This is a genomic window from Hyphococcus lacteus (assembly GCF_041058985.1).
GTDB classification, from domain to species: domain Bacteria; phylum Pseudomonadota; class Alphaproteobacteria; order Caulobacterales; family Parvularculaceae; genus Hyphococcus; species Hyphococcus lacteus.
Map to the genome: position 1 here is coordinate 2,454,911 of NZ_JBEHZE010000001.1, position 57,671 is coordinate 2,512,581.

The 57,671-nt window shown below is 50.8% G+C and carries 56 protein-coding genes (2 of these 56 running past the window's edge); 19 read left to right on the forward strand and 37 right to left on the reverse strand.

Translation table 11 applies throughout. The features are described from left to right. A protein-coding gene (locus ABFZ84_RS11700) for a hybrid sensor histidine kinase/response regulator (RefSeq protein ID WP_369314196.1) crosses the window boundary here: on the reverse strand, positions 1-1,270 show its 5' portion. It extends 1,307 nt beyond the left edge of the window; only the first 1,270 of its 2,577 coding nucleotides appear in the window; the start codon lies at positions 1,268-1,270; its stop codon lies off the left edge, out of view. Positions 1,271-1,672: 402 nt separating this feature from the next. Between ABFZ84_RS11700 and ABFZ84_RS11705 the strand changes: the two genes are divergently transcribed. From ABFZ84_RS11705 to ABFZ84_RS11720, 4 genes are all read left to right on the forward strand, one after another. Further along, positions 1,673-2,323 carry a 50S ribosomal protein L25/general stress protein Ctc gene (locus ABFZ84_RS11705; RefSeq protein WP_369314197.1) on the forward strand — a complete coding sequence of 217 codons (651 nt, stop codon included), beginning with the start codon at positions 1,673-1,675 and terminating at the stop codon, positions 2,321-2,323. 53 nt (positions 2,324-2,376) lie between these two features. Further along, complete coding sequence (gene pth, locus ABFZ84_RS11710; protein ID WP_407067110.1) at positions 2,377-3,111, forward strand: aminoacyl-tRNA hydrolase; 735 nt, start codon at positions 2,377-2,379, stop codon at positions 3,109-3,111. Between the two features lie 12 nt (positions 3,112-3,123). Next, positions 3,124-4,221, forward strand: a complete 1,098-nt coding sequence (gene ychF, locus ABFZ84_RS11715) for a redox-regulated ATPase YchF (RefSeq protein ID WP_369314199.1) — start codon at positions 3,124-3,126, stop codon at positions 4,219-4,221. A 148-nt stretch (positions 4,222-4,369) separates the two neighbouring features. Continuing rightward, positions 4,370-5,074 (forward strand): hypothetical protein, encoded by a 705-nt coding sequence (locus ABFZ84_RS11720; protein ID WP_369314200.1) that lies wholly within the window; start codon positions 4,370-4,372, stop codon positions 5,072-5,074. Here the strand turns inward: ABFZ84_RS11720 and ABFZ84_RS11725 are convergent. From ABFZ84_RS11725 to petA, 4 genes are all read right to left on the reverse strand, one after another. Next, positions 5,064-5,945 carry an S-methyl-5'-thioadenosine phosphorylase gene (locus ABFZ84_RS11725; protein WP_369314201.1) on the reverse strand — a complete coding sequence of 294 codons (882 nt, stop codon included), beginning with the start codon at positions 5,943-5,945 and terminating at the stop codon, positions 5,064-5,066. The genes ABFZ84_RS11720 and ABFZ84_RS11725 overlap by 11 nt on opposite strands. Positions 5,946-6,085: 140 nt before the next feature. Next, on the reverse strand, positions 6,086-7,012 hold the full coding sequence (locus ABFZ84_RS11730) for a cytochrome c1 (RefSeq protein ID WP_369314202.1): 927 nt from the start codon (positions 7,010-7,012) through the stop codon (positions 6,086-6,088). 10 nt (positions 7,013-7,022) lie between these two features. Then, the gene (locus tag ABFZ84_RS11735) at positions 7,023-8,318 is read right to left on the reverse strand and encodes a cytochrome b (RefSeq protein ID WP_369314203.1); all 1,296 of its coding nucleotides are present in this window, start codon (positions 8,316-8,318) and stop codon (positions 7,023-7,025) included. A 16-nt stretch (positions 8,319-8,334) separates the two neighbouring features. Continuing rightward, positions 8,335-8,931 (reverse strand): ubiquinol-cytochrome c reductase iron-sulfur subunit, encoded by a 597-nt coding sequence (petA, locus tag ABFZ84_RS11740; protein ID WP_369314204.1) that lies wholly within the window; start codon positions 8,929-8,931, stop codon positions 8,335-8,337. A gap of 172 nt (positions 8,932-9,103) precedes the next feature. On the opposite strand from petA, the gene ABFZ84_RS11745 reads away from it, so the two are divergent. The 4 genes from ABFZ84_RS11745 to ABFZ84_RS11760 all read left to right on the forward strand — a co-directional run bounded on the left by ABFZ84_RS11745 (position 9,104) and on the right by ABFZ84_RS11760 (position 12,889). Then, positions 9,104-9,556: a tRNA (cytidine(34)-2'-O)-methyltransferase gene (locus tag ABFZ84_RS11745; RefSeq protein WP_369314205.1), complete on the forward strand. Its 453-nt coding sequence runs from the start codon at positions 9,104-9,106 to the stop codon at positions 9,554-9,556. Beyond that, positions 9,541-10,428, forward strand: coding sequence for an oxygen-dependent coproporphyrinogen oxidase (hemF, locus tag ABFZ84_RS11750; protein ID WP_369314206.1), 888 nt, complete (start codon positions 9,541-9,543; stop codon positions 10,426-10,428). The genes ABFZ84_RS11745 and hemF overlap by 16 nt, the downstream gene beginning before the upstream one ends. A 34-nt stretch (positions 10,429-10,462) precedes the next feature. Continuing rightward, complete coding sequence (locus tag ABFZ84_RS11755; RefSeq protein WP_369314207.1) at positions 10,463-11,464, forward strand: P1 family peptidase; 1,002 nt, start codon at positions 10,463-10,465, stop codon at positions 11,462-11,464. Between the two features lie 105 nt (positions 11,465-11,569). Further along, complete coding sequence (locus tag ABFZ84_RS11760; RefSeq protein ID WP_369314208.1) at positions 11,570-12,889, forward strand: putative O-glycosylation ligase, exosortase A system-associated; 1,320 nt, start codon at positions 11,570-11,572, stop codon at positions 12,887-12,889. Here ABFZ84_RS11760 and ABFZ84_RS11765 read toward each other — a convergent pair. After that, positions 12,884-13,894, reverse strand: coding sequence for a cation diffusion facilitator family transporter (locus ABFZ84_RS11765; protein WP_369314209.1), 1,011 nt, complete (start codon positions 13,892-13,894; stop codon positions 12,884-12,886). The two genes, ABFZ84_RS11760 and ABFZ84_RS11765, sit on opposite strands and share 6 nt — an antisense overlap. 254 nt (positions 13,895-14,148) lie before the next feature. On the opposite strand from ABFZ84_RS11765, the gene ABFZ84_RS11770 reads away from it, so the two are divergent. Further along, positions 14,149-14,904, forward strand: coding sequence for a ZIP family metal transporter (locus ABFZ84_RS11770; protein WP_369314210.1), 756 nt, complete (start codon positions 14,149-14,151; stop codon positions 14,902-14,904). 6 nt (positions 14,905-14,910) lie between these two features. Here ABFZ84_RS11770 and ABFZ84_RS11775 read toward each other — a convergent pair whose 3' ends face one another. Genes ABFZ84_RS11775 through ABFZ84_RS11835 form a run of 13 tightly spaced genes read right to left on the reverse strand, consistent with a single transcriptional unit; the run spans position 14,911 to position 26,277 of the window. Continuing rightward, on the reverse strand, positions 14,911-15,420 hold the full coding sequence (locus ABFZ84_RS11775) for a polysaccharide deacetylase family protein (RefSeq protein WP_369314211.1): 510 nt from the start codon (positions 15,418-15,420) through the stop codon (positions 14,911-14,913). Continuing rightward, entirely contained in the window at positions 15,417-16,196 is a 780-nt protein-coding gene (gene gspN / locus ABFZ84_RS11780; protein WP_369314212.1) for a type II secretion system protein N, read from the reverse strand. The genes ABFZ84_RS11775 and gspN overlap by 4 nt, the downstream gene beginning before the upstream one ends. Then, a complete protein-coding gene (gene gspM, locus ABFZ84_RS11785) occupies positions 16,193-16,663 on the reverse strand; it encodes a type II secretion system protein GspM (protein WP_369314213.1) in 471 nt (156 codons plus the stop codon). The genes gspN and gspM overlap by 4 nt, the downstream gene beginning before the upstream one ends. Then, positions 16,660-17,856, reverse strand: coding sequence for a type II secretion system protein GspL (gene gspL, locus ABFZ84_RS11790; RefSeq protein WP_369314214.1), 1,197 nt, complete (start codon positions 17,854-17,856; stop codon positions 16,660-16,662). The genes gspM and gspL overlap by 4 nt, the downstream gene beginning before the upstream one ends. Continuing rightward, positions 17,853-18,827 carry a type II secretion system minor pseudopilin GspK gene (gspK, locus tag ABFZ84_RS11795; protein ID WP_369314215.1) on the reverse strand — a complete coding sequence of 325 codons (975 nt, stop codon included), beginning with the start codon at positions 18,825-18,827 and terminating at the stop codon, positions 17,853-17,855. Before gspK ends, gspL begins: the two co-directional genes overlap by 4 nt. Continuing rightward, positions 18,824-19,492 carry a type II secretion system minor pseudopilin GspJ gene (gene gspJ / locus ABFZ84_RS11800; RefSeq protein ID WP_369314216.1) on the reverse strand — a complete coding sequence of 223 codons (669 nt, stop codon included), beginning with the start codon at positions 19,490-19,492 and terminating at the stop codon, positions 18,824-18,826. The genes gspK and gspJ overlap by 4 nt, the downstream gene beginning before the upstream one ends. Further along, complete coding sequence (gene gspI / locus ABFZ84_RS11805; RefSeq protein WP_369314217.1) at positions 19,489-19,860, reverse strand: type II secretion system minor pseudopilin GspI; 372 nt, start codon at positions 19,858-19,860, stop codon at positions 19,489-19,491. The genes gspJ and gspI overlap by 4 nt, the downstream gene beginning before the upstream one ends. Further along, positions 19,847-20,440 (reverse strand): prepilin-type N-terminal cleavage/methylation domain-containing protein, encoded by a 594-nt coding sequence (locus ABFZ84_RS11810; protein WP_369314218.1) that lies wholly within the window; start codon positions 20,438-20,440, stop codon positions 19,847-19,849. The genes gspI and ABFZ84_RS11810 overlap by 14 nt, the downstream gene beginning before the upstream one ends. Next, the gene (gene gspG, locus ABFZ84_RS11815; RefSeq protein WP_407067088.1) at positions 20,358-20,816 is read right to left on the reverse strand and encodes a type II secretion system major pseudopilin GspG; all 459 of its coding nucleotides are present in this window, start codon (positions 20,814-20,816) and stop codon (positions 20,358-20,360) included. The genes ABFZ84_RS11810 and gspG overlap by 83 nt, the downstream gene beginning before the upstream one ends. Positions 20,817-20,830: 14 nt before the next feature. Beyond that, positions 20,831-22,045 carry a type II secretion system inner membrane protein GspF gene (gspF, locus tag ABFZ84_RS11820; RefSeq protein ID WP_369314220.1) on the reverse strand — a complete coding sequence of 405 codons (1,215 nt, stop codon included), beginning with the start codon at positions 22,043-22,045 and terminating at the stop codon, positions 20,831-20,833. After that, positions 22,032-23,534, reverse strand: coding sequence for a type II secretion system ATPase GspE (gene gspE, locus ABFZ84_RS11825; protein ID WP_369314221.1), 1,503 nt, complete (start codon positions 23,532-23,534; stop codon positions 22,032-22,034). Before gspE ends, gspF begins: the two co-directional genes overlap by 14 nt. 14 nt (positions 23,535-23,548) lie before the next feature. Then, positions 23,549-25,510, reverse strand: a complete 1,962-nt coding sequence (gene gspD, locus ABFZ84_RS11830; protein ID WP_369314222.1) for a type II secretion system secretin GspD — start codon at positions 25,508-25,510, stop codon at positions 23,549-23,551. Then, the gene (locus ABFZ84_RS11835; protein WP_369314223.1) at positions 25,510-26,277 is read right to left on the reverse strand and encodes a type II secretion system protein N; all 768 of its coding nucleotides are present in this window, start codon (positions 26,275-26,277) and stop codon (positions 25,510-25,512) included. Before ABFZ84_RS11835 ends, gspD begins: the two co-directional genes overlap by 1 nt. A gap of 636 nt (positions 26,278-26,913) precedes the next feature. Between ABFZ84_RS11835 and ABFZ84_RS11840 the strand changes: the two genes are divergently transcribed. Further along, on the forward strand, positions 26,914-27,699 hold the full coding sequence (locus ABFZ84_RS11840) for a prepilin peptidase (RefSeq protein WP_369314224.1): 786 nt from the start codon (positions 26,914-26,916) through the stop codon (positions 27,697-27,699). Here ABFZ84_RS11840 and ABFZ84_RS11845 read toward each other — a convergent pair. Next, positions 27,686-28,456, reverse strand: a complete 771-nt coding sequence (locus ABFZ84_RS11845) for an enoyl-CoA hydratase/isomerase family protein (RefSeq protein ID WP_369314225.1) — start codon at positions 28,454-28,456, stop codon at positions 27,686-27,688. The genes ABFZ84_RS11840 and ABFZ84_RS11845 overlap by 14 nt on opposite strands. A gap of 123 nt (positions 28,457-28,579) precedes the next feature. Here ABFZ84_RS11845 and ABFZ84_RS11850 point away from each other — a divergent pair, with 123 nt between their 5' ends. Continuing rightward, entirely contained in the window at positions 28,580-30,031 is a 1,452-nt protein-coding gene (locus tag ABFZ84_RS11850) for an NAD-dependent succinate-semialdehyde dehydrogenase (RefSeq protein WP_369314226.1), read from the forward strand. A 185-nt stretch (positions 30,032-30,216) separates the two neighbouring features. Here the strand turns inward: ABFZ84_RS11850 and ABFZ84_RS11855 are convergent, their stop codons facing one another. The 5 genes from ABFZ84_RS11855 to gyrA form a co-directional block, all read right to left on the reverse strand. After that, entirely contained in the window at positions 30,217-31,419 is a 1,203-nt protein-coding gene (locus ABFZ84_RS11855) for a glycosyltransferase family 4 protein (RefSeq protein WP_369314227.1), read from the reverse strand. Between the two features lie 80 nt (positions 31,420-31,499). Continuing rightward, positions 31,500-31,946 (reverse strand): peptidylprolyl isomerase, encoded by a 447-nt coding sequence (locus ABFZ84_RS11860; protein ID WP_369314228.1) that lies wholly within the window; start codon positions 31,944-31,946, stop codon positions 31,500-31,502. After that, complete coding sequence (locus ABFZ84_RS11865; protein ID WP_407067089.1) at positions 31,943-32,836, reverse strand: peptidylprolyl isomerase; 894 nt, start codon at positions 32,834-32,836, stop codon at positions 31,943-31,945. Before ABFZ84_RS11865 ends, ABFZ84_RS11860 begins: the two co-directional genes overlap by 4 nt. Before the next feature lie 74 nt (positions 32,837-32,910). Continuing rightward, positions 32,911-33,414, reverse strand: coding sequence for a pantetheine-phosphate adenylyltransferase (coaD, locus tag ABFZ84_RS11870; protein ID WP_369314230.1), 504 nt, complete (start codon positions 33,412-33,414; stop codon positions 32,911-32,913). Further along, entirely contained in the window at positions 33,411-36,167 is a 2,757-nt protein-coding gene (gene gyrA / locus ABFZ84_RS11875; RefSeq protein ID WP_407067090.1) for a DNA gyrase subunit A, read from the reverse strand. Before gyrA ends, coaD begins: the two co-directional genes overlap by 4 nt. A 147-nt stretch (positions 36,168-36,314) precedes the next feature. Between gyrA and ABFZ84_RS11880 the strand changes: the two genes are divergently transcribed. Further along, positions 36,315-36,950 carry a superoxide dismutase family protein gene (locus ABFZ84_RS11880; protein ID WP_369314231.1) on the forward strand — a complete coding sequence of 212 codons (636 nt, stop codon included), beginning with the start codon at positions 36,315-36,317 and terminating at the stop codon, positions 36,948-36,950. Between the two features lie 152 nt (positions 36,951-37,102). Continuing rightward, entirely contained in the window at positions 37,103-38,161 is a 1,059-nt protein-coding gene (locus ABFZ84_RS11885) for a Kelch repeat-containing protein (protein ID WP_369314232.1), read from the forward strand. A gap of 4 nt (positions 38,162-38,165) precedes the next feature. Here ABFZ84_RS11885 and ABFZ84_RS11890 read toward each other — a convergent pair whose 3' ends face one another. Further along, entirely contained in the window at positions 38,166-38,465 is a 300-nt protein-coding gene (locus ABFZ84_RS11890; RefSeq protein WP_369314233.1) for a hypothetical protein, read from the reverse strand. A gap of 438 nt (positions 38,466-38,903) precedes the next feature. Here ABFZ84_RS11890 and ABFZ84_RS11895 point away from each other — a divergent pair, with 438 nt between their 5' ends. Then, positions 38,904-39,284 (forward strand): hypothetical protein, encoded by a 381-nt coding sequence (locus tag ABFZ84_RS11895; RefSeq protein WP_369314234.1) that lies wholly within the window; start codon positions 38,904-38,906, stop codon positions 39,282-39,284. A 100-nt stretch (positions 39,285-39,384) separates the two neighbouring features. On the opposite strand, the gene ssb is transcribed toward ABFZ84_RS11895, so the two are convergent. Further along, a complete protein-coding gene (ssb, locus tag ABFZ84_RS11900) occupies positions 39,385-39,849 on the reverse strand; it encodes a single-stranded DNA-binding protein (protein ID WP_369314235.1) in 465 nt (154 codons plus the stop codon). Between the two features lie 242 nt (positions 39,850-40,091). On the opposite strand from ssb, the gene uvrA reads away from it, so the two are divergent. Then, positions 40,092-42,992, forward strand: a complete 2,901-nt coding sequence (gene uvrA / locus ABFZ84_RS11905; RefSeq protein WP_369314236.1) for an excinuclease ABC subunit UvrA — start codon at positions 40,092-40,094, stop codon at positions 42,990-42,992. A 157-nt stretch (positions 42,993-43,149) separates the two neighbouring features. On the opposite strand, the gene ABFZ84_RS11910 is transcribed toward uvrA, so the two are convergent. From ABFZ84_RS11910 to ABFZ84_RS11920, 3 genes are all read right to left on the reverse strand, one after another. Continuing rightward, positions 43,150-44,010: a hypothetical protein gene (locus tag ABFZ84_RS11910; protein WP_369314237.1), complete on the reverse strand. Its 861-nt coding sequence runs from the start codon at positions 44,008-44,010 to the stop codon at positions 43,150-43,152. A 107-nt stretch (positions 44,011-44,117) separates the two neighbouring features. Beyond that, the gene (locus tag ABFZ84_RS11915) at positions 44,118-44,939 is read right to left on the reverse strand and encodes an ABC transporter substrate-binding protein (RefSeq protein ID WP_369314238.1); all 822 of its coding nucleotides are present in this window, start codon (positions 44,937-44,939) and stop codon (positions 44,118-44,120) included. Positions 44,940-45,019: 80 nt separating this feature from the next. After that, complete coding sequence (locus ABFZ84_RS11920) at positions 45,020-45,547, reverse strand: adenine phosphoribosyltransferase (protein WP_369314239.1); 528 nt, start codon at positions 45,545-45,547, stop codon at positions 45,020-45,022. A gap of 253 nt (positions 45,548-45,800) precedes the next feature. On the opposite strand from ABFZ84_RS11920, the gene ABFZ84_RS11925 reads away from it, so the two are divergent. Both ABFZ84_RS11925 and cobT read left to right on the forward strand, forming a co-directional pair. Further along, positions 45,801-47,870 (forward strand): M13 family metallopeptidase, encoded by a 2,070-nt coding sequence (locus ABFZ84_RS11925; RefSeq protein WP_369314240.1) that lies wholly within the window; start codon positions 45,801-45,803, stop codon positions 47,868-47,870. A 115-nt stretch (positions 47,871-47,985) separates the two neighbouring features. Continuing rightward, complete coding sequence (cobT, locus tag ABFZ84_RS11930; protein WP_369314241.1) at positions 47,986-49,836, forward strand: cobaltochelatase subunit CobT; 1,851 nt, start codon at positions 47,986-47,988, stop codon at positions 49,834-49,836. Here cobT and ABFZ84_RS11935 read toward each other — a convergent pair. The 3 genes from ABFZ84_RS11935 to ABFZ84_RS11945 all read right to left on the reverse strand — a co-directional run bounded on the left by ABFZ84_RS11935 (position 49,833) and on the right by ABFZ84_RS11945 (position 52,386). After that, positions 49,833-51,008, reverse strand: coding sequence for a cytochrome b/b6 domain-containing protein (locus tag ABFZ84_RS11935; RefSeq protein ID WP_369314242.1), 1,176 nt, complete (start codon positions 51,006-51,008; stop codon positions 49,833-49,835). The two genes, cobT and ABFZ84_RS11935, sit on opposite strands and share 4 nt — an antisense overlap. A 5-nt stretch (positions 51,009-51,013) precedes the next feature. Beyond that, complete coding sequence (locus ABFZ84_RS11940) at positions 51,014-51,676, reverse strand: YceI family protein (protein ID WP_369314243.1); 663 nt, start codon at positions 51,674-51,676, stop codon at positions 51,014-51,016. Between the two features lie 95 nt (positions 51,677-51,771). Next, positions 51,772-52,386, reverse strand: a complete 615-nt coding sequence (locus ABFZ84_RS11945) for a nitroreductase family protein (protein ID WP_369314244.1) — start codon at positions 52,384-52,386, stop codon at positions 51,772-51,774. A gap of 128 nt (positions 52,387-52,514) precedes the next feature. Here ABFZ84_RS11945 and ABFZ84_RS11950 point away from each other — a divergent pair, with 128 nt between their 5' ends. Further along, positions 52,515-54,731, forward strand: a complete 2,217-nt coding sequence (locus tag ABFZ84_RS11950) for a dehydrogenase E1 component subunit alpha/beta (RefSeq protein WP_369314245.1) — start codon at positions 52,515-52,517, stop codon at positions 54,729-54,731. Next, entirely contained in the window at positions 54,728-55,759 is a 1,032-nt protein-coding gene (locus tag ABFZ84_RS11955) for an ACP S-malonyltransferase (RefSeq protein ID WP_369314246.1), read from the forward strand. Before ABFZ84_RS11950 ends, ABFZ84_RS11955 begins: the two co-directional genes overlap by 4 nt. Here the strand turns inward: ABFZ84_RS11955 and ABFZ84_RS11960 are convergent. The 4 genes from ABFZ84_RS11960 to ABFZ84_RS11975 all read right to left on the reverse strand — a co-directional run. Next, a complete protein-coding gene (locus tag ABFZ84_RS11960; protein ID WP_369314247.1) occupies positions 55,746-56,141 on the reverse strand; it encodes a SpoIIAA family protein in 396 nt (131 codons plus the stop codon). The two genes, ABFZ84_RS11955 and ABFZ84_RS11960, sit on opposite strands and share 14 nt — an antisense overlap. A gap of 6 nt (positions 56,142-56,147) precedes the next feature. Next, on the reverse strand, positions 56,148-56,846 hold the full coding sequence (locus ABFZ84_RS11965) for a Crp/Fnr family transcriptional regulator (protein ID WP_369314248.1): 699 nt from the start codon (positions 56,844-56,846) through the stop codon (positions 56,148-56,150). A 493-nt stretch (positions 56,847-57,339) separates the two neighbouring features. Next, positions 57,340-57,483: a hypothetical protein gene (locus tag ABFZ84_RS11970; RefSeq protein WP_369314249.1), complete on the reverse strand. Its 144-nt coding sequence runs from the start codon at positions 57,481-57,483 to the stop codon at positions 57,340-57,342. A gap of 131 nt (positions 57,484-57,614) precedes the next feature. Then, positions 57,615-57,671 carry the end of a CHASE2 domain-containing protein gene (locus ABFZ84_RS11975; protein ID WP_369314250.1) on the reverse strand. 2,184 nt of this gene lie beyond the right edge of the window, so only the last 57 of its 2,241 coding nucleotides appear in the window; its start codon lies beyond the right edge, outside the window — the gene reads right to left on this strand; it ends in the stop codon at positions 57,615-57,617.

Below are 57,671 nucleotides of genomic sequence, written 5' to 3' on the forward strand. Positions count from 1 at the left end.
CATGTGCGCGAGCCTGCATCATCGTTGTGACATCATAAACAGTCTGGCGTAAATTAAACGGTCGCGGCGAAAGTTTTAGTTTCCCGGCTTCGAGTTTAGCGAAATCTAGGATATCGTTGATAACGGCCATTAAGGCATTACCAGAAGAAATAATAATCGACGCTAGCTCGTGTTGCCGCTGATCTAGATCGGTGGACGAAAGAATTTCAGCCATGCCGAGAACGCCATTCATTGGAGTTCTAATTTCATGGCTCATAGACGCCAGAAAATCTGACTTTGCTATATTGGCAGAATCTGCTGCGGCCCGAGCATTCATCAGTGGACGAACCAGAACGCGATGAAGCACGAAACCGAGAACAATAATCATGAAAAGGCACGCAACAAGCGTTGCCACGACTGCTGATGCGCGGAACTCGTGTAAGCTTTGAAAGGCTGCTCGTTTATCAATAGAAAGGCCAAGGTACCAATCCACTGAACCTAGGCTGGGAATACGATAGAAACTCACAATTTGCGGTTTTTTCATCGTGTCGAGATATTGAATCGTATCATCAACCTGCGGCCGTTGTCCTGGATAGGCAAAAGCGATGTCTTTAGAAACAAGGTCACGATCGGGATGTGCAAGAATTTTTCCGTCGCCCGAGACTAAAAAAGCAAAGCCCAACCCGCCTAGATTGGTTTCGGCCAACACCTCAGATAGCGTCGCAGTTGAAAAGTCAGCTCCCACAACGCCGAGCAGTTTTTTGTCGCGATAGACCGGTGACGCAACCGTTATGGTCTCAACTTTAGTAGTTATATCGAAATAAGGCTCGGTCAGCGTCGCTTTTTTCGCCATAAGCGCCGCAGAATACCAAGGCCGCGAGCGCGGATCATAATCTGCAGGCAATTCATCATCGGCTGGCCAAATATGGTAGGTGCCATCTACTTCGCCGAAATAGGTCCAAATAAAGCTCTGTTCGTAAACTGGGTTCCTCACAATCTCGACGGCATTTTCTCCGTCAAAAGATTCCGCGAGCGAGTTGGTAATATTCTCAGTCAGCTCTATCCGATGGGTTAGCCAGTTGCCGCCGCCCCAAGCTGTTGTTGACCCAACTGTCTCCAGATATTTTTCCAGTTCCTTACGGCGTAGATCATGTTCGGAAAAATCATGGTACGAGGCAAACAGCCCAAAGATAAAAAGGACCGTAAGTGTTCCTGCCGCCAAGGCTGACACCATAAGCCGAGTACCCGACGGCCCAACCCCGTCGTTTCCTGCCACTTTTTGAAGCTTCATTGCCCGTCCCAAATATAGTTTTGTGCTCCCCTTTCGCCCAGCATAGCTTCGTTTGGTTAACGACAGCCTTCTTTGATATATTCTTGTGCATCCATGCAGGAATCACGCAGTGCCTAAGCAAAAAGGCGGTTTTCCCATGCACCCTCCTGTAATTCCGCACCTTTGACCGAGGAATCCGCCCCGTTTGATGCCCCGCAGCTAGCTCGGCAAGGCTCCTTAAATGGACTATTGAAAAGAAAGAGAAAAACACCCCGACAGCCGTGCAAAAGCTGGTTTTCTGCGCTTGCAGTCTTGGGGGCTTTGATTTATAGACCGGCCCTCATTATGGATTTCCGCACCGCAGCGGGGGCTACGACGAGCTCTCCGTAGCGGTGGTTTTTGCGCTAAGGACGCCGAACAATCATGGCAACGACCGAAGTTTTTTACTGTGAAGCTCGCAACAAAACAGGCACCGGTGGCGCGCGCGCAGCGCGACGCGAAGGTTGGGTCCCTGGCGTTCTTTATGGCGGTGATCAAGATCCGGTTGCTGTGAATTTGCGCAGCAATGAAATCACCAAGGCCTTTAAAACGGGCCGGTTGATCTCTCACCTCGCTAATATTGATGTACCTGGTGAAGACGGCCAACAGCCAGTGATCGCTCGTGCAGTTCAAATTCATCCCGTCAAAGGGTTGCCAATGCATGTCGATTTGATGCGGGTAAACGAAAAAACGCGCATCGACGTTGCCGTTCCTGTGCGCTTTATCAACGAAGAAGAATCACCCGGCCTGAAAAAAGGTGGCGTTTTGAACGTTGTTCGTCACGCCGTTGAGGTTTATGCCCCTGCGACTTCTATCCCTGAAATCTTCGAGATCGACGTAACCGGCCTTGAAGTTGGCGATAGCATTCACGCATCAGCGATCAAACTTCCTGAAGGCGTTACTCATGTTATTACGGACCGCGACTTCACAATCGCGACGATCGCCGCACCTTCTGCACTTCGTTCATCGGATGATGCTTCTTCTGAAGAGGAAACAGAAGAAGTTGCCGAAGGGGAAGAAGCTAAAGAAGAGTAGTTGGTTACGCTCTTCTTTGATTTCTCGCAGCCCCGTAATTTATGGAGCGCATGATGCTGCTTCTTGTGGGCCTCGGTAATCCTGGCGAAAAACATGCCCGTCAACGGCATAATGTGGGCTTCATGGCGGTTGATGAAATCGCCGAAGCTCACGGCTTCACTACATCGAAATCTAAATTCCAAGGTGAGGTCCGCGAAGGCATTTTGAATGGCCCCACAGGCCGGACCAAAGCCCTCATTCTCAAACCCCTCACCTATATGAACGAATCAGGTCGCTCCGTTGGTGAAGCCGCACGATTTTATAAAATACCGCCAGAAAACATCATCGTATTTTACGACGAATTAGACCTGGCACCCGGCAAATTGCGGATGAAAATCGGTGGTGGTGCTGCGGGCCACAATGGCATTCGTTCAATCGATTCCCATATAGGCAATGAATTTCGCCGAATTCGAATTGGGATAGGCCATCCAGGCCATAAAGCGAAGGTCACGAGTCACGTGCTTGGTGATTTTTCCAAAAATGACCAAGACTGGTTGCCTGAAATGTTGAACGCAATTGCTGCGTCCGCCCCAATGCTGATAGGCAATGATAACAATAGGTTCGCAACAGCTGTTGCACAAAAGCTGGCCCCCACAAAACCTGCCCCGAAACTAAACAAACAAAATACCGCGCCGAAATCGCGCGCTGCCGAGCAACCTTCCACTGAGGCGGCAAAATCAGAGACCTCAAAGCCAGAAACCAATGCGTTTGCATCAGCATTTCAAAAATTACTCGGCGGAAAGAAATAGAGAGAACTCATCATGGGCTTTAAATGCGGAATTGTTGGGCTACCGAATGTTGGAAAATCAACATTGTTCAACGCATTGACGAAGACCGCTGCCGCGCAAGCCGCTAACTATCCGTTTTGTACGATTGAGCCGAATGTTGGCGACGTTGCCGTGCCTGAACCCCGTCTAAAACAGTTGGCAGAAATAGCGTCTTCCAAGGAGATTTTGCCAGCGCGGATGCAATTTGTCGATATTGCGGGTTTGGTAAAGGGTGCATCAAAGGGCGAAGGTTTGGGAAACCAGTTCCTCGCGAATATTCGTGAAGTTGATGCGGTGGCCTATGTTCTTCGCTGTTTTGACGACGACGACATTACCCATGTTGCCAATAAAATTGATCCGATCGCTGATTTTGAAGTGGTCGAAACAGAATTAATGCTGGCCGATTTGGAAAGCCTCGATAAGCGCCGCACAAATCTTGAGAAAAAAGCCAGAGGCGGCGACAAAGATGCAAAAGAGACGTTGGTACTGGTTGAACGGGCTCTTGTGGAATTAAACGAAGGTCGCCCAGCACGAAGTGCAGAGATTGCCGAAGATGAGAAAAAAGCTTGGGCGGGATTGCAATTACTAACCGCAAAACCAGTTTTGTTTGTCGCAAATGTTGACGAAGAGGCCGCCGCCGACGGTAACGCATATTCGAAAGTCGTCGCGGATCGGGCCTCGGTCGAAGGAGCCGCCGCAGTTACCATTTCGGCGAAAATCGAGTCTGAACTTGCGCAACTCGACGATGACGAACAAGCTGAATATCTTGAAACCCTCGGATTGGATGAGCCGGGCCTCAATCGGATGATCCGCACTGGTTTTGATCTCCTCGATCTACAAACCTATTTCACCGTTGGCCCAAAAGAAGCGCGCGCTTGGACAGTCAAACGCGGAGCCACAGCACCGCAAGCTGCGGGCGTTATCCACACTGATTTCGAAAAGGGGTTTATTCGCGCCGAGACGATCTCATTTTCTGATTTTGTTACTCTTGGCGGCGAACAACCTTCAAAAGAAGCTGGAAAAATGCGCCTCGAGGGCAAAGAGTACATCGTAAAGGACGGAGATGTGATGCATTTCCGGTTTAATACTTAAGCCTGCTTGGGCAATACTTGGCATTAATTTGCACGTTAAATTTATTAATAACCGTAAACCCTATAATCATTTGGGGGCACACAGTTTTTACGCATGATTAAACTAAATCGCTTAGTTTGCGTGTATGAACTCTGGTCAGGAAACAAATTTGCGGCAATCGCCCCGCTTTCATGCGGCGCTTGAAGTACGTTTTTCGGTCAATGGTGGTCCAGAAGAAATCTCTAGCACCCTTAATTTTACGACACGAAGCTTGGCAATAAGAAGCGAATGCGAAGTTGCCAAAGGCGACTCCGTCGCCGTGCGCCTCGGTGGCCTGCCAGTGATTTCCGGCGAGATCGTTCGTATTTTTCCCGAAGGATTCGCTGCAACTCTAGATGCAGCATCACTAAAATTGATGGCCACGGGCGAAAATCAAGTATCGACAACCAAAATTGACGATGCCGACCTTCGTGACAAATCAAAAAATTTAAGCAGCCCTTTCATTCGCGCGGAATCGGCAACCCCAACCCGTGTGCAGTTAACGACTAGCACTATTCATAGTAACAACGCACATCGTCATCTTTTGACACTTGTCACGTCAGACCCAGCCGCCGTAAGCGGCATCAACACGATTTGGCTAGCGGCTAGCGAAACACGCTGGACAGCACAGGCATTGCGTTTCCATAGTCGCGGAAATCGTGGCATTGCCGTAATGAATTTGAACGACTGGCAGCTACATATGGGTGCCGTATACGGACTTTGTGTCAGCATCATCAAAGATGATCTGAGCGAACAAATAATCAAAATTGCCGCGGATCCGATCGCTGAGCACATCGCACAATTTATGCCCGAACAACTCGTCGCTAACGGTTGAGATACCTTCCCGCAATCACATTCAGCTTTCGGATCATTGATTGGTCGCGCGCGTTCGGGGGCGTTATTACTGCCATATCTAAAGCTGTTTCTATGCCCAAAGGCGAAGGCTTTCTTATAGCACCAAGCCGCGGGATTAAATCGGAAACCAGGCGCGCTGCGTTCGCGGTATTTTTTGTCATTGTTTCAAGTATGTGACCGACTTCGACTGGACCTGTGTTTTCTCGCCAGCAATCATAGTCAGTGACCATTGCAAGGGTCGCATACGGAATTTCCGCCTCACGAGCGAGCTTTGCTTCGGGCATATTTGTCATCCCGATTACGTCACAGCCCCATGACCGATACATGTGCGATTCCGCTCGAGAGGAAAATTGTGGGCCGTCAATAGCGAGATATGTTCCTACAGTCGCATGATCAATATCTAACGCTGTACAGGACTCCACCAACGCTGTGGCAAGCGCCGGGCAAACAGGATCTGCCATCGAAACATGCGCAACAAATCCGGAGCCGAAAAAACTCTTCTCGCGCATCGTTGTTCTGTCAACGAATTGATCGACAATCACAAAACTTCCCGGCACCAAATCTTCTCTGAAAGAACCACAGGATGAAATGGAAACGATGTCGGTGACCCCAAGACGCTTCATCGCGTCTATGTTGGCGCGGTAGTTCACATCACTCGGCGGGATTCGGTGGCCATTTCCGTGCCGGGCCAGAAATACGACCTCGACCCCTGCCAGTTTTCCTCGCACTAGCGCATCAGACGGTTCGCCCCAAGGCGTCGTAACAACGATTTTCTTTGGATCTTCGAGGGCATCAACAGAATACACCCCTGATCCGCCGATAAATCCGAGTACGCGTTTTTGGTCAGTCATGTTTAATTTCCGATCATTCACAGTGCTAGAATACTACCCCGGATGTAGTTCACGGCAACACGCAATCTCGTTACCGCATATGCATAAAAAAACGCCCCGGACAAATTCCGGGGCGTTAAATGTTTCGATCTAATCAGGTATTAGTGTTCAACCTTCGACCAAATCTTTCGATAAGACCAATAAAGAATGACAGAAAGTATCAACAAATAGATGATCGTCATTACACCAAGTTTCTTGCGGGCTTCGAGCTTTGGCTCAGCTGCCCACATGAGAAACTCAGTGACATCTTTTGCATATTGCTCAACCGTCTGAGGTGAACCGTCACCATATTCGATGATGCCATCTGCGAGAGGTGGTGCCATTGCAAGAACCCCACCGAGCGGTACGTGAACGCCCTCAACTGGATGGCCTTCCGCATCGAGATATTCAGGTTTTAATGCCTGTGACAGATCACCATGGAAATATGGATTGTAATGCTGCCCTGGAGATACTTCGACAGTTGACGGTACCTCTTCATATCCCGTGATCAGGCTGTATACGTAATCAGGACCGCCATGACGGGCCTTCGTGATCAAAGAAAGATCAGGCGGCATCGCGTTGTTGTTCGCCATACGTGCGATTTGTTCGTTGGCGTATGGTCCAGGGAAATGGTCAGACGGTAATGGTGCGCGATTGAACATTTCACCAGTATCGTCCGGTCCGTCAACGACCTGATACTTATATTTCGCTGCCAATGCTTTTACGACAGGGTTTTCATTTGGATTCGAGCAATCGACGGTATCCGGGATACCGGCTGGGCAAGCATCCAAAAAGAATGGTCCACCCTTCTGACCGAGATTACGGAAGGATAGCTGTTCCAAACCATGGCAGTTAGAACAAACAGTTTCGTAAACCTGATAACCACGCTGCAACGCGTCTTTATCAAATGTACCGAACGGCCCGTTAAAGTGCCAATGTTGATGTTCGTAATGTTTCACTGCGCCGCCAGCCGCTAAAGCAGCAGTTTGACCTGCTACGCTAGCTGCCAAAGCAATGGTAAGTGTGCGGGCGATGTTGATCAATTTCATCCCTCGTCCCCTATTCCGCAGCCGATTTAACGCCCGGCGCGGCGGATGTTTCGGCTTTAGATGATTTATGCAGGACTGCTTCCGATATCGATCGTGGCAGTGGTTTAGGTGTTTCCAGAAGACCCAGCAACGGCAGAATTATCAGGAAAAAACCGAAGTAATATGCTGTCGCGATTTGTGCGAACAACGTATAGGCACCTTCCGCTGGTTTGCCGCCAAGCCAACCAAGCGCGATACATGCGATCACAAAGATGACAAACCACATCCGCGCGATCGGACGGTAACGCATTGAACGCACCTTCGATGTATCGAGCCACGGCAACACAAACAGGATCAAAATAGACCCAAACATTGCCATAACGCCGCCAAGTTTCGACGAAATTGGGCCGATGTCGAATGTGATCGCACGAAGGATCGCGTAAAACGGAAGGTAATACCACTCAGGAACAATCGACGCTGGAGTCGAAAGTGGGTTTGCTTCGATGTAATTATCCGGGTGACCTAGGCCGTTCGGATTAAAGAAGACAAACGCCGCAAAAAGCACAAGGAAGACAACAATCGCGAAGCCATCTTTGACCGTATAATAAGGGTGCATTGGCAGCGTGTCTTTCTTGACGTCTTTTACCTCAACACCGGTCGGGTTGTTGTTTCCGGGAATATGCAATGCCCAGACGTGAAGAATAACAACACCAAAGATCGCAAATGGCAGCAAGAAGTGCAGCGAGAAGAAGCGATTCAGTGTTGGATTATCTACCGAGAAGCCGCCCCACAACAATGTGCGGATATCGTCGCCGATAACCGGAATTGCTGAGAAAAGGTTCGAGATAACCGTCGCACCCCAATAGGACATCTGTCCCCATGGAAGTACGTAACCCATGAATGCAGTGGCCATCATAAGAAGATAGATAACGACGCCGAGCATCCAAAGAACTTCACGAGGTTCCTTGTATGAACCGTAGTAAAGTCCACGGAACATATGGATATAGACCGCAAGGAAGAACATCGACGCGCCGTTTGCATGCACGTAGCGCATCAACCAGCCATAGTTCACGTCACGCATGATATGTTCGACGCTATCAAACGCCATATCAACATGCGGCGTGTAGTGCATCGCAAGGATGACGCCAGTCAAAATCTGAATGATCAGGCAGACAGCGAGAATTCCGCCAAAGGTCCACCAATAATTGAGGTTCTTCGGAGTTGGGAAATCGACAAAGCTGTCATGTGCAAGGCGGACAAGCGGCAAACGCTTATCTAGCCATTTTTCGATCCCGGTTCCGGGCTTGTATGTGGAAGCGTGGCTCATGGGCTTTTTGGCTCTCCTAGCCGATCTTCACGACAGAGTCGGAAACAAATTGATAGGGTGGCACGATAAGGTTTTCAGGCGCTGGGCCTTTACGAATTCGGCCAGAAACATCGTAGTGCGATCCATGGCAAGGACAGAACCAGCCATTATAATCGCCGCGATTTTCGCCAGCACTCGTACCAAGCGGAATACAGCCAAGGTGCGTACAGACCCCAACCAATACTAACCATTCAGGACGCGCAACGCCGAGTGAGTCAGTGACCCGCGCAGTATCAGTCGCTTCGTCCTTGGCAGATACGTTGTCATTGCGCGCAATCGCATCTTTTAGGTTTGCAATCGGCGTGGCTTCTGCCTCAGAAATCTCTTCGGGCGTACGGTGACGGATGAAAACTGGTTTCCCCTGCCACATTACCTTGATCGCCTGGCCAACGGGCACAGCGGAAAGGTCTACCTCTTTCGTGGACAGCGCCAGAACCGAAGCATCAGGGTTCATTTGATGAACCAGCGGCCATAAAACCGCGCCCGCCCCGACTGCAGCAGTCGCTGCGCCGAAAATATGAATAAAATCGCGACGTGTTGTTTCGCCGCTTTCAGTCTCGTCAGATGTCGTCATTGTCTATTCGCCTTTGGGCCCGCTTCACCAAGGATAAGTCACGCCCTTAAAAACAAGAAGAATCGCCGGGGTGTTTGGCATGTCCTATGTACAAAGTCTAGGCGCGAACGCGCTGCGGCCTAGCGTCGCGAGTGGTCGCGACAAGGAATGAAATCTGTGTAAAAACAGGATCATGAGACTTGCCCTATATCAACCCGACATCCCCCAAAATGTGGGCGCAGCCATAAGAACTGCGGCCTGTTTCGGTGCCGGGCTCGATGTTATCGAGCCATGTGGCTTCCCGCTTGATTCGCGCGAGGTTCGCCGCGTAGCCATGGATTATGGGGCTGTGACGGCTCCTGTGGCGCATAATGGCTGGACTAGTTTCCGAGAAAGCGTGGGTGATTCTCGCCTAATACTCATGACGACCAAAGCTGCTGAGAGCATTTGGGACTATAAATTCAAGCCGGACGATGTGCTTTTAATGGGGCGAGAAAGCGCTGGCGCGCCCGATGAGGTGCATGATGCGGCCCATTCACGCATATTTATACCCTTGGCACCGGGCACACGCTCGCTAAATGTCGCCGTTGCCGCAGCGATAGCGCTGGCGGAAGCCAGACGGCAAATCGGATGGGATCAGACGTGACGACCATTGAGACAAAAAAAAATGCGGCCTCTGTGTGGTTTGCCCACCTTAGGGATGAACTATGCGAGTCCTTTGAGCGGATCGAAGATCAAGCTGGGTCCCTTTATAGTGATATGCCTGTGGGGCGCTTTGAAAAGTCACCGTGGCTACGCGGTGATGGAACCGAAGATCAAGGCGGCGGCACTATGGGCATGCTGCACGGCCGTGTGTTCGAAAAAGCCGGCATTCATATCTCAACAGTATATGGCGAATTTTCCGAAGAATTTCGGAAACAAATTCCTGGTGCCAGCGATGACCCACGGTTTTGGGCGTCTGGAATTTCGCTAATTGCCCATCCGCGCAACCCCCATGCACCCGCAGCGCACATGAACACACGTATGATTGTCACAACGAAATGCTGGTTCGGGGGCGGTGGCGATTTAAATCCCATGCATCCCGATTACCGCATTGACGACCACGAGGACACGATAGCGTTTCACGGGGCGATGAAATCTGCTTGCGACGCCCACGACAAAGACTATTTTCCTAAGTTCAAAAAATGGTGCGACGATTATTTCTATTTGCCGCACCGCGATGAGCCACGCGGTGTCGGTGGAATTTTTTTTGACCGGCATGATAGCGGTAATTGGGACGCTGACTTTGCCTTTACCAAAGATGTCGGAAAAGCGTTTCTTCAATCCTATCCGGCCCTTGTTCAGAACAGAATGGACCAGCCGTGGACAGACGAAGATCGCGAAAAACAATTAATTCAACGCGGGCGTTATGCGGAATTCAATTTGCTTTATGATCGCGGAACGACGTTTGGCTTAAAGACTGGCGGCAATGTAAACTCAATTCTTTCCTCCCTGCCCCCAGAAGCAAAATGGCCATAAACTAGACCTGCACACTCGGCAAAAGGATCGGTCAATGTCAAAGAACACAACGCCTGGGCCGTTCAATCTTATCACGGATGTCTCTTCGATTCTGGTTGGGAACGCGGTCGATGAAGGCGCAAAAACCGGCGCTACGGTTTTGCGTTGCGCTCGTTCATTTATTACTGCCGTTGATATTCGTGGCGGTGGCCCCGGCACGCGCGAGACCGATGCGCTTTCGTCCGAAAGCTTGATAGGTCGCTGTGATGCAATTGTCCTGTCTGGTGGTTCGGTATTTGGGCTTGCTGCTGCCGATGGCGTTGCTAGCGCGTTGTCGCATGAAAATATTGGCTTGCGTTTGGGCGAGAAAGGCCCCGCCATCCCGATCGTACCGGCCGCGATCCTTCATGATCTTACAAATGATGGCGACAAAAATTGGGGTGCAAACCCACCCTATCGCGAATTGGGCGCACAAGCGCTGAATAACGCTGGCGTGTCTTTCGATCTTGGGAATAGCGGCGCTGGTTTCGGTGCTATGGCGGGTACAAAAAAAGGCGGGCTCGGATCTTCATCTATCACGCTTGAAAACGGCACGACGCTGGGGGCGCTCGTGGCCGTTAACCCTGTGGGATCAGTTTATATGCCCGACGGCAAAACATTTTATGCGTGGCCTTGGGAAATCGAGAATGAATTTGGCGGACATGCCCCACCCAAACAGCGTGACAATGCAGATCCATTTCCTGAGCATTCACGATTGAATAAATCGACACCTGAAAATTCCAATACCGTCATTGCAATCATTGCCACAAACGCAGACCTTTCAAATGTTGAAGCGAAACGCGTAGCCATCATGGCGCATGATGGGATCGCCCGGGCAATACGGCCAGCGCACACACCATTTGACGGCGACACGGTATTTACGATCGCGACCGGAGACATCTCGCTTGAAGATACTTCTCCGGCGGCGCGACATTATGAAATCACGCGCATCGGTAGCGCTGCCAGTGACTGCCTTGCGCGCGCCATCGCACGTGGGGTTTTTGAGGCCCAACGTTAACCAAGTTGTCGCTCATCCGGTTGTTAACGATGTATGCGGCCTGTTCCTTGTATATAAAACTATTATTGGGCGGGATTTTCCCGCGATGAACCGGCGACCGAGGTCATGCGCGACATCATACTATTGATCTTCACTGCGCTTTGCCTAAGCGCAGCGATACGTCATCCGTTTGTCGGGCTTTTGACATGGGCGTGGTTTACCCTAATGACCCCGCACCAAGCCGCCTACGGCGTTTATGGCGTTCCGTTGAATGTCATTATCGCGGGAGTGACGATTGCGTCCTATATTGTCTCTCGCGAGTTTACGAAATTCCGTTTCGACCCGATTACTTCACTCATCATCTTGTTCGCAGGGTGGCTAACGGTCTCACAGCAGTTCTCACTCGATCCGGTCAGCTCGGCCCCCTATTATGATCGCTTTATAAAAACGCTGTTGTTCATTGTTTTATGCGCACAAATGACCACGGATAAACTACGGTTTAACGCATTGGTTTGGACAACCGTTGTCTCGATCGGGTTCCTTGCTGCCAAAGGTGCCGCCTTCACCGTGCTAACGCTGGGGCAATATCGCGTACAAGGACTGACCAATACTGTTCTTGAGGATAACAATCATTTCGGCATAGCGGTGGCGACTATTTTGCCATTAATTTTTTATCTCCGAGAGGAAGCTGCCCGCCCGATTATCCGGCAAGGTTTGCTCGTGCTTTTCGCCCTGTCTGTGGTTGCTATTATCGGCACCCAATCGCGAGGTGCGTTTATATCGCTGGTCGTTTTCGGCGGTTTCTTTTGGCTACGCTCTAAACACAAATTGTCGATTTTGGCGGGCCTGTGTCTGTTGATGATACCCACCATCGCATTCATGCCAGCGAAATGGACAGACCGAATGGCGACTATCGGCGAGGCTACCGAGGACGCATCGTTTATGGGCCGTGTCGATGCCTGGGTAATCAACTACAAACTCGCCAAACAAAATCCGCTAACTGGTGCGGGCCTACGCAATTCATATGAAAAAGAGATCGCCGCAGCCGTAGACCCCGAACGCGCTGAGCGGGCAAAAGCCGCTCATTCAATTTACTTTGAGGTGCTCGGCGGTGCGGGCTTTATGGGCCTTGCTATCTATTTATCGCTCTTGGCTACGGCATTCTTTTCGGCTTGGCGCATCAGTGCAAAAAGAAAAGACAAAAACATTCCTCCATGGAAAGGGCGGTTTGGCTATTACGCCCAGATATCAATGGTTGTTTTTGGTATCGGCGGAGCCTCTACCTCGATGGAAATGTGGGATGGCTATCTCGTTGTCATTGCGTTGATCGCAGCATTGACGAAGTTGACAACGATGGAGGGTAAAAAATCGGGTTACGCCCTTGCAAAATTAAGAGCGCAATCGTGGCAAGCCCCGAACGCAAATATTTCGACGACTGAACTATAAATGAAAATTATCTGGTGTGGCAAAGGCAGCGGCGCTACCTGACCCGCGACCGGTCGTATGATCCGTCTGGCTTTCGTGCTTTGTTGAGTGTTTTGCACCTTCAACTTTTGCAACCGAGTCGGGACAGCTCGTTCCGACCTCTATTTGGATCGTTGAATCGTGAATATCGTAACGGCATTCGAGATAGGTCTTCGCGGTTTCTAATGCCGAGGAACTCGCCTCAGCATTTGCAACACAAACATGCATAGTCAATCGTGGTTGTTCCGGTGTGATCTGAGAAATTTGAACGTGGTGAACACCAATAATTTCTGGTGACGCATCTACCAAGCCCTCACCTAACTCCGTTACATCAATATTGACTGGTGCACCTTCGAGCAAAATGAAACCTGTTTCACGCACAAGCCGGTATGCGGAAATTCCAATTAAAACTGAAACTGCAATTGAAAGGATCGGGTCAATAGCCATCCAACCGGAAATGCCAATAACGATTGCCGCTATTATAGCGGCCACCGAGCCAAGCATATCACCCATGACATGCAAAATCGCGCCGCGCATATTTAAGTTCTGTTCGCCTGGCCGGTGAAGAATCAAAAATGCGATGACGTTTGCGACGAGTCCACCAACGGCCACCCAAAGCATTAAACCTGATGCGACCTGCACAGGCTCCATAAATCGTTGAACAGCCTCAAAGATGATCCAGACCAAAAGGACCGCAAGCAAAAGACCATTTACAAACGCAGCCAGAACTTGTGCGCGTCGATATCCAAAATGCAGACGTTTATCCGCAGGGCGCGCGGCAAAAAACTGGGCCGCAATAGCAAGTGCTAACGCCAACGCATCCGTCAACATATGGGCCGCATCCGCGAGCAATGCGAGAGACCCCGAAATGATGCCGCCAACAACCTCGACAATCATAAAAGTCACGATCACAGCCAAGGCCGCGAGCAGCCGCCCGGTTACCTTGTCGGATGAAACGTGATGGTCATGATGACCGCAATTGCTCATGCGTTCGCCAATTTCAGTTCTTTTCAAAACTTTAATACATTACGAGGTTGGCCGAACATTAGTCTGTTCGCGCAAGTCAGAGCAAGGCGCTATTGCTCGGTTTCACGGTAAATTCACCATAATCTTGCCGGTATATTCGCCACACCCAAACGCAAAATATAGTTATATGATAACATTTCTATTGCTATCCTCCGTACCTTGGTCGATTTAGTGTCCGGGTAGCGCACTAAGTGGCAGGAAGGGGCCCTGCGAGTTTGATAGGGGAAACGAATTATATTTACGGCCTGCTCGCGAGCTTGATTGCTGCGGGCATGAGCACATTTGGCATTTTTGCAATGGCGTCTTTCGGCGACTGGGCAAAGCGAAATAGTGCTTATTCCTCGTCATTCGCCGTCGGCCTTTTGACCGTTGGTGTTTTGTTTCACCTCATCCCCGAAGCCGCCAGCCTTTCTGGATTAGCTTTACTGTGGGTCGCTGTTGGGTTTGCTTCGATGGTCCTGATCGGAATCGCGGTGCAAAGCACGGTGCGCCACGGCCCAGAGGGTGCTGCCCTCACCTTTGGTTATGCCTCGATCATCGCGCTCGCCGCGCATTCATTTCTTGATGGCGCGATTTATGCGGCGTCCTTTCAGGAAGAAGCGTTTACAGGCTGGATCGCGACTGGCGGATTGCTATTTCACGAATTCCCCGAAGGCGTAATTGCTTATGCGCTTCTTGCACAAGGGGGCCTAAAACGTAGCCGCGCCATTCTCTTGGCTCTCATTGCCTCAGCGCTGACAACTGTCGGCGGGACAATCGTATCGTTGTTTCTGATCGGCTTAACCAATCAACTCCCGATTGCGGCAATGCTCGGTATCGCAGCAGGTGCGTTGATCTATGTATTGATTGTTCATCTCGGTCCTGACGCCGCTAAAACACCGGGTCGACGCGGCTATGACCTCGCCATGCTTGGTGTGCTTATGGGCACGATCGCCATTGTCTTACAACAACTGGGCGGTGGCCATCATTAAGCCTGGCTAGTTGCGACAACCGGCAATCCCAGCCGTCGGCGATACCATACTCCACCCGCTGTTATCGGTAACTTTAACAACACCCTGTTCAAGATAAGAACCACCACTAAAGCCGAGCCCGAATTTTGCGCTCACTTCAACTACAATTCCATCCGTATTCTGAAATTTCTGGCGTTCATAAATGCCATAGCCACTAGCACCATTATAATCGATACGTTTTAACGTCACGTCCGCGCCGCCTAGATTCATCATGGCGTCTTTTCCCGTAACATAGCGGAACACCGCCGCAGGGCGGTTACCTTCTAGCGTCCAAAGCACCATACCGCATTCTTTTGCAGGTAGCGAAGCATCCGCCAAAGCGCCAAAGCCGTCTGAGGCTGCGTCGTCATCTGCAAGACTGAGTGGCACCGCCTTACGTTGGTCAGAGACTTTTGTTTGACGGTTGGCATCTGATGTCGTCGTAGCGCAACCAGCTAACACCATCATTGAAAGAGCGATTGAAACAGTTTTCATCATGACCCTGCACTCCTAAAAATTCCGGCTGAACCGTAGACCAATTCACCATTCGCATCTTCAAATCCCAAGACGCGAAGCGCTGTATTTATATCGTTTTCACTCGAAGATGCCGTCGCTGATAGTTCATAGGAAAGGCTTCGGTCTACCCGCAGTTCCATATTTGCACCCGCTCGCGGATTTTCGCCCATAAGCGTGACCACGAGTATTTCGCCGTCACACTTCACATCGCCACTCATTGGCAATGCAGGCATGTTATATCTCCGAGCTGGAGCGTTCAAAACATTGGTCCAGATCGTACCATTGGCCGCGATGCACCCGCGCTTTGGTGCAAGTGAAATCTTCGTTGCCTCTATCCTAGCAATGCCTTGGGTCGGGGCACCAAGCACCCCTTGTGGTGCTAATGCACCTAAATCAAAATCTGCGATAAGGTCAGTGACCGTAATCGTTTGGCTTATGCTGAAAGCAACTTTGCCCTCACCGACAATCGTCCCATTTCGTGCAGTGATATCGAACTTGGGTGAAAGTCCCAAAATCGATAAGGGCGACAGTTTATAGGACACATCCCCAAGTGAAGCGCCGGAAGTGTTTAGTCCTTCAAGAGTGCCCGCCCAGACTGTTCCTTTTGTTCCGCTGTACGATATGTTCTGGCTATCAAAATTGATAAAAAGCGCCACTACACTCGCCGGTAACAACGCGGCCATGCTAACAAAAAACACAATAGCAAAAACGCTCATCATCAGTCGACGCGGCGATTTTGATATTTTTCGAGCTTTCATGACTTTTGCTCAAAGACAATGATATGAGCCGTTATCAGGCCAGATTGTCCGTTGGCGATATCCGCGAATGCGACCGTTACACCATATTGTTTTTCTAACTGCGCAATCCACGAAAAAAGTGCTTCACCGTTCATCGGTGCAGCTTGAACCTCCACTTGACCTTGCGCATTTTCCGATCCGATACGCGTTAAGTCCACGCCCCAGTTACTCGCGGTGGTGATCACAGCCTGTCGTAGTTGCATCCGACCAGCAGCACTGGATCCATCGCCGTTTCCACCCAAAGCGGCTGCGGCGAGTGTAAGTTCATATCCATCCCGTGCTGATTGTTCTTTACGTAGTGCCGCATCATGCCAATTATCCAATGGGCGCAGCACGCCCAGTGACACTATCACCAGAGCCGCAAGACAAGCTGCGACTAATATCAATACCCGTTCCCGTACAGAAAGCTCATGCCACCACGTTGTCATGATAAACTCACTTTCAGCTCACCGAGATAAATACCGCCAGATCTTCTCACGCCGCCCGCTTCATTCGCGATTATTCCCCGCGCCTCTAGGTTTTGTTTCAGCACTTCTAAATCATTGATATCCGAAAACCGAAGATTGATCGCATATTCGCCCCGTTGAGCATTATAGCGAATTCGATCAAGTTGAATGTTATCGCTCTCGCCCAAGCTATCTGAAACGGCATTGGTTAGCCGCATAAACATTGGCGCACCGCCACCCGCCGCTAAAACTTGTCGCGCGTGCGTTTTCGGATCGACATTTGAAAATTCCGGAAATGTAGCGACGTGTATATCGTTCGTTTCTTGTCTATAGGCCTCGGCGATACGAAGCGATCTGATACTGTCTGCGACATCCACAACAAGAAACGAAACGACCAATCCCGCAGCGAGCATCGCCGCTCTGCGCCATGGCTTTATTGTCTCCTTCCAGTTACCGCTTTTGCGATAAGCACCTTGAAGAAAGTTTATGTACCCGCTTTGCTCTAGCCCGTCCGCAAAAGTTGAAATCAGCGCCGCCCCCTCTAAGGGATGTCGCCATTCAGTGTGTACGGTGTCGGTCAACGGCAGGGTAGCCTCGCCATAACATATGGCGTTCTCTATCTCCGCTTTTTCTAAAAGTGTAGGCAATATTTCATCGGCTAACGGACGTTCTAATGCGAATCCTTGAAGGCCGACGCTTCCGAACAATCTGTCTTTAGTCGCAAAAACGGTTGCCCTGTCCGCGTAACTCGGCAACAAAACATAATCCGCAGTCACCACATCCGGTTTGATCCCGATGGATGTAAACGCGTGGGCCCACAAGTCTATGACCGATTTTTTGACGGCCAAAACCAAACCGGCCCCATCAGAATGACGCGCAGTTGCAAAATGAATGTTATCTAAACTCTCAGCCAGCTCGTCTTCTAAAAGGAACTTGGCTGCTGATTTATATTGCGCATTCGCTTTTGGTGGCGTCGGCATGATGCGCATGACAACATCCTCACCCGCCAGCACCAACGCGACGCGCTTTGCCGACGCGGCTCTATGCGCAACATCACCTAACGCATCAACACTCTCTGCGGTGTCCGCGAGTTGAACACGCCCGTCAGCCCAAAAGGCCCATTTAATTGGCTCATTCGGACTACGTCCAGCGATGAGTATTAACGTCTCGTTCACATCTCCGCTCCGATACGCCGCGAAACCACGCGCGCGCGGTTTCCATCCATGGCGATTTCCGATGTCATAGTAAGTACCTTGCGATCATAAATAATCTCTGCACGGGCCTTTAGGTAACGTGAGGTTATCTCAAAACGGCGGGTAACCTCATTTTTCAACCCTAGTTTCTTGACTGATGGCTCAGCCAGAAACGCGGTAATGTCGCTATATCCGCCCGGTGGCCGCCCAGCAATAATATCTGCCGCCCCCCGCAGGGAAACGTCGTCGCCCAGAACAGCCGCCAGAACGGCGGCATCACCGCGTTCGAGCATATTTACATTAATGGGTGATGGCCCTTGTCGATCCATCGCGCAAAGAGCTGGAACGAGGGCCAGATAAACGTCTTTCGTAACGTTTTTTATCGCCCTGATTTCAGTTACCGATGCGGCCAATTTGTTGGCGGTGCGATAAGGTGATGACAGAGTTGTATAGTATTCGTCTTCAGCGCCTTGGGGGCGGCGTTGATTATCACCATCAACCCAATCGGCCATAGACTGTGCAATCGCCTCAGCTTCGAATTCACCAAGGCCGAGATGTTTTGAAAGTCTCACAAATTCCGCAATGGCAAGATTTTGTGCATCATCCTCGGATGATTGCGCGAAGCTATTGATGTTAAAGCAGGTCGTTGCATCATCAAAAACAACTCGCGCCATGCCATCGTCCAGAGGTAACTCTATCTGTTCATTGGCCCACGGATCCTCTCGTGACATCTTACTGTCATTGGCATCATACGCAGTCTCGATGGCAGAGGTCGCTAATGTTTCAATCGCTAGCGCCTGCCATATCGCTTCGCTTCGCTCATTCACATTTCCAGCACGGGCCGCAGAAAGTGAAATTTTTTCCATGGAGGCAAGCGCAATGAAAGAAAGTGTCGCCGCCAATAACAATACGATTAAGAGTGCCGCACCTTTTTGTTGGTTCCTCTTATTCATGAGCCGGCCCTTGCGCCATTGCCAAAAGCACCAATCCAAAACCGTTGTTCCAATATCGGTTTATCCGGCCATTCAAGGGTAAACGAAACCGCACGCGGCGGGCCACCAATTCCGCTCGTCGGCCAAAGTTCCGCCCACGTCAACTCACCGCGAAATTCACCAATGAGATATGCGGCTGTTGCGGTTTCTAACCCATCAAATAATATACGTTCATTCGTCACTGAATTGGGCGCAGCATCGAGGTAATTTCTCGTGCGCCGAATTAGCGCTCGGTCGCGAAATACATATTCGACATATTGCAAAGAACTACGCGGCTCGGCCGATTGAATGTTGATCGACCCATCGCGCACAAAAGCGGCGAGAACAACCTCGTCGTCTTCTGTTCGAGAGCCAAACCGAGTTATATTGCCAACAAACTCTGTACTACGCTCAATGCCAAACTCATCGCGAATTTGGCGGGGGCTAATTTGGATGAAGTCACCTTTCATTAGACTGCGCGCGATTTGAAACTTTTTCAATTCATCGTCTGCTTCAGATAACTGATCGCGACTATCGACCCCCAGCCGCAATGCATAAACGCTCGTGGTCGCAATCGCCGCAAAAATAAGCAGCGCAACCATGACTTCGGGCAGTGTCATACCTGATTGTAGTTTGCGGATTATCATTGAACCCTCCGCATTGAGGTTGCGCGAGCAATGATTTGATCACTGTCCATCGGTGAAATATTGATATCAATACGAACTACATCATCTACACCGGTTTCTGTCGTTGTCCGGAAATATCGCAACGCCTCACCACCGACAATTGTTTCGCCCTCTTTCGTCCCGAGTTGAATTGCCTCCGGCAAGATCAGCGCTTCAACCATCAGATTGTCAGCGGCAATCATTCCCCGGTTTCGGTCCTCCAAAGAGGAAATAAACCGAGTGTTTTGGCCGATCAGCGCCAAAAGTGATGCGACCACAAACCCCATGATGCTGAGCGCCACCAGCGTTTCCACGAGCGAGACGCCGCGTTGTTGATTAGCGCGCGTCATTAGCGATCACCTCAACATTGCCCTGATCATTCATTACGACGTCAATATATTTCCGGTCATGATGGAATCTAACGTTAAAGGCATCTGTTTCACCCGTCGGGCTAAAAGTATAAATGTGTGTCTTAGGTTCCGATAGTTGTGTATCTGGTATCTTTTTGTCGTTATCAGGCTTTGACATTTCCAGCCAATAATCCGGTGACAACATCACAGGTTGTAACTTTTTATCGCTTGATTTTTCCCACGCTCCATCCGTATACTGGGTAAATAGATAACCATTCGCATCGACCTCCAACGCAATGGGAAAATTCGATGTAATCGAATATCCAACTGCGTGATCAAGTCGTGCAGCAAAACGGTCTGCGGTTTTGCGCAAATCACCGATCGGTGGCGGCGCGGAAATAATGACAACGCCAGCCACCATCGCCATGATCATCATAACCACAAGCAATTCGACTAATGTAACGCCGCGTTGTTGGCGACGCTCTCTCAGCCAACCGTTATTTCGCTGTCCAGTTGCCAATGTCCGCGTCCAGCCCTTCGCCCCCGGGTTCGCCATCCGCCCCGAAGGAATATAGATCATATGCACCACCATGCTCGCCAGGAATTCTGTATTGAAACTCGTTTCCCCATGAATCTACCGGAACCTCCCCGCGCAAATATCCGCCGGGCCGATAATTAGCGTTGTTTCGCGCGTCGCTTGGCACCGTTACCAACGCGTCCAACCCTTGTTGCATGGTCGGATAGCCGCGCATGTCGAGGCGATATTGATCAAGCGCAGTTTCTATCGCATCAATTTGAAGACGCGTCGTGTCGACGGATGCTTTATCTGCCGCAGGCAGAACATTGATAACAACGACAGCCGAAATCAGCGCTAGAATCGCCAGCACGACCAATAGTTCAACCAGTGTAATACCGCGCTGCTTGCGTCGTTTAATCGCTGAACTACGAACTTTCATTTTCAACTCCATTTTTATCCTGCGGCTAACGTATTAAACCGGAGGATGGGTAACAGGATCGACAACACAATCACCAACACAGCGCCGCCCATAGCAACAATGATTGCCGGCTCCAAAAGGCGTAGCGCGACAGTGGATGCCGTATCAAATTCTTCCTCTAGCTGCACTGCCGCCTTATCCAATAGATCCGCCAATGCGCCAGAACGTTCCCCGGCGGCAACCATATGAACCAGCATCGGCGGTAGCGCATTGGCGCGCTTTAGTGCGGCGGCAAGCGATGCACCCTCTCCCACCATCGTGACCGTTTTATCGAGGCGCGACCGGATGTAGCTATTGTTTACAGTTCGTTGTGCGCCAACAAGACTATCAATCAACGGCGCACCACCCGCAAACAATGTCGCGAGTGTTCGCGCAAATCGTGCGCCATCAACGGCCTGTGCTAAACGACCAAAAACCGGAATTTTCAAAACGCGTTCATCAACCCAAAGCCGAATTCTTGGCTCTTTCAATGCACGCCACACCCCCAACCCCATCAGCGACATTACGAGAAGTGCAATCAAACCGTAATTAACGATCCAATCCGAGATTCCGACAACCAGCCGTGTTAGAAATGGTAACTCTGCGCCAAAATTGTTGAATTGCGATACTATTTTCGGCACGACAAAAATCATCAGTGCCGTAACAACTAGGCTCGCAATAACCGCAAGCGCCGCCGGGTAAATCAAAGATGCGACCGCTTTATTCTTTAGCGCTCGGTTCTTTTCTAGCATCAAAGCAAGGCGCGTTAAAACACCCGGCAAATCACCCGACGTTTCCCCGGCCGCAATCACCCCGCGATAAAGCGCGGGAAATGATTTTTTGTCCTCGGCCAGCGCATCCGCAAAACGCCACCCCTCCATAACGCGCTCGCGCACCGCAATCAGTCGCGTGCGCGTTCCGCCCGTATCGGATTGAAGCGCAACAGCGTTTAACGCCTCTTCAAGTGGTGTTCCCGCACCGATGAGCGCCGCCATTTGGCGCGTAACAGAAACCAGCTCGCTAGGGCGAATACGCGCCGGACGATTTTTACGTTCGACACTCGCCTCTTCGCTACGCGGCGCTGAAAGTTTGAGTGGTGTTAGTTTCATGCGGCGTAATTCACTGCGCGCCTGGCGTTGGCTTTCAGCCGAAACTACACCTCGGCGGGTTTTCCCGCCGAAATCCAGCGCCTCATATTCAAAGGCCGGCATGGTCATCCTCCTTGCGGACAACACGCATGACTTCTTCGAGTGCAGTTACGCCATCGCGAACATGCCGGAAGCCGGATTGAGCGAGGGTTTCCGCATTGCTAAAAGCGTAAGCCTCTATCTCTTGTTCGCTGGCATTATCGTGGATTAGCCGTTTTAGTTTTTCATCAACAATGATGATTTCATAGACACCAATGCGGCCTTCATATCCGGTTTGATTACAACGGCCACAACCAACGGGTTTCATTAATTGAACTGGCTCGTCCGTGCCCAACATTTTGCGCGTTGCTGCATCGGCCTCATAGGGTGCCTTACAGGAAGGACATAACCGGCGAACGAGCCTTTGCGCCAAAACTGCCGCAGCCGTAGTGGACAGCAAAAATGGTTCAACGCCCATATCGCGCAGTCGTGTGATGGCACCTGCTGCTGAATTTGTGTGAACGGTTGATAAAACCAAATGCCCCGTCAACGACGCTTGCACTGCAATCTCAGCGGTTTCGACATCGCGAATCTCACCAACCATGACAATATCAGGGTCTTGACGAAGTATAGCGCGAAGCCCTGTGGCAAAGGTCATTCCAACCTTCGGGTTGATTTGTGTTTGACCCACGCCGTCAACTGCGTATTCAACCGGGTCTTCTACAGTAAGAATGTTTCGACTTGGCTCATTCAACAGGCTAAGGGCACCATAAAGTGTTGTGGTCTTACCCGAACCCGTTGGCCCAGTTACGAGTATAATTCCGTTGGGGCGCGTCAACACTTGTTTGAAACGATCAAGAATTGATTGCGGCATACCCAATCCATCTAGATCAAGCCGCGCTTCGTCTTTATCAAGAATACGCATCACCACACGCTCACCGAAACGCGCGGGTAACGTAGACACACGCACATCAACTGTCCGCCCACCAAGCGCAAGGGATATTCGGCCATCTTGAGGGACGCGGCGCTCCGCAATATCAAGACGCGCCATCACTTTGACCCGAGACGTCAGAACTGGTGTCATCCGAGCAGGCAGAGAAAGAACCTCTCGCAGAACGCCGTCAATTCTTAGACGAATTGAAAGCGTTTTTTCATAAGGTTCAATGTGGATGTCAGAGGCTTTTACTTTTACAGCCTCCGCAATCATCGCATTAATTAGGCGAATGACCGGGGCGTCATTCTCGCTATCAAGCAAGTCCGCCGTCTTCGGCAATCCTTCCGCTAGTGACGCAAGGTCATTGTCATCATTTGCTAGGTCGAGATCGGCGGTCGAAATTCCTTCAACAGAATAAATCTCAGAAAGCCGGCGTTCAAACATCTCGGGCGGTAGAACATCAATCTCGATTGGCGCGCCAACCGTGCGCCGTGCTTCAATCACCGCCCATGGGTCCGGCTTTTCTCCGCGCGCTCCCAAAACCACAGGGTTTGCCGTATCATCAAGCACAATGAGGCCGCGCTCCTTTGCGAAAGCATAGGAGAAACGCACCGGCATCAATAAATTTTGTTCACTCATGGTGCTTTAATGGCCTATTGCGGTGTCGCTGTGCCCGTCACTTCATCAATCAAGCGTTCCATCTCAGATGTCGGCGTGCCATCGCGCAACAATTCACGCGCGCGCATATAGTCCATCTTTCGATCGGTCGCTACTTTTGCCGTAGACTGATCACGCACTATCGTCGGGCGGATGAACACCATCAAATTTTGGCGTCGCCGTTCACGTGACGTGGTCTTAAAAAGATTTCCAACAGCGGGAATATCACCAAGATATGGCACTTTTGACTCCGTGTCTTCGCGCGTGTCATCAATCAGACCACCAATCACCAGGATATCGCCGTCGTCCACCAACGCCGTCGTTGAAATTTCCCGTTTGTTTGTAATCAAATCGGTTGAGCTTGAAAGTATCGGCCCTTCGATGCTGGAAATTTCCTGTACGATTTGCAGCGTGACAGTGCCGCCATCATTAATTTGTGGAGTTACCTCAAGGATCACGCCGATCTCTTGGCGGCTGACCGTGCGAAAGGCATTGGTCAAATTATCACCCACTGCCTCGCCAGTGGTCACTGGAATTTCCTGCCCGACTTGTAAACGCGCTGTTTCGTTATCAAGCGTCATAATCGATGGCGTTGAAAGAACATTTGAAAAAGTATCCTTTTGAATCGCTGTCAGGATCGCGCCAAAGAACGAGTTTTTGCCCAGCCGACCAGCACCACCAAGCGCAAATCCGTTAAACCCTAGAAGCGAATTCACCGCCGCTTCGGTCAACGCACTTTGCTGATCGCTAAGATCACCACTTACAACATTCGATTCCAAAAGCGCAGCACCAGCAGCCGCCAACATATTGGGTTGTGCACTGGAAAAATTCGTCGTTGAAAACGGAACACTCGACCCTTCTGCGCCCGTCAAGAAATATTGAAGCCCGAGGTCCCGAACTGTCGTGTCGGAGACATCGACGATGATAGCCTCGACCAAGACCTGCGCGCGCCGAACATCCAGTTGTGCAATTACATTTTGGATCGTGCGCTGAATTTCGGTATCGCCATTTATGATTAGTGAATTTGTGGGTTTGTGAAATGAAACACTAGCGCGATTACGACCAACGGTACCGTCAAGCCCCCCAGCGATCGTGCTGTTGACGACTTCGGTCAAAAGCGGTGCCATTTCTTCGGCATCAGCATGTTTTAGAAAAACGACCGCCAAATTTGACGAAGTCCCGCCATATTGATCGAGTTCGCTCACGACCAATTCCAACCTGCGCATCAATGATGGTTCTGCACGGATCAAGAGGGAATTGCTTGCCTCTACGGGCACGATTGAAAACGCCGCGCGTCCACCAGATTCCTCGGACATTTCAGACGCAAGCTCGCTGACGAGTCGCGATAATTCCCCAGCGGATGAATGTTGTAGAGCTATTGTTCGATAGATTGTGGAATCACGGTCGAGCTGTTTTAATACTTTGGTGATGCGCGCAACATTGTCGGCAGTATCGACAACGATGATCGAATTCCCTGTACGAACGGGGCTGACCACACCATTATTACCGATAATCTGCGCAAGGTTCGCCGCTGCTTCACGTGCGTCCACATAGCTCAAACGAATAATCTGCGTCGTGAGGTCAGAACCCCGCCCTTCACCGACCGGTCCGGCGGCACGAGCAGCCTCTTGCAAGGGAACAATGCGATATTTTCCGTCACCCGCAGGTGTGGCGGCAAAATCATTCACCCGTAAGACCGCCTGAAACAACTCCCATGCTTCGTCGGCACACAGGCTTCCGTTTGGTGGTGACTTAACTGTAACGCGACCTTGGACAGCGGGATCGAGAAGAAACGTTCGGCCAGTACGTATGGCAATTTCATCAACAACGGCGCGAATATCTGCGCCTTCATAGTTGAGTGCCGCGCCGCAATTTTCCTGTGCCCATGCGTTGATGGGCGTTAAAAAACCCACCGTCGCCGCAAGCACCGCCGGAATGGCATTACGAAACTTCAGCATTACTCATTTCCTTTTACGGACAACGTAATCGGCATTCTTTGTCCGTTACGCTCAATTACAATAGCGGTTTGTTCAGCCCGCGATATCTTGTTCATCATTGTTAAAAGCCCCGATGGGTCTGCCGGTGCTGGCGTTCCGTTTACGGAACGTAAAATGTCGCCCGATTGAAAACCAATTCTCTCAAAGACCGCGGCATTGCGGCCAGCATTCAATGCGATCGCCGTCGCGCCATTTGCGTCTTTCGTCACGGACATTTTTATGGCGTCAGATAGTTCTTGGGCCGTAACGAAACTACGCTCTGGTTGAGGCGCAGCTTCTATTCGCTTTTTTACCGGTGTTTTTGATTCAAAGCGTAGGGATTCACGTACGCCATTTTGCTCGATAATCACCTGATCTTCATAGACCGCAACCAAACGAACACCGGTCGTTATTGTCTCGCCCACTGCATGGCGTTTTTCTTTTCCGTCCGAACGCCGAATAATTGCTGAGCCTTCATCCCCTTTTGGCCACACACCTGTAAGCGTTAAGTCAAGCGAAGTTTCGGCAACATCGGGGATATCCTCAATGGGTCCGGCAGAAACTGCGGCTGAATGGAACGGGTTTTTTGCGTCCGCAGGTGCACGCTCACGGGCGCTTGACTGGGTGGACATCGCAGCCCCGACAACATCGCCCTTTGGTGTCGGCAAAGGCGCAAAAATCGCTATCGCAATCTTGGCGAGTGCTAGGCCTAAAAGCCCAACCAGCAGCAATTCGATGACACGTGGCAATATCGCGGGTCCGCCGTTTTTAAAGACGGCGAAGCCCCTGTTTAACCCATTTATGTCGAAACCGACCAAATTACTCACCCGCGTCGCATTTACTCATAAACGACATTAAATTGTTACTTCGAATTGATACCGAAAAACCCTTAGCAAAACGATATCCGGCCACCGATTTCATTGAGGCCCTACTTGCATTTTTCGTTCCTCTTTTTACTCGAAAGAGCTGAATTCATTCAGAATTTTCGGATAAACCTCTCGGATACCTACCCCGCCTGCACAATAACGGCGAAAGCTCACACCCATCGGAAACCCTTCAACGCAATTTTGAAGCAAAACAACTTCCTATCACCGAAAACGCAAGTCGAGCATTTGCCCCACGCATCAGCCCTTTCGCTCCGTTAGAAGAGGCTTTTTACAGTAGCATGACATGTTTGTTTCAGATCTATGACAGACGGCCAAAATGATCATCCGTATGCGCACCTCGTGCATCAATATAATGACGCACCGTGTGCGCAATTAGGCAAGGCGGAATTGGGCATTCTTGATCATAAATCCGCATATCTTGTGCGGTTGCGGAAACCAGTGAGATCAGCCATTTTTGCGCAGCGATTGCGCTTTTTCCAACCACGGAAACTTTTTTGAATGAATCTCGAATGGGCTATTTTCATCACAGCTTTTCTGGTTGGGCTTCTCGCGGGAAGCTTTTTGAATGTGGTTATTTATCGTGGCCCACAGATGTGGAACCTCATCGACGGGCATGATCGGGGTAATCTTGTCTTTCCTAGATCCTCATGCCCGTCCTGCGGGGCGATCATCAACCCTCTTCATCTTGTTCCTGTTGCGGGGTTCCTCTGGCTTCGTGGCCGCTGCGGAGCCTGTAAAGATCCCATTTCCTTTCGCTATCCCGTGGTCGAGCTTCTCGGCGGACTGGCTGTGCTCGTTGCCGTGGTTCTATTTGGGTCGACACTACCTGCCGGATTGGCGGCACTGTTCTTTTTGTTTCTAATCGCCCTTGCCGCGATTGATTATGAAACTGGCTATCTGCCGGACGCATTAACACTGCCCCTTATCATGATCGGTATCGCTGCCAACGGGTTTGAGCTTTTCGTTCCGTTTGCGGACGCCATAATCGGCGCATTTGTGGGCTATCTCGTTTTTCGCGCGATAGATTTTGCGTTCCTTAAATTGCGAGGCGTCGAGGGTCTGGGTCAGGGCGATGCAAAGCTTTTGGCCGCCATCGGCGCTTGGCTAGGGTGGGTTGCGTTGGCGCCGACCGTATTTATCGCCGCGATTTTAGGTTTAGTGGCAGTCGGTATTATGCGCCTAAAGGGCCAGGCAGTATCCGGTGATATGGCGATTGCTTTCGGCCCCGCATTAGCCGGTGCCGCTGCAATTATGATGATAGCGAGCGGGCTTATTTCCCTTTGAAAGTGGGTTTGCGTTTTTCCATCAGGGCCGTCACGCCTTCGCGACAATCGTCCGTGGCAATCGCAACACGTTGGTTCTGCGCTTCAAAAGTCATCGCATTATGTAGCCCGCCCTGAGACGCGGCCCTGAACACGCGCTTTGTCAACGACAATGCGAGCGGCGCGCGTTCAGTCAGGGTTTTTGCCCATTCAACCGCGTTCGTCAGAACATCAGTCATCGGAACTGTTCGGTTGACAAGGCCCCACTCAAGCGCGTGATCGGCGCCCAGCTTCTCGGCCTCGATTGCTAATTGATACGCCCGCGCATACCCAATTTCGCGCGTTAGCAAATAGGAAAGCCCACCATCGGGCACCAATCCAATATTCGCAAAGGCACTCATAAGATAAGTATCTTCGCTCATCACCCGCAAATCACATGTCAGCGCAGTGGTCATACCAATACCTGCCGCCGGACCATTGATCGCTGCAATGACCGGTTTTGGCATGGTCGCGATTGTGCTTAGAAAAGCGGCATACTCCGTATTCAACACATCTTCGACATTAAACTTGTCATTCACCGCAGTTACATCAGCGCCGGCGCAGAATGCACGACCCGCCCCAGTTAGAACAACCGCGCGAATGGCATCGTCCGCTGACGCAGTCTTCATGGCATCCGTTAAATCGGCGCGCATCTGCCCGTTAAAGGAATTAAGCTTATCTGGACGATCAAGGGTGATAACGGCAACGCCGTCATGCGGGGTTTCATATTTAACTGTCATAACCTTGCTTTCTGGAACGTTCTGAAAGGGTGGGCGTTTCACTATCATCGCTTGTGTTCAGACTGATTGCAAAACGCGGGCGCAGTGATAATCCTGTAAGAAAACCAAATTCGGAGGCACATTATGGTCGATAGTCGTTTCTTTCGGCAAGAATGTTTCATCGCTGGTAAATGGATCAGCAGTCACGAAAACGCTGTCGTCACGGTCAATAATCCCGCAACAGGTAAGCAATTAGGCACCGTACCGGACCTCGGGCGCGATGAAGCCAAGAACGCGATCACGGCGGCCCATACTGTGTTTCCGGAATGGGCCGCCAAAACTGCGGCAGAGCGCGGCAAATTCTGCAGCGCCATTCATGATGCGCTGATGGATAATCAAGACGCGCTGGCCGAGATCCTGACCCTGGAAATGGGCAAGCCACTGGCTGAGGCAAAAGGCGAAATCGCCTATGGGGCCGCGTTTTTCAAATGGTTCGCCGAAGAAGCATCTCGGGTTTATGGCGATGTCATCCCCTCGCCTTGGGCCGACAAGCGCATCGTTGTTATCAAAGAGCCTGTGGGCGTTGTCACTTCGATCACACCGTGGAACTTTCCGACCGCGATGATCGCGCGCAAGGCGGCCGCTGCTCTTGCCGCTGGCTGTCCGATTGTTTGCAAACCTGCCAGCCAAACGCCTTTTTCTGCCCTTGCTTACGGTGTCATCGCCGAGGATATCGGCCTGCCCCACGGGGTTTTGAACGTAATAACGGGCGCGCCCGCACCCATCGCCGACGAATTTTGCGAAAACCCCAACGTCAAAAAAATCACCTTTACGGGTTCGACGGCTATCGGCAAGCAGCTCGCGGCGAACGCCATGAAACATATGAAACGGGTTTCGATGGAACTCGGCGGGAATGCCCCGCTGATTATTTTTGACGACGCTGATATTGATCGCGCTGTCGAAGGGGCGATTGCCTGCAAATTTCGTAACGCCGGACAAACTTGCGTTTGTGCCAATCGAATATTGGTTCAATCGGGGATTTATGACGAGTTTTCCCAAAAGTTCTCTGCACGTATTAATAACATGAAAGTCGGAAATGGCCTTGAAGACAATGTTGATCAAGGACCGTTGATTGACCAAAAAGCCGTCAAGAAAGTTGAAGAGCATATCGAAGACGCGACCAGTAAAGGCGCAAAAATTGTGACAGGTGGAAAGCGCCATGAACTGGGCGGCACATATTTTGAGCCTACTTTGTTGCGCGATGTTACGGCTGATATGTTGATTTCCGATGACGAAACATTCGGCCCCGTTGCACCGTTGTTTAAATTTGATACCGAAGAAGAAGCGATCACCATGGCCAATGATACCGAATATGGCCTTGCGTCTTATTTTTACACCAAAGACCTTGGGCGGGCCTGGCGTGTTATGGAAGCGCTTGAATATGGTATGGTCGCGATCAACGAAGGTATTCTTTCGACGCCGGTCGCGCCTTTTGGTGGCGTCAAGGAATCGGGCGTTGGCCGCGAGGGCTCCAAATATGGCCTCGAAGATTATCTCAACATTAAGTATGGGCTTTTCGGCGGGCTTGAAAATTAAGCCGTCTTTATTCGCCCGCAAAGATATTCCGTTCACTACTTTTCCCTTTATTCTTCGGGATGCAGATTAGCTTATTCAGGACAAGTGGGGATAACTACGCACCAAATGCGGAATTGAGATCAATTTTCGCGTTTTAAGAGATGTAGCACAGGCCACATTCGCGTGCTGGTGGCGCGAATGCCACGCTACTCGGCGTTTGTGCTCTCGGCAAAATACTCAGCGAGCTTCGCGGCCTCGATGTTGACGTCGTGCGCGGCTTCAATTCGGCTCCGGCCTTCGCCGCCCATCGCCGCCAGCGTTTCTGGTGAAGCCTCAAGCGCACCTCGCATCGCATTAATCAATGCGCTTTCATCACCAGCTGGCAAAATCCAGCCGCATTCTTCATCAACTAACTCGGGAATTCCCGCGATATAGGTTGAGATCACGGGCCGACCGAGCGCCAACGCCTCCATAATCACAACAGGCAGTCCTTCAGCAAAGGTCGGCAACAAAAAGGCGCGGGCTTCACCAATGGCCGCGCGCACTTTGGCATTCTCCATCCAACCTGTGATTTCTATATTTTCACCCACACTAAGTCGGGCAATTTCTGATTCAATTTCGCCTCGTGATGGGCCATCACCAATCAGAATTACTTTTACGTCCGGGTATTCCGCCCGAAGTTTAGCCACCACAGACGGCAACTGCGCCTGCCCCTTTTGCGGACACAAACGCCCAACACAGACAAAGGTCCGATTATTCGGTGGAGGCGTCGCATCGAAATCATCAAGGTTCAAGCCGCAATGAACGATCTTAATCTTGTCGCCCGCGCGGATAGTCGAGAACCGAATTAATTGCGAGCGGCAAAAATTTGTGATCGCCGCAATAAATGATGCATGCTGAATTTTTGCTGGAAAATCCAATAGCGGCGCATCGGTCAATTCATCGGGGCCATGCACCGTCGCGCTATAGCTAGGCCCGCCCATAATGCGAGAAAGCATGGCAACCGCAGTTGAATTTGTCAGAAAATGAACATGGACATGATCAATATTTTCTTTTGCCGCTACCTGACGGAAATAGATTGCCTCTAGCAGGTAAGCGACATGACGAACAATGCCGCCACGGGCCGACCGCAATAGCGACAACCAAGGACCAAGTGCCTTTAAGATGCCGCCCGGATTAGAAATAACCTCGCGGCCCAAGGCTTTGAGTAACCGCGCCTTATTGCCTGATAAAATATAATGGGTACGGTCAATTTCAGCGATATCAAGCGGATCAACCAATTGGTCATCCCATCGGCGCAGGGCAAAACGGCTAACCGTCATGCCCTGTCGTTCCAATGCCTCGATTTCACGCCGGATAAACGTGGTCGAGGTTAACGGATAGGTGTTCATCAAATAGGCGACGTTCACAAATTGTATTCCTGTTTGCGCCGCTCAACTCATGCGGCCCATCCGTTTAGATTTTGTCACCAGAAATAATTAACTGGTGTTTAGGCAGCAGTGCGGAATTTGACGATTTTGGTCGGCGTGGCCGGTGGTTCGCCAACATTGGCCTCATCAACATGTTCCATGCCGTCAACAACCTTACCCCACGCGGTGTACTGACCATCAAGGAACGACGCATCGTCAAAACAGATAAAGAATTGGCTGTCGGCACTGTTCGGGTCTTGGGCACGCGCCATTGAACACACACCGCGCTGATGGCCAACGTCGTTAAATTCTGCATCAATTTTGTTGCCCGAACCACCAGTGCCATTGCCAATCGGGCAACCCATCTGCGCCATGAAGCCAGAAATCACGCGATGAAGCGATAGCCCGTCATAAAAGCCTTCGTCGGCAAGCTCTTTTATACGCGCCACATGGTTTGGCGCTTTTTCGGGATATGTTTCAATCGTTACATCACCCGTTTCGAGCGTCAGAATAAGCTTGTCCGTCATAATTCAATCTTTCCGTCTTTCTTGATTGGCACGCGTATCTCGCAAATATCTTTCACGAGACCTGTATCATTAACCTGGCCAGCGGCCTTTAGGTATTGAAGGAATACAGGGTTGCCGGTTTTTAGAACTTTAATGTTATCGCGTTCTGATTCTGGAACATCTGCAGCAATCCGTGCACGAATGATTGGCGTGGGCCGTACAGGTGGTTCACCACGAACAATCCGTCGCGACGCTTCGAAGCCATCAACGATCCACCCCCAACCGGTGTATCGTTTGTCCAAATTCAATCGCGAGTCACCAATCATCAAAAAGAACTGACTATTGGCACTATTGGGGTCTGTCGCGCGGGCCATAGACATGACACCGGGGCAATGAACCGGCCAAAGATCCACACGGCTATCTTTGATAAAAGTCCGCAGTGCTTCGGGCTGTGCCGCAACGGGCATACCGTCGACATAACCGATACGCGGCGCAATCCGGTCACGACCGATTACATTGAGCCCTTCGACTTCGCCCGCATCGCGCGTAAATTCCGCCTCAAGATTGGGCTTTTCTGAAGACCCGGTACCTGTGCCTGTCGGATCGCCGCCCTGAGCCATAAATCCTTCGATAACGCGGTGAAAAACTATGCCGTCATAGAATTTTTCACGGGTTAGCTCTTTGATACGCTGAACATGTTTCGGCGCAAAATCCGGGCGTAACTCGATGACGATCTTGCCCGCCGGTAGGTCGAGGTAAAGCGTATTTTCCGGATCAAGTGGCCGCCAGTCATTTGGTGATGTCGCTTCAATGATTTCGCGCGAAGTGGGTTGTTTCACTTCATCATCAGCAAGCGCGCCGCTGGACATGGCAAGCGCTGCTAATATCCCGAAATATGGCCGTAAACGCATATAGAAACTCCTCTGGCCCTTCGCCCCAATACGACAGCCACCCTTCATATAGGGCACAATCGACAAAAATGAAATTACGGCTTGGCGAACTTGGCTTTCAGCATTTTTTCGACGCCCGCAGGCACGAAAGATGAAACGTCACCATTCAGTCGGCAAATTTCCTTGACCAGACGCGACGCAATCGATTGATAACGCGCGTCAGCCATTAAGAAAACGGTCTCGATATCGTCATTCAGTACCTGATTCATGCCAACCATCTGAAACTCATATTCAAAATCAGAAACTGCGCGTAAGCCGCGAATGATGATATTTGCGTTCAACTCCTCGGCAAATTTCATCAAAAGCGTCTCAAACGGAACAACCCGAATGGTTGTATCGTTAGTTTTCGCGATCTCGGCCACTTGTTGTTCAACCATCGCCACCCGCTCTTCGAGCGTAAATAAAGGCGATTTGTCCCGATTAATAGCAACGCCAATGATCAACTCATCGACCAGCTTTACCGCCCGCTGCATCAGATCCACATGCCCAAGGGTCACCGGATCGAACGTGCCAGGGTAAAGGCCAGTCAATTTCGTCATTCGCTTTCGCCCTCTTCCTCGCCATCTTCTTCGTCACCATCGACGTCTTCGACACGACCGACGGAAACGACTTTCTCGTCTTCACGCGTTCTAAAGATCGTTACGCCCTGAGTGTTTCGACCGGCGAGACGAATATCATTGACTGGTGTACGGATAAGTTGCCCGCCATCAGTCACCAGCATGATCTGGTCGGTTTCCTCGACTGGGAATGACGCGACCACAGGCCCATTTCGATCGGTCGTTTGAATAGCGATGATCCCTTTACCGCCACGACCCGACGTACGATATTCGAAAGAGGACGTTCGCTTACCGTAGCCATTCTCGGTGATCGTCAGAATGAACTGCTCGGATGCACCCATTTCGGCCAATCGTTCTGGACTAATCGCAACGTCTGGCGTTTCGTTATCTTCCGGATCCTCTGCATCACTCTCACCTGCAGCACGGCGCATAGCCGCCGCATGTTTGAGATAGGCTTTCGATTCCTCTGAGTTGGTATCCATATGGTGCAAGACAGCCATTGAAATAACGACATTGCCTTCATCAAGGCGAATTCCTCGAACGCCAGTGGAGGTCCGTCCCGCAAACACGCGCACCGCATCTACGGGGAAACGGATGCAATTACCCGCCGCAGTCGTCAGCAATACATCTTCGTTTTCGCGACAAAGCTGCACACCAACAAGCCGATCACCGTCATCAAGCTTCATGGCAATTTTGCCATTACGATTGATCCGCTGGAAGTCGGACAACTTGTTGCGACGAACATTACCCGAACGGGTCGCAAACGTAATTTGCATTTGCTCCCAAGACTCTTCGTCCTCTGGGAGCGGCAGAATATTTGTCACGCGTTCATCTGGGCCAAGCGGCAACAGATTGATAAAGGCTTTGCCCCGCGAGTTTGGTGCGCCCTCAGGTATCCGCCAAAGCTTGAGTTTGTAGACCATGCCCGTTGACGTAAAGAACAGTAACGGCGTGTGCGTGTTGCCGACGAAAAGTTGCGCGACGAAATCTTCGTCTTTGAACTTCATGCCCGCGCGACCTTTGCCACCACGTTTCTGCGCACGGTAAGTCGAAAGCGCCGTACGCTTCACATAACCCGCATGGGTCACCGTCACGACCATTTCGTCACGCGGAATAAGGTCTTCGTCTTCGACCTCCCCATCGGCCTCAACAATTTCCGTCCGTCGCGGGGTTGCGAATTCGTCGCGCGCGGCGGTCAATTCGGTTTTGATAATTGTCAAAACGCGGTCACGATTACGCAGAATTTCAAGATAGTCTTCAATCTTTTCGGCCAGCCCTTTTAGCTCGTCGCCAATCTCGTCACGGCCCAGCGCAGTAAGGCGCTGTAGGCGAAGATCAAGAATGGCTTTTGCTTGCTCCTCTGACAATGTCAGTTTGTTGCCATCGGCCATCATATGGCGTGGGTCAGCAACCAAAAGAACGAGCGGTGCAAGATCCTTTGCGGGCCATTCGCGTTCCATCAACTGCGCTTTCGCGGTTGCTGGATCGGGGGCCGCGCGGATCAGCGCAACAATTTCGTCGATGTTGGCCACAGCAATCGCAAGACCAACCAAAATATGGGCGCGGTCGCGTGCTTTATTAAGTTCAAATTTGGTCCGGCGCGTAATGACTTCTTCGCGGAAGTCGATGAACGACATCAAGACATCGCGCAACGCCATTTGCTGTGGCTTGCCGCTATTTAGTGCAAGCAAGTTTACGCCAAAACTCGTTTGAAGCTGAGAGTGACGATAAAGCTGGTTGAGGACCACATCCGGGCTGGCGTCACGGCGAAGTTCAATCACCACACGAATGCCGAGGCGGTTTGACTCGTCGCGTATATCCGCAATGCCTTCGATTTTCTTCTCGCGCACAAGCCCCGCGATACGTTCGACCATCACCGATTTATTCACCTGGAACGGAATTTCGGTAATGACGATGCCGTAGCGATCTTTGCGCAGCTCTTCGATGGTTGCGCGCCCGCGCATCACAACAGACCCACGCCCCGTCAACAACGCAGATTTAGAACCTGCGCGGCCAAGAATGACGCCGCCTGTCGGGAAATCGGGACCCGGCACAATCTCGATCAGTTCTTCATCGGTGATTGCAGGGTTGTCGATCATGGCGAGCGTTGCGTCGCAAACCTCGCCCAAATTATGCGGCGGAATATTCGTCGCCATACCGACGGCGATACCGCCCGCGCCATTGACTAACAGGTTCGGATAACGAGCCGGCAAAACCATCGGCTCATTCTCCGAGCCATCATAGTTTGTCTGAAATGCGACCGTGTCTTTTTCGATGTCTTCGAGCAGCGCATGTGCCGGTTTACCCATGCGGACTTCGGTATAACGCATCGCAGCCGGTGGATCGCCATCGATCGAACCAAAGTTACCCTGTCCGTCAAGTAATGGCAGTCGCAGTGAAAAGTCCTGCGCCATGCGCGCCAACGCATCATAAATCGATTGGTCGCCATGCGGGTGATATTTACCGATGACATCACCAACAACACGCGCAGATTTGCGGTATGGCTTGTTATACGCATAGCCATTTTCATGCATCGACCATAAAATACGGCGGTGAACTGGCTTCAACCCATCGCGCGCATCAGGAATCGCACGGCTCACGATCACACTCATCGCATAGTCGAGATACGATTTTCGCATCTCTTCTTCGATGTGGATGGTCGATATGCCGTCGCCTAATTGTGGCGGGGTGTTTTCGTCTGAATTATCGGGAAAATCGCCGTTGTCTTCGGCCACGAAAGAACCTTTTGGAATCAGTTAAAAATGAACTGCTCTGCCTAGCATTGCCCCCCAATAAAGCCAAGCATTTGCCCTGTTTATTGCGCAGTTTATTCGCGCTAACATATAGGGTAGCATTAACCAGCAAATTTGTCAGGAAAAAGCATGATCTCAAAGACCAAAATCCTCAGTATTTCCGTCGCTTCGACAATCTTTCTCTTAGGCTGTGGAAAAACTGATGATACTGGCTCGAGCACCGCTTCAGTGACATCAAACGGGGATTCTTTATTGACTACCCTCGCCCCCTCGGATTGGGCTGACGCTGCATCCACCTTTATTGACCCTGAGGGTAATCAAATTGGCTATGCCGTTTTCAAAAATGCGCCCCGCGCAGGTGTTCTTATTCGTGTTGACGTCGCAGGTCTCAGCGAAGGGTGGCACGGCATCCACCTTCATCAGGTCGCGGACTGCAGTGATGGTGCCGAGGGCTTTAAGGCATCCGGTGGCCATATCGATCCCGATGATCGCGCCCATGGACTTTTGAACCCGGATGGTCCCGAACGGGCAGACATACCGAATATTTATGCCGGTCCAGATGGCCGCGCGACCGCCGAAATTTTCAACACGACCATTGCGCTTTATCCCAGCGAAGCCGCAGCCGCAGAAGCGGGTCCGTATCCGCTTATGGATGAAGATGGTTTTGCGATGATCATTCATACAAACGCTGACGATCACATGACACAACCGATCGGCGGTGCCGGCGCGCGTGTTGCCTGTGCTGCTATAAAACCGGCAAACTAAACCATCCGATTTTAGTTTCGCTCGCGCGTGCAATATACTCCGGCTGGCGCTTTTCAGCGGGTATTCTATTATCCGCACAGCAGTGGTTTATGTGATATGGTGGAATTTGCCTGAGCCGGGGATGCTCAGTGCGCGTAAAGGGGGTGCGTAAAATGACAATTATAAACCGAAGAGGTTTCGTACTGGGAAGCGGCGCAGCCATGTCGCTTGGCATGGTTGGGAATGTCCAGGCAAACGGATTAACCGGTGCTTGGACGCCATTGCGGGATATGCCCTTTCCTGTTCAGGAAATTTACCCCGCCGCATTTCGTAAATCATCCGATCCCGGTCCATCCCTAAAACCTAAACCACTTGATATTCTCGTGAATGCGGGCGGACTCATACCCAATGACGTCGAATTCAATGTCACGGACGCCGTGACATTTTATGATCCAGCTTATGATGCGTGGGGCTTTGGCACACCGCTCCCCGCGCCGCGTCATCACCTCGCATTGGTGAACAATAATGGCATCCTTTACGGCATTGGTGGTTTTGCGCGGAATCAACGCAGCGGTTGGCAGATGCAATCCGAATGTTTGCGTCTTCGCGACCTGAACGGTCGTTGGGATCAGATGTCCCCCCTCCCGCATCCACAAGCAGAAAGCATTTGTCTCTCACTGAATGGTTATATCCATGTGGTGGGCGGTCGCGCACCTGCGGGAAGTTCCAACGCCCAATGGGCTGACCATATCGACACGGACGAACATTGGTATTTTGACGCAGCATCAAATCGGTGGCACAGCCTTGCGCCGCTTCCACGCGCGCGAAATTCATCGGCAGGCGCAGTGGTGAACGGCGTTCTTTATGTAATTGGCGGCCGCACAGTTAGCGACGGCAACACGAGTGCTGTCGATGTCTACGATCCACTCGCGGATCGCTGGGAAGCCGCAAAACCAATGCCTAAAGCACAAGCTGGCTTAGCGGCATCGGTGTTGAACGGAAAAATCTACGTCTTTGGCGGTGAGTATTTCAAACCGGGTGATGGCGGCGTATTTGCGGAAGCATGGGAATATGATCCCGATCAAGATGCGTGGCGTGCGGTGGCCGCTATGCCACGTCCTCGCCATGGATTAGGCGCAGTGACGCTGAGCAATGCAATTTATGTGCTGGGCGGAGCATCCAGCCCAAGCGGCGTCGGCACGAGCGCAGCATTAGATCGGTTTGAGATTTAATTTTTTAATTGTGATCAACCGGTAGGCAATTCGCAAAAACTGGATTGCCAACAACTTGTTGACTCATCCATGCTTCGCCAGCATCGCGGCATTCATTCTCACTTTCATAAAGGCCGATTAGTTCCGGCTCACCTGTCGGACCCGGGGTTAAAAATCCCTGTGCAGCCCATTGCGTAGCATCTGAAGGTGTCACGCATGCAGAAATCAAAAACATTGTCGCGAACAATGGTGCAATGCGAAATTTTACTTGCACGTTTTGAATTTTTGACATGCGTTTTTTGAAACATTCCGTGATGTATTTCATTGATCCCTCCCCGGATGTTTGCGTATCACCGATCAAACACTCAAAGCATGGCAAATAAAAGGCCGGCAGGGTTTTCAATATCAGATCGCCACATCTCTCATTAAACAAATACGGAATTCAAACGAACAGCTAAAAATAAAGCCCCGGCGGTAATCGCGCCGGGGCTTTTGTTGAATCCTAAAAGAATTCCGGTGTTGGCGAGCGTTTAAGTGCTCGATTTATCTCGTTGCGGACTGCCCCCGCATGTCACCGGCCCGTAAAACATTTACTCGGCCCGATGAAAAAACCCTCTGCTGCATTTTGCGATGCTTCAAAACACCGGAAATGCGAGTGGTAATTAGCAAAAACGAACTCTCAGCGCGGAATGCGCCGAAAATCACGCCAAATTAGCGTCTAGTCGTCTTACGTTTTGCTGTTTTGCGCTTCGCAGTCTTGCGTTTGGCTGGTGCCTTGCGTTTTGCCGGAGCTTTACGCTTCGCAGGAGCTTTACGTTTTACAGCTTTTTTCGCTGTTTTGCGCTTTGTTGTTTTTTTGGCCGTCTTTTTCTTTGCGGTTTTTTTCTTAGCTGTTTTCCGCTTGGCCGGCGCTTTGCGTTTTACAGCCTTCTTAGCTGTCTTCCGCTTTACGGTTTTTTTCTTAGCCGTTTTGCGCTTCGTCGTTTTTTTAGCGGGTGCTTTCCGCTTCACAGCTTTACGCTTAGTCGCTTTTTTAGCTGTTGTTTTACGCTTTACAGTTTTCTTCGCGGTTTTTTTCTTAGCCGCTTTACGCTTCGTAGTTTTTCTCTTTACCGCCATGGTTCACCTCCGAATCATGCGTTGAAAGAGAAACTGTAACTTAATTTCCTAAAAAAGTATTGTATATGCGCAACGCTAAGCGCGCGCATTTGCATTTTTTTGCAATTTTTGATTCGTTTTTGCGTTTAGAACGGAATGTCGTCGTCCATATCGTAACTTTGTCCGCCCGAAGATGGACCTTGATCGGACATTCCGCCTGCGTTGCGATCTGAAAAACGATCACCGCCACCGCCGCCACTTCTTCCGTCGAGCATTACGAGCGTTGAATTGAAATTACGCAACACAACTTCGGTTGAATAACGATCATTACCGTTTTGATCTTGCCATTTGCGTGTTTCGAGTTGGCCTTCGATATAAACCTTGGAACCTTTTTTCAAATATTGGTCGGCAACGCGTGAAAGACCTTCGGAAAAGATCGCAACAGAATGCCATTCTGTTTTTTCACGACGCTCACCCGTGTTTTTATCTTTCCAGTTTTCAGACGTCGCAATACGCAGATTGCAAACAGATCCACCATTCTGAAACTTACGTACTTCTGGGTCGGCACCCAGATTTCCTACCAAAATGACTTTGTTGACGCTGCCTGCCATGAGACTCTCCTGAACTACCCGAATTCTTTCTTGCCTGTGCTAATCGCTCGATTTTCCATCAAGCTCAATGATTGGTTCTCCCCACCATCACATCTTCTGCACTCGACAGGCTGACAAATGTTCACACCTTGTTCTTTCTGTCAACGTCGATATATAGGACATTCATTGGCATTTTTCGGCTCTATCCCTATATGCCGCGCCTGGTCACGACTGCAGTCACTCGATGAAATAAAGAAGCCCATATGAGTTTGAAATCAATCCGCGTCGCCGGCGCACGTGAACACAATCTAAAAAACGTGACGTTGGAAGTGCCGCGCGACAAGTTGATTGTCATGACCGGATTGTCCGGATCCGGCAAATCGTCGCTCGCATTTGATACAATCTACGCCGAAGGCCAACGCCGCTATGTCGAAAGTTTATCGGCATATGCACGTCAGTTTCTTGAGCTAATGCAAAAACCGGATGTGGACCAAATTGATGGCCTGTCTCCGGCGATTTCGATCGAACAAAAGACAACATCGCGCAACCCACGCTCGACTGTCGGCACGGTCACAGAAATTTATGACTATATGCGCCTTTTATGGGCACGCATTGGTGTGCCGTATTCGCCCGCAACGGGGCTTCCCATTACGTCGCAAACTGTGACGGAAATGGTCGATCGGTTGATGAAAGAAGATGACGGCGCGCGCTTTTATCTATTGGCCCCCATCATCCGTGGTCGAAAAGGTGAATATAAAAAAGAATTTACCGAGTTAATGAAAAAAGGTTTTCAGCGCGTCAAAGTTGATGGCGAATATTATGAAATCGCCGACGTGCCTAAACTCAATAAAAAGATCAAACACGATATCGAGGTCGTCGTTGACCGCGTCGTTATACGCGATGGCGTACAATCCCGCTTAGCTGAGTCATTTGAAACCGCGCTTGAGCTTGCAGATGGTATCTCCATTGCTGAAAGCGCTGACAAAAAAGGTGACGAAGGCGCGCCGCAACGCACCATTTTTTCTGCAAAGTTCGCCTGCCCCGTTTCAGGTTTCACTATTGATGAAATTGAGCCGCGCTTATTCTCCTTCAATGCGCCCGCCGGTGCCTGCCCTTCTTGCGATGGTCTAGGTACAGAGATGATCTTCGACGAAGAATTAGTGGTGCCTGATGGCACGAAACCACTAAATGGCGGTGCAATCGCACCTTGGTCAAAAGGTACCTCACCTTATTATGCACAAACGCTTCAGGCCTTAGCCCGGCATTATAAGTTCAAAATCACCGTTCCATGGGATGAACTTGATAATGATGCGCGTTCTGTCGTTCTTTACGGTACCGGCGATGAGGAAGTAAAATTCATCTACGCCGATGGCGCACGAAAATTTGAAACAATCAAACCCTTTGAAGGTGTCATCCCCAACCTTGAACGGCGTTGGCGCGAAACCGATAGTAACTGGGTTCGCGAAGACATGTCGCGCTTTCAATCCATAACCGATTGCGAAGCTTGCAACGGCATGCGCCTGAAGCCAGAAGCGTTGGCGGTCAAAATTAATAAACACTCGATTTCCGAGGCAACGGCCTTTTCTATCCAATCCGCTGGAAAATGGTTCGATGAATTAGAAACAAAGCTCTCGAAAAAAGAACTCGCGATCGCATCACGCGTTCTAAAAGAAATCCGCGAACGGCTTTCTTTTCTCAATAATGTCGGCCTTGATTATCTGACTTTGTCACGCGCATCCGGCACGCTTTCCGGCGGTGAAAGCCAGCGCATCCGTCTTGCCTCACAAATTGGGTCCGGTTTGACCGGCGTTCTTTATGTTCTTGATGAGCCGTCAATCGGTCTTCATCAGCGCGACAATGAACGATTGTTGGAAACTTTACGCCATCTGCGCGACCTCGGTAATTCGGTCATTGTTGTTGAGCATGACGAAGATGCCATCCGTACAGCAGACCATGTTGTCGATATTGGTCCGGGTGCGGGTATTCATGGTGGCGAGATCGTGGCGCAAGGCGCGGTCAAAGACATTATGAACACCAAAGGTTCGCTGACTGGTGATTATCTTGCTGGACGCCGCGAAGTACCCGTTCCTACGGATCGCCGAGTGTATGATAAACGCAAGACCATCAAAATTACCGGCGCGCGTGCGAACAACCTTAAAAACGTGACCGCAGAGGTGCCCATCGGACTATTAACATGTGTCACTGGTGTTTCCGGCGGCGGTAAATCGACCTTGGTGATCGAGACTTTATATAAAGCCGCGGCGCGCCGTCTTTATAATAGTAAAGACGCGCCCGCAGAGCATGATAAAATTGCGGGTTTAGAGAAATTCGACAAAGTTATTGATATTGACCAATCCCCGATTGGCCGTACACCGCGCTCCAACCCCGCCACATACACAGGCGCATTTACGCCGATGCGCGAATGGTTTGCGGGTCTGCCGGAAGCAAAAGCGCGCGGATACAAACCGGGGCGCTTTTCCTTCAACGTCAAAGGCGGGCGATGTGAAGCTTGTCAGGGCGATGGCGTGATCAAAATCGAGATGCATTTTCTACCCGATGTTTATGTGACCTGCGATGTCTGCAAGGGCCAACGCTATAACCGCGAAACCCTTGAGGTTAAATTCAAGGGCAAATCGATTGCCGATATTCTCGATATGACTGTCGAAGAAGGCGCAGAGTTTTTCAAAGCTGTTCCGTCGATCCGCGATAAATTGGCGACCCTCAATCGTGTTGGGCTTTCCTATGTAAAGATCGGTCAACAAGCGACAACCCTTTCGGGTGGCGAAGCGCAACGGGTAAAACTCTCTAAGGAGTTATCAAAGCGCGCGACAGGCCGCACACTTTATATTCTTGATGAACCGACAACGGGCCTTCATTTCGAAGACGTCCGTAAGCTGATGGAAGTCATTCAAGAGCTAACCGAGGGCGGTAATACAGTTGTCGTTATCGAACATAACCTTGACGTGATCAAACAGGCCGACTGGATTATCGACATAGGCCCCGAGGGCGGTGATGGTGGCGGGACGATTGTGGCCGCCGGAACGCCCGAAGATGTTGCGACCGTATCTGAAAGCTATACAGGAAAATTCTTGAAACCACTGCTCGGTCCCAAAAAAAAGGCACCCGCCAAAAAGAAGACAACGAAACGCAAACGCGCAGCATAGACAGTGGATCCCGGATCAAGGCGGGATGACGGTGGAGAAGTGTGCGCCCGAACCGCCACCGTCATTGCGGGCTCCGACCCGCAATCTATCTCGGGATACACATAGAGCGCACAAAAAAGGCCGGCAAAAGCCGGCCTTTTCCAGTCAAATTTATCGACTATTGATCGATAACATCGTCAGCGGCGTCACCAACATTGTCGGCTGCGTCCTTCACACCATCGCGGGTTTTATCCCAGGTGTTTTGCATCGCATTCCGGCTATCGCTAAAGCGCGGTGCTGCCGTCAATTCGGCTTCGGAAAGGTCTAGAACGAGGCCGCCATCACCCTGCTCGACCGCAAGTTTAGAGTAGGCAACCGCATAACGCTCGCCCATTCCGATGCTGCCAATTGCGCTTTTCTGCACCAGAACATGCTCAATTCGACCGTCCGATGAAAGAATTAGGTCATTGATCACAGCGTCATCATCGGCGTTTTCATTGGCAGTCTGAAGATCGACCTTCGCACCAATAATCTCAGACGCGAGACTATAATCATTCATTTTTTCGGTTTTATATTCCGCAACGGATTGAACAGCTTCCTCGCTTAGCGAAACCGAAACAATAGGCTCATGATCATTGTCTATAGCGATGTCCATTTGCTTGTAATCAAGCGCACCTCGCGTACCGCCTAAACCAAAAATGCCGCCGGATAGAAAGACGGCTTTGCTAGCATTGCCTTGTGCATCGATTTCAAGGTCGTCGATGCGCGCGATACGGTCGCCATTCGCGCCGCGAATACCCTCACCCAATAATTCTTTAACACTAAGCGATGTTGGGCTCATCCATACAGTGCCATTGGCTTCGTATTTCGTCGACATTTTTTTGGTTTTGTCGTGATTGGCTTTGCCCGCCTTCATGTCGCCTTGCTTCATCTCAGCATGGGCTTCGGCGTTCATTTCAGTTTTTTTGTTTTGTTCTGCATTTGCGCTCAGCGGCAACAATAGTGCTGACGCGGCGGCAGTAATCAGTAACTTATTCATAATAGTCCGTCCTTTCCAAACTACGCCACCGCCAACAAGGCAAATGTAAAATTGTTCCAAGAACAATAATTGCAGTTTGGAAAGAAAGGCCCGTAATGCGCTTGCGACTACTGAACAGCAATCATACTCGGGCACCGATATGGTGGCAGCGCACTAACAACCATGTTTTCGGGATTAAACCACGTCTTTTCAAGGTCGTCCCAATACCCTTCGAGGTCGCGGAGGATCACCCATTCATTTAACGCTTCACGCAGATCTTCGCTATTCTGATCAACGGCAAACGCCTCAATCGTCCGGGTCAACGCATATTTGTGTGGAATAACATATTTCGTAGATTTGATATCTTTCGCGACAGACAAATAGGGCTCGAACATTACGGCACCATCGACCGAGCCATCTTCAAGCGCGTCAACGATCTGAGTAAAAGAACTAAAGGGTTTAAGCTCTGCGCCAGAAAATTCGCCCTTTGCCACCTCACCTGAAACGCCGCCTTCCTGATATGCAATAGTGATATCTTTGCGATTGAGGCCGCGGACGGTTTTTCCGCGTTTGGCCGCTTTTTTACTTACGACCACAAAATATTCGGTGTCATGGTACGGTAATGAAAAATCTAAAAGACGACGGCGCCAAGACATGTTGGAATAGCCTGAAGCGATCATGTCCGCTTCGCCTTCCAGCACTGCGTCAGCCAATTCGCAAAACGGCTTTTCAATATATTCAATATCGACGCCCAAATGTTCGCCTAAGCCGGTCGTTGAATCGATTTCGAATCCACGCAGATGGCCTTCATCGTCACTAATAACAAAGGGCGAAAGGCTGGCCACGGCAACACGTAATGTACCACGCGATTTTATTTCTTCGAGATCCGCAGCAATAGCGCTACCAGCCAAGGTGAAGCCAAACAAAATTGAGTAAACTAGGTTTTTCATGCGCAACGCCCTCCTGAGCCAATAGCCTTTATGGCATGGGTCGACTGGATCGGACACCCTCAAACTGCGCCACCACGTGGTTACTCGCCTTCATACTCCACCAATGCCGTCACGTTCATCCCTTGCGCACGGAGTTTTTCAGCGCCGCCAAGGTCTGGAAGATCGACAACGAATGAACACAAGGCAACGACGCCCCCAGCGCGTTCGATTAGCTTAATCGCAGCTCCCGCAGTACCGCCGGTCGCAATAAGGTCATCGACAAGCAAAATTCGTTCGCCTTTTTCTATTGCATCCGTATGAATTTCAACTTCGTCGGTGCCGTATTCCAGATCATAGGTCTCGCCGATTGTCTCAAAGGGAAGCTTGCCTTTTTTCCGAATGGGTACAAATCCAACGGAAAGCTGGTGCGCGATCGCACCACCGAGAATAAACCCTCGCGCTTCAATGCCCGCGACTTTGTCGATCTTTGCGCCGGCAAGCGGTTGAACCAATTCATCTACCGCCCGGCGAAAGCCCCGTGCATCGGTCAAAAGCGTCGTAATATCCCGGAACATGATCCCTGGTTTTGGATAATCCGGAATGGTTCGGATTACGGATTTCAGGTCCATGTCTTTGTCCTCTTTACGGCTTTACTAAAAATCCCGCGCACCATGGCTGAATCGTCTCCAGGCGGCAAGTCAGATTGTGCGCCGCAAAATGCCGATATTAGACAAATTAGCACGCTCCTCTTGGGCGCGGGCACCTTAGCGCTTATCTGCAACGCTTCACCCCACTCGGCTTGCGCTTTGGAACAAAATAAACAAAGTCGCGATAGGGGAATACGTCAAGCTTCGACGACCGGAATCACGCGAGGAGAACACCGTGAAAAAATTTCTATTTTGTAGCGTAGCCGCCTTTGCGCTTGCCGCTTGCAGCCAGCAGAGCGATCCCACTGGCACCGCGCAAGAAAAATCAGACAAAACAACAGTAGAATCTAATAGTGCAGCTCTCGGCGATTGGGGTGTCGAGCCTTCGGACATCAATTCCGAAATCGATCCGGGCGATGATTTCTATCAATTCGTCAATGGCAAATGGCTCGATACTTTTGAGATCCCGGACGAATTCTCAAACTATGGATCTTTTACGGTCTTGTTTGAACGTTCGGAAGACCGCGTGAAAAAGATTATTGAAACGGCGGCATCAGGGAATCCTCCTGCTGGTTCACTCGAAGACAAAATCGGTAATTTCTACGCAGCCTTTACGGATGTCGACGCAATCAATGCGAATGGATTCGAAGTCGTCGCAGACGACTTTGCCAAAATTGATGCGCTTACTTCGCATGAAGATGTTGCCCGCGCGATGGGTGATCCGCGTATTGGAGCCATGTCACCAGTTGGCGCTTATGTCAGCGTCGATTCAAAAAAGACTGACCAATACATCACCTATATCACGCAATACGGTCTCGGCCTTCCGAACCGTGATTACTATCTCGATGCAAAGTTTTCAGACAAGCGCCCCAAATATATCGCCTATATAGAAAAGACACTCAGTCTCGCTGGTGTTGATGATGCGGCCGCCAAGGCTAAATCAATCATGGACCTAGAAACCCGCATTGCGGAAGTTCATTGGGAGCCAGCAAAGCGACGTAATCGCGACCTTACTTATAATCTTAAGTCCTTAGATGAGCTAAAATCATTCGCGCCCGGCATACCATGGGATGCCCTGCTCGATTCTGCAGGACTAGGAAACGAGACTTCGTTTGTAGTGCGTGAAGACGACGCGATCGCAAATCTCGCGACGATTTTTGCGAACACCCCGGTAGAAACTTGGAAAGCCTATTTGAAATTCCATCTGCTCAATGAAAATGCGGCTGTCCTTCCGAGTGCATTAGACGACGCGAATTTCGCATTCTTTGGTACAGAACTTCGTGGCACGCCGAAACAACGTGAACGTTGGAAGCGTGGTGTTAGCGCCGTCAATAACGCAATGGGCGAAGCCGTCGGCAAAGTTTATGTGGAGCAATTTTTTCCCGCCGAATCCAAAGCGCAAATGGAGGATCTCGTATCAAATCTGCGCGTTGCACTGGATGAGCGTATAACAGACTTGCCATGGATGAGCGAAGCCACAAAAACAGAAGCCCATGCCAAGCTCAAAAAATTTACGCCCAAAATTGGTTATCCTGATAAATGGCGCGATTATTCAGACCTAATCGTGACCGAAGGTAAAGCCTATGAGAATGCGCGAAACGCGGTTGCGTTTGATTGGAATTATTCAATCTCTCGCCTCGGCGGTCCCGTTGATAAAACCGAATGGGGCATGACACCCCAGACGGTCAATGCGTATTACTCACCCCCGCGAAATGAAATTGTGTTTCCTGCGGCGATTCTACAGGAACCGTTTTTTGATCCGTATGCCGATCCAGCTGTAAATTATGGCGGTATTGGCGCGGTGATCGGCCACGAAATCGGCCACGGCTTTGACGATCAAGGCCGCAAGTCGGATGGCGACGGGATGTTGCGGGATTGGTGGTCATCAGAAGATGCTAAAAACTTCAGTAAACTAACTGAAAAGCTTGGTGAGCAATATTCTAGCTACGAACCTGTTGAGGGGTTTTTCGTAAACCCCGAACTAACAATGGGTGAGAATATTGGCGATGTTGGCGGACTCGCTATGGCCTATCACGCCTATAAGCTTTCGTTGAACGGACAAGAGGCACCAGAGATCGGTGGCTATAGCGGCGATCAACGCTTTTTTATGGCATGGGCTCAGGTCTGGAAACGCATCGTTCGCGAGGAAGCCTTGAAAAACCAAATTGCCAGCGACCCTCATTCGCCTGCCCGGTATCGGGTCAATGGTGTCGTTCGGAACATGGACGCGTGGTATGACGCATTTGATATTGGCGAAGATGACGCGCTTTACCTTCCACCAGAAGAACGCGTTCAAATCTGGTAATTATATTGACCCTAAAGGCCCCATTCGCGGGGCCTTTGTTATTGTCACTTCTTGGCGCAAGCTGAGGTGAAACGTCCTCTTGGGGTTTTGCTCGCCCGCGCCTATGATCGCCGTCATGAACGACAAAGAACAAATACGCGAATCTTTCAAACGGGCCTTACTGCATACGGCACGTGCCTTATCAGCCCAACATGAAGCTGAGGTCGCCTTTGGCGGTGACCATGTTCAGGTGCAGGGAAAGTCGGCTCGGATTCCGCTTCCGTCCCGCATTATTGACAAGGAAAGCGCCGCCATCGCCCGTGGCGAAGGTGATGCCGCTGCGCTTCGGCTTGCCCACCACGACCCGGACGCACATATGCGCCTCGCACCAAATGGTGCCGAAGCCCGCGCGGTATTCACCGCACTTGAGAATGCCCGCTGTGAAGCGATTGGCGATCTTGCGTTAAAAGGGGTTGGCGACAATCTTGCGGCATCCCTCGCGAAGTCCATCAGCGACAAAGGCTTTGAACGCCTCGGCCCCTCAGACACCGCGCCCATTCCTGACGTCGCAGCACTTCTTTTGCGCGAGCGGATCACCGGGCGTCCAGCCCCGGAAATCGCCTCGACAATCATGGATACTTGGCGCGCCGACCTAGAAGCACGCGCGGGTGCCTCGCTCGATGCGCTGGCGAACACCGACAATCTTGATGACCAAGAAGCTTTTGCATCGCTCGTTCGGAATTTTCTCCACGATCTTGACCTTGATGACGATGATCAAGGCGACCAAAGCAGTCAACAAAGTGCCGAAGATAGTCAGGACGACGACGATAAAGACGATGACAGCGCCGACGGCGATGACGAAACGGGCCCCGATGAGATGCCGGAAGATCCCGGAACGGGTGATGCCGATGCTGGTGATACCGAGATGTCCGAGCAAGAAATGGACACCAGCATGGAGGACGATGACGGCGCGAGTGAGAACGCGAAAATTTCGTCGCTCAAGTCCCAGTTCGATGGCGATAGCGGCGCTGTTTATCATGCCTACACGACCGAGTACGACGAAATCGCAGAGGCTGTAGACCTTTGTGACCCAGAAGAACTAACACGTCTTCGCAAGTCATTAGACCGTCAACTTGAAAACCTTCATGCCGTCGTCGCACGTCTTGCTAATAAGCTTCAGCGTAAATTAATGGCGCAACAAAACCGAAGCTGGTCGTTCGATCTTGATGAAGGTGTTCTTGATGCGGCGCGCCTTGCGCGGGTCATCGTCGATCCGATGCAGGCGCTTTCATACAAGATGGAGCAGGAACAGGACTTCCGCGATACGGTGGTAACATTGCTGATCGACAATTCGGGTTCGATGCGCGGGCGGCCAATTACAATCGCGGCCATCTGCGCCGACATCTTAGCCCGCACACTTGAACGGTGTGGCGTCAAAGTCGAAATTCTTGGCTTTACAACCCGCGCTTGGAAAGGCGGCCAAGCCCGCGAAAAATGGATGGCGGATGGCCGCCCCAAAGATCCGGGCCGCCTGAACGACCTTCGTCATGTTGTTTACAAACCGGCCGATGCGCCGTGGCGTCGTTCGCGCACTTCACTGGGCTTGATGATGAAAGAAGGCCTTTTGAAAGAGAACATCGATGGCGAGGCCCTTCAATGGGCGCACAACCGCTTGTTGGGACGGTCAGAATCGCGCCGCATCATGATGGTTATCTCTGATGGTGCGCCGGTAGATGACACCACATCTTCGGCTAATGGCGGCGCGTATCTTGAGCGCCATCTACGAGAGGTTATTCAATTTATAGAAACCCGCTCACCGGTCGAACTCCTCGCGATTGGTATCGGCCATGACGTTACGCGATATTACGAGCGTGCACTGACGATTGTTGACGTCGATCAGCTAGGAGGTGCAATGATTGATAAACTCGCAGAGCTTTTTGATGAAAAACCTGTGGGTACTAGGCCACGTAGCGGTCGCGCCGCTTAATTGCGGCGCGTCGCATGAATTTCAAAGTTGACGCGGACATTCAGTGCGATTTCTTCGTCGTCCAACCACGCTGTGTTCTCGCCCAACCCGTAATTGGTTCGGATTAAATCAACGCCGCCATTCGCAATCGCGTCATCCCCGTCGATATTGAGATCAAATGAAAGCATAATTGGCTGCTCATAAGACTTTACCTGCAAGATACCGTCTGCCTCATAGCGGCTCCCCTCAGTCAAACGGATTTCCGTCGATCTAAAGCGCGCCTCGTCATAATTTTTTGTGTCAAACCATTCGGTTCCGGGAATGTTTGAATCGCGCAAGCTATCGCCTGTGGTCGCAGAACTGGTCGCTACAACGATCTCAATTTTTGATTGTTCCAGCGCCGCCGGGTCGAACTCTATTTCTGCACTAAACTGGTTAAAAGCACCCGTGAAGCTTTTGCCTTTTTCCTCGCCGATGAAAACAATCTTGCTTTGATCGTAGTCAACGGCCCAGTTACCGGCTTCTGAATGCGCGATTTCACCGGTGTTGCTGTTCGTTGCGGGAACCAAGAGATATACCAGCGAGCCTAAACCCAGCGCTGTAAAAATTGCTGCGATCCCAATCCAAGGCTTGGCGTTGGATGGTAACATTGATCGCAACACATCGTCTTTATTGAAAAAATGGTGTTTTAGCGCAGCACCAACATGAAGTACCAATAAGAACAAAATTGTGAACGCAAGGTATTCATGAACTTCGGCCCAAAGATGTTCGGCGCTTTCACGGTCCACCACTCCGCCGAAAAACGGCAAATGCGGCACGGGAATAATGCCAAAGAACTTGGTCGGAATATCCGTAGGTGAAACACTCACCATTGCCCAACCGGCCAATGGCGTCAGTAGCATCAAACCATAAAACGCCCAATGAGTTGCGCGGGCGACCAGTTTTTCCCATTGGGGCATTTTACTCGGCAATGTCGGCGCGCGATGGGATAAACGCCACGCCAGGCGGAAAAACGTCAGTGCAAGGATCGAAAGCCCAAAAGATTTATGGAGTTGATAAAGATCAAACTTAATCACCGAACTATTCGGCAGATTATGCATAAACAAGCCACCGGCGATTTGGCCGAGTATCAAAACCGCGATTGCCCAATGAAGGGCAACCGCGACGGCGCTGTATCGCTTTGTGCTTGTCATATCTATTATTCAGCTGCCATTTGGAATTCAGCTTCGATCTGAATATCTACTTCGTCACCGACATAGGGGACATAAAGCCCAAGATCAAAATCAGAGCGATTGATTTGAGTCGTGCCGGAAAAACCAATCTTGTAAACGCTATTACGTTCGTCGAATGAACTTGTGTTATAAGTAACGTCGAGGGTCACTGGTTTCGTGATGCCCATCATTGTCAAATCGCCGGTTACTTTGCCTGTCGTCGCGCCAGTGCTTTCGACGGCTGTGCTGACAAACGTAATTTCCGGATTTTCGGCTGTGTTGAAAAACTTGTCACCGTTCAAATGGCCATCAAAAACGTCAACACCTGAGTCAATTGATGTCGCATCAATCGTGACATTGATAGAAGATTCTGTTGGGTTTTCAGCGTTCCAATCAAGCGTGCCTTCCCAGTTCCGCCAACGCAACATTGGCCGCGAAAGTCCCTGATGAAGGTATGAAAAAGTAATGTAACGGTGCGTCGCATCTGAGACATATGTCCCTGACTTCGCATCAAATGTTGGCGCTTCTGCATTGTTCGTTTCAGCGGCCGGCGTTTCGGCCTTTGCTGTCGTCGTTGCTTCACCACACGCGGCGATCGCCAATATGGCAGCCGCAGAAATTGCGGTATTCTTTACTGTCAGAAAATTCATATGGTTCGTCCTTCCAATTCAAAAGCAATTTCGCATGATCAAGGTAGTAGGCAAACTGTTTTCAAGTAATTTCTATTCCCCTCACCTCGAAGTGATTAAGCACCATAACGAGAAATAAGCGCACTCATATCGGGTCTGCCCCGCTCTTTGGGTTGTTGAGTTGCCGTCCCGATATAAATGAAACCAGCAATTCTTTCATCTTTGCCCAACGAAAGTGCATTCGCGATTCGCTCGTCAAAAGCATACCATTCAGTTAGCCACTGCGCAGCAAAACCGAATGCACAGGCGGCCAAAAGAAGGTTTTGACCTGCCGCGCCGGCGCTTAAAATTTGTTCCCATTCAGGCGTGCGGTGGGTTTTATCCACATTAGAAATCAGCCCCACAATAATCGGTGCACGTTGAAACCGGTTTTGCTCATAAGCGATTTTTTCTTCACTCGCATCAGGATTATCGGCAACAAACACATCTCTTAGTGTTTTGCCGAAACTCGCTCTCGCTTCGCCTTCGAAGACAATAAATCGAAATGGCGCGACACGGCGATGATCGGGCACCCGCGCAGCGATCTTTAAAATGTCATCTAGGGTTGCGCGATCAGGTCCGGGGCCACCCAGGCAATCTGCTGTTGTCGACCGCCGCCGACGGAGCAATTCCAAGGTTTCCACACTCTTATGCGCTGCTGGCAGATCCTCGCCTAATTCGGGATAATTCAACAGTTTTCTCCTATCGCTATCACTCGTATGCCACTTGGCAAACCATATTGGTTTGGTAGGAGATAGGATAGTTGCGATGAAATTCAAATTCGCATATCGGATATCTTTTTTACGATAGGAAATATGACATGGCGGGGGCTATTGCAGCATCAGGTGACGGATTCCTGGCACGGCTAGAGGCTGGCCGCCTGCCCGATGCCCTGAGCGTGACTACGCTTGTGGATGCCGGGCTTTCAAAAATTGATCTCGTTGCTCTTTTTGAAAGTCAGCTCACAAGCCGGTGTCTTGACCTTCAAGCGCGTCGCCTTGGCGCTGAAAAGCGCGGATTTTATTCGATTGGCAGTTCCGGACACGAAGGAAACGCCGCGGTCGCCCGCACCTTTCGCGTGAGTGACATGGCATTCCTACATTATCGCAGCGGCGCATTTTATATTGAACGCGCAAGTAAATTGCCGGGCGAAACGCCAATCTGGAATATGGCCCTGTCGTTTGTAGCGTCCGCCGAGGATCCGATCTCCGGTGGTCGTCATAAAGTCATCGGTTCAAAGTCACTTTTTATTCCACCACAAACATCGACCATCGCATCACACTTACCCAAAGCAATGGGCGCGGCGTTTGCGGTTGCCCTTGCACGCACCCACAAAAAGCCCGATGCGCAAATGCCAAATGATAGCGTTGTTCTATGTTCTTTCGGCGACGCTTCCGCAAACCATTCAACCGCAGTTGGCGCGATTAACGCAGCCGCGCATACGGGTTATCGCGGATTACCACTTCCATTGGTTTTTGTCTGCGAAGACAACGGCATTGGTATTTCGGTTAAAACGCCTGATGGCTGGATCGCGGCCAGTTATGGTGCGCGCCCCGGCTTGCGCTATGTGGCCGGTGATGGTCGCGATGTGGTGGACGCAATGCGCGCCGCACGCGAAGCCGAGCGTTGTGCACGCGGGGCACGCAAACCAGTATTTCTACATTTGCGCACCGTTCGTTTAATGGGTCATGCAGGCTCTGACATCGAAAGTACCTATCGCGATAAGGCGGAAATTGAAACCCAAGCCGATCAGGATCCGTTGCTCCACACAGCAAGGCGCCTCATTGAAGATAACATCATGTCACGAGAGGACATACTCAGTTTGTACACAGATATTGGTGGACGTGCCATTCGCGCGATGGAAGAGGCGACAAGCCGACCCAAACTCACCAGCAGAAAAAGTGTATGTGAATCACTCACCCCACCAAAACGCCCTCGCCGCGCATTACGCAAAGGAACGATGGTTGCAAAAGCGCCTGACGACAGCCGCGCCAAGGGCGAACCGCAACATTTGTCGCGTCTCGTCTCGCTTACGCTGGCTGAACAAATGGAACGCGACGCCAATGTTGTCGTCTTTGGTGAGGACGTCGCGAAAAAAGGCGGTGTTTATGGCGCAACCACACGGCTTCAACAAAAGTTTGGCCCCACCCGCGTTTTTGATAGTATTTTAGACGAGCAATCAATTTTTGGCATGGCTATTGGCCTTGCGCAAAATGGTTATCTACCGGTGCCGGAAATTCAATTCCTTGCCTATGTGCACAACGCAGAAGATCAATTACGTGGCGAGGCCGCTTCGTTATCATTCTTTTCAAATGGTCAGTACACTAATCCTATGGTCGTTCGCATTGCGGGACTTGCCTACCAAAAAGGATTTGGCGGTCATTTCCACAATGATAATTCTGTCGCGGTATTCCGCGATATCCCGGGTATTATTCTTGCGGTGCCATCGAGCGGAAGAGAAGCCGTTAAAATGATACGCGAAGCATTTCGCCTCGCGCGTGAGGAAGGCCGCGTTGTGGTCTTTCTTGAGCCCATCGCCCTATATGGGACCAAAGACCTCATTGCCGACGGCGACGGCTTGATGACCGCCACGTTCAATGACATCGAGGATAGTGCTGAATTTGGCGCTGTAAACGTCATCGGCGATGGCGCTGATCTCGCAATTTTGACTTATGGTAACGGTACATTCCTATCGCAACGGGCGGCCCATTTGCTTACTGCAAACGGCATAAAAACACGGATCATTGATTTACGTTGGTTGACACCATTACCCATGGAAAGCGCGATAACGGCAATAGGAAAATGTAAAAACGTTCTTATCGTCGATGAGTGCAGAAAGTCCGGATCCCCAAGCGAAGAAATTATTGCGCAATTTGCTGATCGTGGGCTGAGCTATAACCTTTCGCGTATCAACGGCGATGATACGTTCATTCCACTTGGCCCGGCGGCGGATGAAGTTTTGATCAGCGTTGAGGATATTATTGAGGCCGCCACCCAGTTAACGAACGCAGACAATAAGCGAGCCGCAAAGAAATGAAAAAATCCGCTGTCGTAGTTTTTCCGGGTCGCGGTACATATGGCAAGGATGAGCTAAATTATCTTGGCCGCCACCGTAGCGACAAGCTGCCATTCATAGGTGGCGTCGATCAATGGCGCCGCGAAGCGGGCCGTGTTCCGATTTCAGAATTGGACAATGCGAAATCATATGCAGCGTCAAAACATGCATCGAGCGTGAACGCATCGGCGCTGATTTACACCTGTGCGCTGGCGGACTTTACAAGTATCGACACGGAAAAATTCGACATCACGGCGGTCTGCGGCAATTCGCTTGGTTGGTACCTGACACTTGCGGCGGCAAATGCCTTAGCGCCAGAAAATGCGATCCGACTGATTGATACCATGGGTGCACTCATGGAAACTGACGGCGTCGGCGGCCAGTTGATTTATCCATTTGTGGATGAAAATTGGAAACCCAGTAAAGCGCGGGAAAAAGCAATCGGTGAAGCGCTTCATGCGGGGCGTACCGATGGGCAAGCTTTCCTTTCTATTCGTCTCGGCGGCATGGCGGTTCTGGCCGGTGATGAAGCGGGCATGGCCGCGATGGAAAAATCTCTACCCCAAGCAGAAAGCCGCTATCCCTTCCGGCTTGCGCGGCATTCCGCATTTCATACGCCTTTGCTTGAGCACGTTTCAAAATCTGCATTTGAAACATTGGGCCGCGATCTTTTTCAATCCCCAACGCTTCCCATGATTGATGGGCGCGGTAAAATATGGTCGCCAAACGCAAGCGATATAGACGCACTTTATCAGTACACACTCGGTGAACAAATTGTTGAAACCTATGATTTTTCAAAATCGATCGAGGTTGCGATCAAAGAATTTGCGCCCGATTGCGTAATCCTCGCGGGGCCCGGCTCAACCCTGGGCGCGCCAATTGCACAAGAATTGATCAGCCATGGTTGGAGAGGACTTACTTCAAAGGCAGATTTTTCGGCACGTCAAAAAGAAGACCCGTTCGTTTTGGCAATGGGCCGTGAAGATCAACGCGCGCTTACGACTGGCTAGGCGTATAAGGTTCTTCCAGCCAAAGCCGTGCGTGGTCACGCTCATGCATCGGAAATATTTTCATCCTGAAGTGTGACCCGCGGGCGAACAGTTGAAAAATTCGAAACATGATACCGGGATTATCACTGACCAACGCAAACCTCCGCATGGATTTAAAAAATGCATAGTCTTCAGGTTTGTTACTAGCGGTCGCAGTTTTCATCATCGCTGTGAACAGATTTTGCGGCTTACCATAATGGACCTCTAGCCAGCCGATATATTGATGGTCCGCAGCTAACTCACGCATATTGTCGACGACCTCTGACATCCGATCAAGTTGGTACGCACCGAACAACTCAATTTCCAAATAACCATGCCTGTCATCGCGCCTGATGTTCATCATATGCGGTTACTCCTCGCCAATGTGGCGGAGAGCTTCTGGTTTTGTCAGAGTAATTATCCCTGCCTCTTGCCGGACTAGCCCTTCCGATTCCCACATCTTTAACTGTCGGTTTACGTTCTCACGCATCAGCCCTGCATGCGCGCCAAGATTGCCTTGCGACAACTTCATATCAATGTGTAGCGCACCTTCATCATCCGTGTGCCCATAAACTTCGCCAATACGTAATAGCGCTCGCGCCAGTCTCGGGGCTGCCGGAAGGGTCGCAATATCTTCAAGCAAAAAGTTTGTATGACGCAGGCGTTTGCAAAGTGCAGATATAATCTGAAGCGATACACCGTGATTGCGTTCTAAAAAATCAAGCACGTCACGACGATAAAGCCGAAGCGCTCGTGTCTTTTCTAATGCACTCGCCGAAGCTGATCTTGGCCCGCCATCGAACACACCCATTTCGCCGAGGATTTCATTCTCGCCCATGAACGCGAGAACAGTTTCCTTGCCGCCATCAGAAAAGACGCTAATTTTCACCCGGCCTGAAAGAATGATGTAAAGACAATCACTATCGTCGCCTTGCGAAAATATCTGTTTGCGCGCCGGAAACACCACCGTCTGGGCTGCATCCAGCAATCCGCTTAACTTGTCATCTGTCAGGGCTTCAAAAAATGGGTGGCGTTTAAGCTCCCAAACGAGGCTGGCATTGTCCGACACCGAAAACGTAACTCCCCTTAGCGTTTCACCAGCTTAGTAGAGTTATTAGCCCTTGTCGCGCTACCCCAAATCGGTGCCACCATAAAAAGAGACGGCGCGCCCCTCCCCCGAAGGACGCGCCGTTCCAAGTAAAGAAGCCATAACGGGGCAGGCTATGACTTCTTTGGGGCGTTCTATTAGCGGTTCAGCGTGACCAAGCTAGAAAGACCAAGAGCCGCGTTGATTGCGATAAATCCGATGATGATGATTTCGATTACGCCCATGATCTTCTCTCCCGTGTCTTTGTTCCGGTCTCTCCCGACCGCCGATGATTAGAATTTACGCTGGCTCCTGATTTTGCGCTGTGATCCACGTCACAGCTTTGGTTCTATTCTCAAAACTCATCTAAGTTCTTGTTTTTGTTGCAGAAGCGCGGCGCGTCCCTCTCCCCCCAAGGGACGCGCCGGTCTCCCCCTGCTGTTCGGCGCACGACCAGCCCATGTCTGGCGCGGTATCAGCGGCTAGCCGGAACCAGACTTGAAAGACCCAGCGCGGCATTGATGCCGATGAAACCGATGATGATGATTTCAATTACGCCCATGATCTTCTCTCCCGTATCCTTGTTCCGGTCTCTCCCGACCGCCGATGAACAAACCATAGGAGACACCCCGCTATTCAGCTGTGACGGGCATCACAGGCAGAGCGATTTCGTTAACAAAAAAGCCGGAATGCACCCGCAAACCAGATTTTTTATTTGTTTTTCAATAACTTGAAGGGTTAGCGAGCGGGTTATTTTTCTTCGCGCATGGCATTGGCCCGTGCACAGAAGCTCTCGATCGCCTGATC

What these genes read in the sequence shown, in the direction of transcription:
- ABFZ84_RS11705 (WP_369314197.1), top strand. Translation starts at nt 1,673, where the DNA reads ATGGCAACGACCGAAGTTTTTTACTGTGAAGCTCGCAACAAAACAGGC.
- pth (WP_407067110.1), top strand. Translation starts at nt 2,377, where the DNA reads ATGCTGCTTCTTGTGGGCCTCGGTAATCCTGGCGAAAAACATGCCCGT.
- ychF (WP_369314199.1), top strand. Translation starts at nt 3,124, where the DNA reads ATGGGCTTTAAATGCGGAATTGTTGGGCTACCGAATGTTGGAAAATCA.
- ABFZ84_RS11725 (WP_369314201.1), bottom strand. Translation starts at nt 5,945, where the DNA reads ATGACTGACCAAAAACGCGTACTCGGATTTATCGGCGGATCAGGGGTG.
- ABFZ84_RS11730 (WP_369314202.1), bottom strand. Translation starts at nt 7,012, where the DNA reads ATGAAATTGATCAACATCGCCCGCACACTTACCATTGCTTTGGCAGCT.
- ABFZ84_RS11735 (WP_369314203.1), bottom strand. Translation starts at nt 8,318, where the DNA reads ATGAGCCACGCTTCCACATACAAGCCCGGAACCGGGATCGAAAAATGG.
- petA (WP_369314204.1), bottom strand. Translation starts at nt 8,931, where the DNA reads ATGACGACATCTGACGAGACTGAAAGCGGCGAAACAACACGTCGCGAT.
- ABFZ84_RS11745 (WP_369314205.1), top strand. Translation starts at nt 9,104, where the DNA reads ATGAGACTTGCCCTATATCAACCCGACATCCCCCAAAATGTGGGCGCA.
- hemF (WP_369314206.1), top strand. Translation starts at nt 9,541, where the DNA reads ATGGGATCAGACGTGACGACCATTGAGACAAAAAAAAATGCGGCCTCT.
- ABFZ84_RS11755 (WP_369314207.1), top strand. Translation starts at nt 10,463, where the DNA reads ATGTCAAAGAACACAACGCCTGGGCCGTTCAATCTTATCACGGATGTC.
- ABFZ84_RS11760 (WP_369314208.1), top strand. Translation starts at nt 11,570, where the DNA reads ATGCGCGACATCATACTATTGATCTTCACTGCGCTTTGCCTAAGCGCA.
- ABFZ84_RS11765 (WP_369314209.1), bottom strand. Translation starts at nt 13,894, where the DNA reads ATGAGCAATTGCGGTCATCATGACCATCACGTTTCATCCGACAAGGTA.
- ABFZ84_RS11775 (WP_369314211.1), bottom strand. Translation starts at nt 15,420, where the DNA reads ATGATGAAAACTGTTTCAATCGCTCTTTCAATGATGGTGTTAGCTGGT.
- gspN (WP_369314212.1), bottom strand. Translation starts at nt 16,196, where the DNA reads ATGAAAGCTCGAAAAATATCAAAATCGCCGCGTCGACTGATGATGAGC.
- gspM (WP_369314213.1), bottom strand. Translation starts at nt 16,663, where the DNA reads ATGACAACGTGGTGGCATGAGCTTTCTGTACGGGAACGGGTATTGATA.
- gspK (WP_369314215.1), bottom strand. Translation starts at nt 18,827, where the DNA reads ATGAATAAGAGGAACCAACAAAAAGGTGCGGCACTCTTAATCGTATTG.
- gspJ (WP_369314216.1), bottom strand. Translation starts at nt 19,492, where the DNA reads ATGATAATCCGCAAACTACAATCAGGTATGACACTGCCCGAAGTCATG.
- gspI (WP_369314217.1), bottom strand. Translation starts at nt 19,860, where the DNA reads ATGACGCGCGCTAATCAACAACGCGGCGTCTCGCTCGTGGAAACGCTG.
- ABFZ84_RS11810 (WP_369314218.1), bottom strand. Translation starts at nt 20,440, where the DNA reads ATGATCTATATTCCTTCGGGGCGGATGGCGAACCCGGGGGCGAAGGGC.
- gspG (WP_407067088.1), bottom strand. Translation starts at nt 20,816, where the DNA reads ATGAAAGTTCGTAGTTCAGCGATTAAACGACGCAAGCAGCGCGGTATT.
- gspF (WP_369314220.1), bottom strand. Translation starts at nt 22,045, where the DNA reads ATGCCGGCCTTTGAATATGAGGCGCTGGATTTCGGCGGGAAAACCCGC.
- gspE (WP_369314221.1), bottom strand. Translation starts at nt 23,534, where the DNA reads ATGAGTGAACAAAATTTATTGATGCCGGTGCGTTTCTCCTATGCTTTC.
- gspD (WP_369314222.1), bottom strand. Translation starts at nt 25,510, where the DNA reads ATGCTGAAGTTTCGTAATGCCATTCCGGCGGTGCTTGCGGCGACGGTG.
- ABFZ84_RS11840 (WP_369314224.1), top strand. Translation starts at nt 26,914, where the DNA reads ATGAATCTCGAATGGGCTATTTTCATCACAGCTTTTCTGGTTGGGCTT.
- ABFZ84_RS11845 (WP_369314225.1), bottom strand. Translation starts at nt 28,456, where the DNA reads ATGACAGTTAAATATGAAACCCCGCATGACGGCGTTGCCGTTATCACC.
- ABFZ84_RS11850 (WP_369314226.1), top strand. Translation starts at nt 28,580, where the DNA reads ATGGTCGATAGTCGTTTCTTTCGGCAAGAATGTTTCATCGCTGGTAAA.
- ABFZ84_RS11860 (WP_369314228.1), bottom strand. Translation starts at nt 31,946, where the DNA reads ATGACGGACAAGCTTATTCTGACGCTCGAAACGGGTGATGTAACGATT.
- ABFZ84_RS11865 (WP_407067089.1), bottom strand. Translation starts at nt 32,836, where the DNA reads ATGCGTTTACGGCCATATTTCGGGATATTAGCAGCGCTTGCCATGTCC.
- coaD (WP_369314230.1), bottom strand. Translation starts at nt 33,414, where the DNA reads ATGACGAAATTGACTGGCCTTTACCCTGGCACGTTCGATCCGGTGACC.
- ABFZ84_RS11880 (WP_369314231.1), top strand. Translation starts at nt 36,315, where the DNA reads ATGATCTCAAAGACCAAAATCCTCAGTATTTCCGTCGCTTCGACAATC.
- ABFZ84_RS11885 (WP_369314232.1), top strand. Translation starts at nt 37,103, where the DNA reads ATGACAATTATAAACCGAAGAGGTTTCGTACTGGGAAGCGGCGCAGCC.
- ABFZ84_RS11890 (WP_369314233.1), bottom strand. Translation starts at nt 38,465, where the DNA reads ATGAAATACATCACGGAATGTTTCAAAAAACGCATGTCAAAAATTCAA.
- ssb (WP_369314235.1), bottom strand. Translation starts at nt 39,849, where the DNA reads ATGGCAGGCAGCGTCAACAAAGTCATTTTGGTAGGAAATCTGGGTGCC.
- uvrA (WP_369314236.1), top strand. Translation starts at nt 40,092, where the DNA reads ATGAGTTTGAAATCAATCCGCGTCGCCGGCGCACGTGAACACAATCTA.
- ABFZ84_RS11910 (WP_369314237.1), bottom strand. Translation starts at nt 44,010, where the DNA reads ATGAATAAGTTACTGATTACTGCCGCCGCGTCAGCACTATTGTTGCCG.
- ABFZ84_RS11915 (WP_369314238.1), bottom strand. Translation starts at nt 44,939, where the DNA reads ATGAAAAACCTAGTTTACTCAATTTTGTTTGGCTTCACCTTGGCTGGT.
- ABFZ84_RS11920 (WP_369314239.1), bottom strand. Translation starts at nt 45,547, where the DNA reads ATGGACCTGAAATCCGTAATCCGAACCATTCCGGATTATCCAAAACCA.
- cobT (WP_369314241.1), top strand. Translation starts at nt 47,986, where the DNA reads ATGAACGACAAAGAACAAATACGCGAATCTTTCAAACGGGCCTTACTG.
- ABFZ84_RS11935 (WP_369314242.1), bottom strand. Translation starts at nt 51,008, where the DNA reads ATGACAAGCACAAAGCGATACAGCGCCGTCGCGGTTGCCCTTCATTGG.
- ABFZ84_RS11940 (WP_369314243.1), bottom strand. Translation starts at nt 51,676, where the DNA reads ATGAATTTTCTGACAGTAAAGAATACCGCAATTTCTGCGGCTGCCATA.
- ABFZ84_RS11950 (WP_369314245.1), top strand. Translation starts at nt 52,515, where the DNA reads ATGGCGGGGGCTATTGCAGCATCAGGTGACGGATTCCTGGCACGGCTA.
- ABFZ84_RS11955 (WP_369314246.1), top strand. Translation starts at nt 54,728, where the DNA reads ATGAAAAAATCCGCTGTCGTAGTTTTTCCGGGTCGCGGTACATATGGC.
- ABFZ84_RS11960 (WP_369314247.1), bottom strand. Translation starts at nt 56,141, where the DNA reads ATGATGAACATCAGGCGCGATGACAGGCATGGTTATTTGGAAATTGAG.
- ABFZ84_RS11970 (WP_369314249.1), bottom strand. Translation starts at nt 57,483, where the DNA reads ATGGTTTGTTCATCGGCGGTCGGGAGAGACCGGAACAAGGATACGGGA.